This window comes from Alteromonas marina, from assembly GCF_000808575.1.
Lineage (GTDB): Bacteria > Pseudomonadota > Gammaproteobacteria > Enterobacterales > Alteromonadaceae > Alteromonas > Alteromonas marina_A.
Map to the genome: position 1 here is coordinate 230,686 of NZ_JWLW01000023.1, position 57,671 is coordinate 288,356.

Below are 57,671 nucleotides of genomic sequence, written 5' to 3' on the forward strand. Positions count from 1 at the left end.
GTCGTAAGCGTTGGGCATAAAGCCACTAGATTGGCCAACGATATGTTGCAGTTGCAGCGCATTCATTCCTTTGCCTTTAAAAGGAATGTCGGGTAATAAGGTGGTTATCGGCGTTTCCCAGCTAAGCTGGTTTTTTTCTACAAGTTTAGCTGACAACAACGCAGTAAAGGTTTTTGAAACAGAAGCTAGCCTGAATACTGTGTTCTCTGTAACTTTCTCTCCGCCGCGTTTACGGGTACTTCCATATACGTAAACCCTTGGCGCTTTGCCCTGTTCATAAAACACAAACGCATAACCAGGCACGTTGTATTTTGAGGCTTCCTTTTGAACGTAACTAGCATAGTCATCAAGCCAATCCGCAAAAGCGCTTTGTGTAATGACCATTAGCATCGCTATCAGCCAAATTTTAGACAGGCGCAGCTTGAAGGTGCGCAAAGAGTTCAGCATACAGTCAGCTCGTTAAGCCTGTGGTTTTCTGATACATCCATCAGGCGCTCATTATTATTATCGCATTATTATGCGTTTAGCCGCTTCAATGATCAAATGTCGCTAATTTTACTCACTATCTTTTCAATGATGTGATTTATTCTAACGGTATGCGAACCGTTGTAAGAATATGCAAGAAGAGAAGAAACATTCGACTAGCAAGATTTGTAATTATTGAGTTCTGATTTTGTCGCACCAACAGGGCCAATGCACGATACACTAGATAAAGGTGATAAACGACAGGTGGGAAGCGCATTCTAATGCCAGACAATCTTTTTGTCTCAGACATGGGGGCTTCAGAAAACTCGACAACTGCTGAGTCAGTGCTTTCAAAAGCAAGACTTAGCAGAGATCCGCGCTTTGACGGACGATTTTTTGTGGCGGTAAAAACAACCGGTATTTTTTGTAGGCCAATCTGTCCAGCGCGACTTCCTAAAGAAGAGAATGTTACTTACTTTCAACACGCCACACAGGCAATGGCACATGGTTATCGTCCATGTTTTCGCTGCAGACCTGACAGTGCACCTCGTTCAGCGGCGTGGAAAGGCGTGGGCGCAACGATTAACCGAGCGTTGACGCTGCTATCTGTTATTCCCATTGAGCGGGTTGCAGATATTGCTATGCGGTTAGGTATTAGTGAGCGTTACCTAAATAAGTTGGTCGTCAATGCTGTGGGCATCCCGCCTAAGCAGTTTCAAAATATGCAGCGCACTTTGTTTGCAAAGCAGCTTATTCAACAAACTCATTTATCTATGACAGATATCGCAATTACGGCTGGCTATCAATCACTGAGACAACTGCAGCGGGCCATAGAGCAATATTGCGCTACGTCTCCTACCCAGCTTAGAAAAAAAGAGCCGGTTCAACAAAAGGCTATCTCTTTATTTCTTTCATATCGGCCGCCGTACAATTGGCCCTATGTACGAGATTTCTTGGCAACTCGCGCTATTGAAGGAATGGAACGAGTAACGGACGAGAGCTATGAGCGATACTTTTCATGCAATGAAAGTTTAGGCTTTTTTAAAGCCATTCACGACGAGGCGCGCCACGGATTCAAACTTGTCATCGACATGCCTGATTTAGGTCGTCTTCATACGATAATTGAGAACATAAAGCAGGTACTAGATCTTCACGCTGACCCGCTTTTAATTGAACAAAGCCTATTGCAATCTGGGTTACCGCCGAGCAAGTTAACGCCTGGGCTACGCCTTCCCAGTGCATGGAACGTATTTGAAAGCGGCTGCCGAGCTATTGTAGGCCAGCAAGTTAGTGTAAAAGCGGCTATTAGCCAGGTGACTTTACTGGTACATCAGCTGGGCGAAACGGTCTCTGATGCGCTCCCGTCAAACGGTCTTGAATCTAAAACGAGTGAACGCTACAGCTTTCCCTCGCCTGAAAGTGTGGCCGAAAACAGTCTTGAATTCTTACGTATGCCACAGGCGAGAAAAGAGGCCGTACGTCATTTTGCTCGTTTATTCATAAACGGCAACATGCCAAGCCACGAAGACATACTCGCCATTAAAGGCGTGGGCCCGTGGACGCTCGACTATTTAAAAATGCGGGGGGAGAGAAATCCTGACGTCTACCTTGGCGGTGATTTAATCGTTCGTAAAATGGCGCAGCAGTACCCCGTAGCGCCCGAAAAAGCGGCACCTTGGCGCAGTTATTTAACCCTTCAATTGTGGCAGTTAAGCAATCAGTAAAGAGAGTCGTAAGTATGAAATATACAGATTTCGTGAACAGCATACAGGGGCTTGTTAAAGTTGAAGCCTCTGATAAAGGCATAACGGCTATCGAGTTCGTGAGTGCCGCTGAATCAGGTAATACGGCCAACGCGAGGCAGGGTGGTATAGGCAGAGAAACTGCAGCGCAAGAACGCGTGCTAAGCAACGGCTTTCATTCGCAAAAAAACGCCATCACCGAAGCAGCGTGCAGTCAATTACAGGCATACTTTGACGGTACATTACGCGAGTTTGACCTACCGCTTTGCCCTAAAGGTACGGCGTTTCAGAACCAGGTGTGGGATGCCTTGCAGCAAGTTAAATACGGCGAAACGGCCAGCTATTTAGATATCGCAAAAGCCATTGGCAACCCAAAAGCTGTCCGCGCCGTGGGTATGGCAAATGGTCGTAACCCTATTGCTATTGTTGTACCTTGCCATCGTATAATCGGAAGTAATAAAACCCTAACGGGCTACGCAGGTGGTTTACCGCGTAAGCAGTATTTACTTAATTTAGAAGGAGCCCAGGGGGTGCTGGGGCTATAAAAGAATGGGTGATAAGAAAATGGTGATAAAAGAATGGCAATAAGAGACATTATCGCGCTGCTGGTGTTAGCCGGTATCTGGGGCGGTTCATTTATTTTCATGCGTGTTGCCGCACCAGAATTTGGCATCTATGTATTAGTAGCCATTCGTACCGTGCTTGCTACAGCGGTATTGCTACCATTGCTGTTAATACGAGGGTCGGTTAAAGACATAAAGCGACACTGGTTGGCCATTGCGCTAGTGGGCATGGCTAACACTGCGGTGCCTTTCGTCCTGTTTAATTACAGCAGCCTACATTTAGAGGCAGGGGTGAATGCCATTTTAAATGCCACGGCTCCTATGTTTGGCGCCATTGTCGCTTGGCTGTGGTTAGGTGACAAACTAACAAAGTCAGCAGTAGCGGGGCTTTTTGTAGGCTTTGTAGGCGTAACCGTTATTAGTCAGCAAAAGCTCGGCGAGGGCGATATTAGTTTTCTTCCTATTTTGACTGCATTATTGGCCACCACTGGCTACGGCATAGCGGCGTGTATGATGAAGAAATGGTTGCAGGGGGTTAAACCTCTGGTTGTCGCTACAGGTAGTCAGGCCATGGCAAGCGTAATGCTGGCACCTTTCGCCCTTGCAACTCTGCCCGCCACTATGCCAAGCGTAAATGCGTGGGTTAACGCGGTAGCGCTGGCTGTCGGTGGCACGGGCATAGCGTATATCTTGTATTTCAAACTCATAGCTGACATCGGCCCAGCCAAAGCCATTACCGTAGCTTACTTAGTACCACTATTTGGCATTATTTGGGGTGTACTGTTCTTGCAAGAGCACTTATCAATTCAAACCATTGTGGGTGGTTTAATGATTTTATTCGGTGTGGCGTTAACCACAGGCGTTCTCAAAAGAAAACGCCTCAAAATTAAACCTGCTTAGATTAGCTTGAACTAGGGCTAGTCTATCAGCTGCATTCTTACTAAATTGCTGCCGTCGCGCTTGGCTTGATAAAGCGCGTCTTCCGCGTGCGCTGTTACTTCGTGCATAGCGCGCGGTGACGCAGTGTAAGAAATACCAATAGAAGCGGTAATCACAATTTCCGGTAACTCTTGCAATGGTGAAAGTGTAGCTATGCCATGTCGAAGGTTTTGCGCCATATCAAAGGCTACATGGGGGCCCGTGTGTGGCAACAAGATTATAAACTCTGCGCTACTCCATCTACCCAATATATCCTGGTCGCGCATATGTTCAGCTAAGTAAGAGACCACTTTATCAAGAATGTCATCTCCCGCATTACGGCCGTGGGCATCTACAATATCTGAAAATTCGTCAACGCTTAGCAACATTACGCTGAGTGATTTGTGCTCGGCTAACAGCGTTTTATAAATAAGCTGCAAGTTATCTTTTTCAGGAAGTCGGTTGCTGTGACGTACCACCAAGTCTGGCTGCATATCTTTTCTGAAATAGTACAGTAGATTGTAGATAAGTAAGAACAGCGAGAAGACAACAACCAGCAGCGTTACCACGCTAAAAATAAACGCTTGAGAAATCTCTGCTTGGCGGTCTTCAAGCGGACTTAAAAGAAACACAGTCCAACCAAATTGATTCAGCTTAACTTCCGCAATCAGAAAGTCTTTTTGGTCAATAGTGACCAGCTTGTTATTCAGCGCCTGCTCGCTTTGAATTGTCACTGGCAAACTCGCGTACCAAGGCAACTCGGACAAGTTGGTGAATTCTGAGTAAGAGGCGATAAGACTTGGATCTGAAGACAACATAATATCGCCTTCACTATCCACGAATAAGAAGTCATAGCCGTATTCTTGTTTGTAGGTATCGAACACTTCGATAAAGCTGCGCAGGCTTTTTCCAACACCAAAGAATCCCAAGAAGCGGCCATCTTCATCGTGGATCTTTATATCAATATAGAAATGGGTGTCTTCCCATTTACCAATATCGGCAACGGCATCGATAGGGTAGTCCTTGTACTTGAAATACCAGCTTACTTCCCCTTCAATCAGGTTAATTATGCTGCCATCAGAATTATACTGTTTTCTGTCTGCCTCGCTGGCAATAAAGAAAGACAACCCAAACTCATTTTCAAGGCGATCCAATGTCTTAAAAACAGCATCTTGATCAATTGTTTCTCCATCCATCAAGTCTACCAACTCAGTGGAATGCCCTAATGCTTCAGAAATATGTAGAGGCTTAAGAAGTTGCTCGACGATAAGCGATATTGCAGGCGACAGTGACTGCTGCTGTGCGCGACTTTGTTCGGCAACGATTTTTGAAATACTGAAATGAACCAGTGTCACAATAGCGATAACCACTACCGCAAATAACACCAGAATACTTCTATGTAGTGTACGAAATGTGTTCACAGACTGCGCATGCTCCCTTGCCTGACTGAACCTAACCTAAGTGTTGAGTATACCTGTTGCAATAATGAACTACTAGGCGGTTTCTTTTAACTTAGACTAAATAACGAAGAGCAAAAGCGCAATGTGAAGTCGTCCGGTCAGACCTCGGGGTGAATCAATCGCTGACATCTTGTTGGGCCTTGGTTACACTATGCTCCGATTTTCATTCTCTTTGCGAAATAAAGGAATTATATGGCTTTCTCAGTGGTTGTATTAGCAGCGGGTAAAGGTACCCGTATGAAATCGTCGTTACCGAAGGTATTACACAAAGTAGCTGGTGTGCCTATGGTGCAGCGCATTATCAACACAGTAAAATCACTGGGTGCTGACAATATTCATTTGGTCTACGGCCATGGCGGCGACCAGCTAAAGGCAACGGTTGTTGAAGACAATCTAAACTGGTGCTTACAGGCCGAACAGTTAGGTACAGGCCACGCTGTTCAACAAGCTGCACCCCACATTAAAGATGATGAAGACGTGCTTGTACTTGTTGGCGACGCACCACTTATTCGCGAAGAAACACTAAGTGCATTAAAAGCAGCAAAGGAAAGCTGTGATTTAGCACTGCTCACTGTAAATTTAGACGACCCCACAGGTATGGGCCGCATTATTCGCGAAAATGACAATATTACCGCGATAGTCGAGCACAAAGACGCCACTGATGCTCAGCGTGAAATCAAAGAAATTAACACTGGCATGATGATGATGTCTGGCGCTGATCTTAAGCGCTGGTTGGGTGAGTTAAGCAATGATAACGCGCAAGGCGAGTATTATCTTACCGACGTTATTGCCATGGCAGCGGCCGAAGGCAAGCGAATTCAGTCTGCACAGCCACAGGCTGCGGTAGAAGTGGAAGGCGTTAATAATCGTTTGCAGCTAGCTAACCTAGAACGCGCGCTTCAGCGTCGCCAAGCCGAAGAGCTAATGACCAATGGCGTAACCTTGCTGGACCCCGCTCGCTTTGACCTACGTGGTCAGCTTGAAACCGGTAACGACGTCATTATCGACGTTAACGTTATTATTGAAGGTAAGGTTACGCTTGGTAGCAACGTCAACATTGGTGCAAACTGTATTCTGCGCAACTGTACTATTGCCGATAACGCTGTAATTGAAGCTAATTCTATTATTGAAGAAGCCAGTGTAGGTGAAGCTTGCACAGTTGGGCCTTACGCAAGGTTGCGCCCTGGTGCAGTAATGCAGAAAAATGCCAAAGTGGGTAACTTCGTTGAAATGAAGAAGGCTATTTTAGGTGAAGGCGCCAAAGCGAATCACTTAACCTACCTTGGCGACGCTGAAGTGGGTGCTAAAGCGAACATTGGCGCAGGCACAATTACCTGTAACTACGACGGTGTGAACAAGTCCAAAACCGTCATCGGCGAAAATGCCTTTATCGGCTCAAACTCGTCGCTTGTCGCGCCTGTAAACATTGGCAAAGGGGCTACGGTAGGTGCTGGTTCCGTGATCACGTCAACCGTAGACGAAGACGCGCTAGCCGTTGCCCGCGGTAAGCAGCGCAATATTCCAAATTGGCCGCGCCCGACCAAAAAATAAAGACGTACCCTAATTAAAGCTCGCTAACGGGTTATATGATGAGATAGGGCTGGCAAACACAAATAGTGATTAGCTAGCCCAGTTTCTTCTTTAGTCCTATCAAAATATCGCCCAGTCAGAAAGATGACAAAATCAGAGGGCTTGAATTAACGTCCACTGTGTCGCTGTAAACGCAACTCATTCAGCTATCTGTCTTCTAAATAATGAACCATCTGAGGTTTCCCCTATCTATCATTACTGATAGTGTGTGTTTACTTACCTCTTGATTCTTTTTAAATAAGGATATGCGATGATATCTACCCTTCTGGTTGGCTTTGGATTTTCCGCCACAACCTTTCATTTGCCATTTCTAAATTATCTACCGCAGTTCTCTGTCGATGTGGTTATCTCTTCAAAACCTGATGTGGTTAACGCAGTTTTACCCCATGCTGAAGTGTATGGCTCGTTGGAAGAAGCGCTTAAAATTCACGATGTAGACTTGGTGGTTATTACAACCCCAAATCACCTTCATGGGCCACAGGCGAAACTGGCATTAGAGCACAGTTGTCACGTATTGGTAGAAAAGCCATTTACATTAGATAGTGAAGAAGCAGAAGCTTTAGTAGAGCTTGCACATTCTCAAAATAAACAGCTTTGTGTTTATCACAACAGACGTTTTGATGGCGATTTTCTTACGATTAAGCAGCTAATTAACGATGGAAAACTTGGCGACATTAAACGTTTGGAAAGCCGCTTCGATCGATTTCGCCCGGTACCACGAGACAGGTGGCGTGAAAATGCAGGGCCAGGAAGCGGTATCTTCTGGGATTTGGGTCCCCACTTAATCGACCAAGCGCTACAGCTTTTCGGCGAGCCGGAAGAAGTGTCGGCAAACATACAGGCCTTGCGTGAAAATGGGCAGTCAGACGACACGTTCGATGTAACTCTTCACTATGTTGATAAAGTTGTAAAACTAGGTAGTTCAGCCTTTCAGGGAGGAGCAACATTGCGCTACGACTTGCAAGGCACAAAAGGCAGCTTTCGAAAGTTCTATTTAGATCCGCAAGAAGATCAATTGCGTGGAGAGCTATCCTTTGATGATGAACACTGGGCGATTACAAAAGATAACGAGCATGGCGTGCTAGCTGTGGTCAATGAAAGCGGCCAGCTAGTTGAAGAGACGGTGACAACATTGAAGGGTGAATATCTCACGTTTTTCAATCGCCTTGCTCACGCTATTGAAGACGGTAAATTCTCGCCGGCTGACGCAAGTACGGTCGTACCTGTTATCAAAGTCATTGAGCTAGCCATAAAAGCGAGTGCTCAAAAGAAATCGCTGGCGTTTAATTAAACAATTACCTTGATCGTCGTTTCAATTTAACTTACGATACTTTCACTTTAAAACTAATATCTTTCGTTTTGAAAGTTATGGTTGAATGTTGAAGATGTGTTTGCGGACTGTTTTGCAGACTTTTCATGGCTTGTTCTCAATTGGAACAAGGCGTACAGGAAGGTTTAGCGAGAAGGCAGCAAGAGCATGAGGTTATATTGAAAAGTAGTAAATCAGTTGAACAGCGCCGCCAGCAGATAGTGGCGTGGGTGAAAGAGCATGGTCAATCACAAGTTGAAGATTTGGCTGTGCGTTTTGCTACGTCTGAAGTCACCATTAGAAAAGATCTCGCAGCCCTTTCGCAGCAAGGTTTACTGATTCGACAGTTTGGTGGCGCAGTGCCTGTACCATCATCTACCAACTCAAATGCTGGGCCATCTCAATTTATTACCAATGACCCTTCCACGAATTCAACTACTAGCCCAGCAATTAACGCTATAGGCCAACTTGCAGCGAGCTTGGTTAAACCAGGCAATAAGCTCGTTATAGACTGCGGGTCTACCACCGCATCCATCTTGCCCCATTTATCCCATATCGATGATTTAGTGGTAATGACCAACACGTTATCAACCGCCAATTACCTTACTCAAAGTGAAAAAGAGCCGACGGTGTTAATGGTAGGGGGCACATGGGATGCCCAATCTCAGTCGTTTCAAGGCGCTATGGCTGAACAGTTGGTTAGTGCCTATAGTTTTGACATTGCGTTTATTGGTGCCGCGGGCATAGATGTCAACAGAGGCACCACCACCTTTAACGAGCTTATTGGTGTAACCCGCGCCATGGCTGTAGCGGCGAGCAAGGTGGTGATAGTAGCCAGCTCAAAGAAATTAACGCATAAAATGCCTAACTTAGAGCTAAGCTGGAAAAACATTTCTGTTTTGATCACTGATGAAGGCATTTGTGAACAAGACAAACTTAATATTGAAAATCAGGGCGTGACAGTACTTATTGCAGCGCCGAGTGGAGAATAGTTATGTGTGGAATAGTTGGCGCTGTAGCTGAGCGAAACGTAGTTGAAATCCTATTAGAAGGTTTAAAAAGGCTAGAGTATCGCGGCTATGATTCAGCTGGCGTAGCGCTACTGCAAGGCGACGGCACGCTTACACGTATTCGCCGTACAGGCAAAGTACAAGAGCTTGCTGATGCGGTTGCAGAAGGTGAAGCACTTGGCACAACTGGAATTGCTCATACCCGTTGGGCAACGCACGGTGGTGTGACTGAAGCGAATGCGCACCCACACTTTTCAACTGAACGTGTAGCTGTTGTTCACAACGGTATTATTGAAAACTATGTTAACTTAAAAGCACAGCTAAAAGAGCAGGGCTATACCTTTACCAGCGACACCGACACAGAAACTATTGCTCACACCGTACACGAAGAGCTTAAGTCAGGTAAGACTTTACTAGACGCTGTGCAAAGTGCCGTTAAAACCTTCCACGGTGCGTATGGCACCGTTATCATGGATAAAGAAGACCCAAGCCGCGTGGTCGTTGCACGTTCGGGCAGCCCGCTAGTCATTGGTTTAGGGCTTGGCGAGAACTTTATTGCTTCGGACCAAATGGCATTATTGCCAGTGACACGCCGATTTATCTTTTTAGAAGAAGGCGATGTGGCAGAGATTACTCGTCGCGACGTTAAAATCTTCGATAAAGACGGCAATGCTGTTGAACGAGAAGTGATTGAGTCGAATATCGAGCACGACGCGGGTGACAAAGCGGGTTACCGCCACTATATGCTTAAGGAAATTCACGAGCAGCCAACCGTTGTGCGTAATGCGCTTAAAGATCGTATTGACGAAAACGGACTTACCGCAGACATATTTGGTAAAGGTGCTGACGAGATATTCAAAAAAGTACAGCATGTACAAATTATTGCCTGTGGTACCAGCTACCATGCGGGTATGACGGCGCGCTACTGGCTAGAGCAATATGCAAATGTGTCGTGCAACGTAGAGATTGCATCAGAGTTCCGTTACCGCAAGTCAGTGGTGCATCCAAACAGCCTGCTTATTACTATCTCTCAATCAGGTGAGACAGCCGATACGTTAGCTGCCCTTCGCTTAGCCAAAGAGCTGGGCTATATGTCTAGTTTGACTATCTGTAACGTTCAGGGTTCGTCATTAGTACGCGAGTCAGACCTTGCATTTATGACCCGCGCTGGCGCGGAAATTGGCGTTGCGTCTACCAAAGCTTTCACTACTCAGCTCACTGCGTTCTTAATGCTTACCCTAGCACTGGGCAAAGAAAACTGCATGACAGACGCTGACAGCAAAGCTATTGTATCTGCGCTTCACAGTCTACCTGCAAAGCTTGAAGAGACCTTAGCGATAACTGGTGGCATTGAAGATTTAGCTGAAGAATTTGCAGATAAGAACCACAGCTTGTTCCTAGGTCGTGGCGATCAATACCCTATTGCCATGGAAGGAGCGCTTAAGCTTAAAGAGATTTCTTATATTCATGCGGAAGCGTATGCGTCTGGTGAATTGAAACACGGCCCACTTGCACTTATTGATGACGAAATGCCCGTTATTGTGGTTGCACCTAACAACGAACTCCTCGAGAAGCTAAAGTCGAACGTTGAAGAAGTACGTGCTCGTGGCGGTATTATGTATGTATTTGCGGATAAGGATGCGGCGTTTGAAGGTGATGAAACCATGCGTGTTATTGACGTACCGCACTGCGACGAGCCAATTGCACCTATCATCTATACCTTGCCGTTACAGTTATTGAGCTACTACGTAGCGCTAATTAAGGGCACCGACGTTGACCAGCCGCGTAACTTGGCGAAGTCGGTTACGGTGGAATAAAGTACACTGCTGAAGCGCTTTTTCGTGCTCACGAACAAAGCCTGCGACTGACAAAAGCGCAGGCTTTTTTGTTTTCAATAGGCGAGTATTGGCTGCTAATTAAGTGGCTTTCCTGCAAGCCCATGACTCACTATTATTTCACTTCTCTTTCCACCACTCTCACTTCATCGATAAACCTTCTCCATCCATCTTACTTTGTCAGGTAAGGCAGTTGTAAAACGAGGAGTAAGGTCATACCTAGAAGTCATACCAAGTTTCAACATTGCGAGGCAACATGGCTATCCCATACTCACTGCTAGATTTAGCGCCAATATCTGAAGGGTTTGGCGTAAAAGACGCGTTAAACAATTCAAAGTTAATGGCTGTGGAAGCTGAGCGCTGTGGCTATGAACGTGTATGGTTAGCCGAGCATCACGGCATGCGTGGTGTTGCCAGTTCTGCCACCTCAGTAGTGTTAACGCACATTGCTAACGCTACCTCGACTATTAAAGTGGGGGCTGGCGGTATTATGCTGCCAAACCATGCACCTTTAGTCATTGCTGAGCAGTTTGGCACCTTGGCTGAATTATTTCCCAATCGCATAGAGCTTGGACTTGGCCGTGCACCAGGCACTGATATGGCAACCGCACGCGCGCTTCGTCGTAATTTGCAAAGCGATGTAGACAGTTACCCAGAAGATATTCAAGAACTTCAGCACTACTTGGGTACACCGCAAGACGGGCAGCCAATTGTTGCAGTACCTGGGGCAAATACTCATGTCCCCCTGTGGTTGCTTGGCTCTAGCTTATACAGTGCCCAAGTGGCGGCAAAAATGGGGCTGCCATATTCGTTCGCCTCGCATTTTGCGCCCGATGCGCTGTTCGATGCGCTTCATGTGTACCGCAATATGTTCAAACCGTCGTCTCAGTTATCAGCGTCAAAAGCGATGGCTGGTGTAATGGTGGTGATTGCTGAAACCGATGAAGAGGCTGAACTCCTATTCACGTCAGTGAAGCAGCAATTTATGAACATGCGACGTGGTCTTAACAGGCCCTTCGCTAAGCCTATGCCTGACTTTGACGAATATTGTACGGCGACTGACGAAGCAATGTTAGCAAATGTATTGAGGTATGCGTTGGTAGGGTCGAAAGAAACGGTGCAAAACAAGCTGGCTCAGTTTGTTGAAACGACGGGTGTTGATGAAATTATCGTGTCGATGCCGATTTACGATATAGAAGCGCGCTTATTTAGCGTTAACGCATTTGCGGAAATCGCATCTTAGTTTTTAGAAAGCTATTCCCAGTATTGAATATTTGGTAATAACTGCCACTATGAATGACCTTCGAATAACTTTATGATACGCCTATATGTGCGTATTTTCAGTTAGTTGTGTTAGGTTCACAGTCATGACAAAGGTCTGGTTTTCTCTTCTTTTCGCCTTATCTTCTTTGATGTGGGGCGCTACTGCTGCCTCTGCGAACGAAACCCTGGACCTGATTATTCTTGAAACACTGCCTGCTCCAATTGTCGCTGATTCGCGGGCCGCGTTCGAAAAGGAACTTGCGCGGATAATGCCCGATCACGAGATTAACGTAACATCGTATAACGCCGAAGGCTCTGAAGTTCGTGCTAAGGAGATACTTACCGAGCTTGCACAAAACCCAGCGCCTGATCTTATTGTATCGGTGGCGACCCTTGCCACCAGAGCGCTGAATGCGTCTGAAGAGTTTGTTGATGTACCTAAGCTGTTTATGGCGGTCTCAGCACCGGTTGAAGAAGGAATAGTTTCTGCTATTGGTGCGGTTAGTGAACGCAACATGACGGGCGAGTCACACGTGCTTGACGCAAAGGTGAAACTAGACATGTTAGAGGGCGTGCTCAGAGCGTCTAAGCCCTCATCGCTTTTTACCATCGGTCTTGTCCATTCTACATACCCATCGTCAAGTAACTTGGTTAATCAACTTCTGGCACTGAATGGTGACTACGAGAACATAAATCTTGTTGCTGTTAGTACACCGTATATAGAAGGCGATGATGGACTGGTTGAAATGACTGACAGCATCATCAACAGCTTGCAGCAAAAAACAAACGAGCTGGATGGTTACTGGCTTTCATCTGGGCCGCTCGCTGAATCGAATGACTTAGTAACAAAGGTAAAAGAAGCTACGGGACTGCTTCCTTTATTCGCAGAAAGCATTTCCTCTGTGAAAGAAGGCGCGCTTCTTGGCGTAGTATCTGAGCCAGCGAGTATTGGTAAATCAGCTGCAAGAAAAGCCAAGCTAATTCTTGAGAAAAAATCGGCGAGGGACATTCCCGTTGGTAAAATGGATACGTACACTGTAGCGGTAAATGTGTCTACAGCAATCAAACTACAGTTGCCCATTCCTTCAAATTACTTGAAGCTGTCAAAAAAACATGTGTATCAATAAGGCCTAATTAGAAGTAAGTATGCGGATTAAATCGAAACTGCTGGTTATCTACATTCCAATTTTATTAATTGGTATGGCACTTACTGGGTATTGGGCTTATTTGACGGCGTACGATTCAGTACGCGAAAGAGAATATCAGCTCCTCACTCAGACGCTTACATTAAACGTCTTAGAGATCATCGACGAAAGACGTGAACTGCTTATTGAGTCGGGCCTAGAGAATGTGCCTGTGTTTCGCGAGGCCTATCAAAAGGAAGTGTTTGAAGAGCTAAAGTCGTTGCAGCAAGCCACCGACCGCCACTTTACTATCAGTGACAAGAGTGCCGATACCGTGGTGTTTAGTACGATGGAGCACACTGTGGTTCCTAATGTCGAAGATGCGACAATCGCAACCATTGCCAGTCGTAAGGTCGCCTTCGGTGAGTCGAATATTAACGATGCTGACGTGTTATTTGCGTGTGCGGAATTTGCGCCGTGGAATTGGAAAGTTACCGTATTGCAGCCTGCTGATGCACTGCAATCTTCCCTATCTACTATTGCGTGGCTAACGTCACTAGTAACGCTATTTGCTGTCGTTACTGTTAGTTTGCTTATGGGAAGAGTCACACAGGTGTTTGTTGTTGCTCCTATCGAAAAAATAAAATCAGCAGCAAGTCGCATTGCCCTTGACCATAAGAAGGTCAGTATAGACTTACAGCAGAACGACGAGTTAGGTAGTTTAGCGCGAGACGTTGAGGCAATGTCTGGTGAAATAGAGCAATACGTTGCTCAAGCTCAGCAAGCAAACCGCGCAAAAACCGATTTTCTTGCAGTGATGAGCCATGAGATTCGCACGCCGTTAAACGGTATCCAAGGACTGGCAACGCTGCTTTTAGATACACAACTTTCTGACAAGCAGCATCAGTATGCCAGCGATTTGAAATCATCGGCGTCTATTCTAGCTAACGTTATCAACGATGTTCTAGATCTCTCAAAGATTGAATCAGGTATGTCAGAGGTTGACGTTACAGAGTTCGATCTTGACGCAATGCTGAATGACCTTATTACGCTACTGGGTACCAATGCTAGCGCCAATAGTACGCGTTTGGTTTACAAAAGTAAGAACATGGAATCGGTGGCAGTAACCAGTGATATTACGAAGTTACGCCAGATAATCATTAACTTGGTGAGTAATGCAATTAAGTTTACTCATAAGGGCACTGTGACTATTTCCGCCAAACTCAAACAGCCTTCACGGGATACCGTGAGCGAGAACCATTTGGTAATTGCAGTTAAGGATACCGGTATTGGCATTGAGCCAGACAGACTCGGGCATATTTTCGATAAGTTTACGCAGTCCGATTCATCAATTACGCGTAAATACGGTGGCAGTGGGCTAGGTCTTGCTATTGCAAAGCAGCTTGCACAAATATTAGGTGGTGATATTAAGGTGGTGAGCAAAGTCGGTGAAGGTTCATGTTTCACCGTTACCGCCAACGTGCAGAGTCGTCGCATGGTGGAGACGTCGGCCGATTTAGATTCCGCGCGACAAGCAGAGCGCGCTAGCTTACCAGAAGGTATTAAAGTTCTGTTGGCTGAAGATAATGCCATTAATGCTGTGGTAGCACAGGCACTTTTAGAACAGCTAAAATGTGATGTTGAGCACGTTGATAATGGGCTGAAAGCCGCTGCACGAGTAGAAGAGGGCGGTATTGATGTTGTTTTCATGGATGTGCACATGCCAGTGATGGACGGCATTGAAGCGACAAAACGCATTCGAAAGCTTGATGGAGAGCTTAGCAAAATCCCAGTTATAGGGCTTACCGCCGAAGCATTCAAAGAGCGTCACGTGTCATTTAAAGAAGCAGGGATGGACGACATAGTGACAAAACCTGTCACCGTAGAAGCACTCCAAGAAAGTTTGTTAAAACTGGCGCTTAACCAAGAAGTCTCTGATAATAGTTAAAGTGATGCAGCTTCAGTAATTTGAAGTTGTAAGAGCCCGTGGGTGATTTCACCATGGGCTAATATATAGATGCTTTAACAGTAACTGATTGCTTAAGGTGGCGTGTGCAAATCAATAAACCCCGCGAGCTACTTCGGCTGAGAATTGCGCTGATCATTGGTGCTGTACTTGTGCTTGCCTTTATGGCTGCTGACTTGATGCTACTACCAAGCAGCATGTACGAGCTGTACATATTCGACCGCTTACTTCTTCAATTCCCTATAATACTCGTCGTTGTTGTACTCTCCTTCTGGCGCAGATTCATTCAGCATCGAGCCTACATTTTCGCTGGGTTACTTATTGCGCTTTCTTACAGCAACTACTGGTTAATATGGGTTTGCTGGGAAGAGCACAGCTTCATTTTCCCCTACGAGGGCACCATTTTATATGCTTTCTTCTGTGTGTTTGCGCTGGGTATTGCCTTTAAATTAGCGCTAGCAGCCAACGTCATCAACATTCTGGGTTTCTTGGGGTTAATGTGGGTTGCGCCGGTTTATGGTGACAGAGTTCCAATTTCAATGGCATTTGTATCTGGGTCTTTGTTTATTTGTGTCTATGCCCGTTATCGGTTAGATCGCAGCGTACGCATGTTAAAAGAAACCAATGACAGGCTACTTAAACTTAGCAAATTTGACCCCTTATCTGATTTATTGAATCGGCGTGCGTTACGAGAGCAGAGTGAAAAACTGTTGGCGTTGAGTAAGCGTCATAAAGTGTCGATGGCCGTGATGATGCTCGACTTAGACGACTTTAAAAAATATAACGACTGTTTTGGTCATCAGCAGGGTGATGAAGCCATAAAAATACAAGCCCGCATTATGAAGCAGGTCTTTAAGCGAGAGACAGATATATTAGGTCGGTACGGTGGCGAAGAGTTTATTGTTGTATTGAGCGACATTCAGAAAGAACAAGTTGAGAAGCACTGTGATGCGCTTTTGAACAAGTGGAAAGAAGCCGCATTAGAACATGCACAAGATGCAAAGCATCCTTTAATGAGTTGTTCCATTGGTGTGGTGTTTGCCAAGTCGGCCGAGAACATGTCAATTGATTGCCTTATTGACGAAGCAGATAAAGCACTTTACGAAGCAAAAGAAAAAGGTAAAGCCCAGTTTGTATTAAATCAGGCGCAGTACTTAGAATAACACTGCGCTTTTTTACGATTGGCTTACAGCTTCACAATCATCTTGCCGGTGTTCTTGCCTTCAAACAACATATTTAGGCCCTTCTCGGCGTTCTCTAAGCCTTCCACAGTGTGTGCACGGTACTTGATTTTACCTTGCTGAACATAAGGCGAAAGCTTTTGCAGTAGTTGTGGAATTTCACCCCAGTGATCAGGCATAGCAAAACCGCGAATGTTAATTCGTTTTTTAATCAGCGGGATCCAGTTCGGGCCCGGTGACGGCTTTTCAGACTGGTAATCGGCAATCATTCCACATACCACAATTCGGCCATGGGCATTCATTCTGTTAAAAATGTGCTGCTGAATAGGACCGCCCGTATTTTCAAAGAAGACGTCTATTTTATTTGGTGTTAGTTCGGCTAACTTTTCTTCTAAATTGTCAGTTTTGTAGTTTATAGCGCCATCAAACCCAAGCTCATTAACAATCCAATCGGCTTTGTCTTCGCTTCCTACTACGCCAATTACACGCAGCCCGTCTGCTTTAGCAAGCTGACCTACAATTGAGCCCACAGAACCTGCTGCACCCGTAACAATAAGTGTCTCACCTTCTTTGGGCTCGCCAAAGTTATATAAACCTGTTGTGGCCGTTAGGCCTGGTAGTGCAAAAACACAAAGAGCCATTTCCTCAGTAATGCCAGGCTGAAGTTTGTTAAAACCAGAACCGTCACTGAGCACATATTCACTCCAGCCAGTCATTCCCATAACTTTGTCGCCAACCGAAAAATTAGGGTTGTTAGACTCAACCACTTCGCCCACACCGCTTGAGCGCATTACATCGCCAAGCTCTACAGGTGGAATATAACTCTCTCTGTCTTCACTCATCCAACCTAACATCGCAGGGTCTAAAGACATATGAGTTTGCTTTATCAAAATTTGACCGTCTTTAGGCGTGGGAATTTCGAGCTCTTTGCTTTCAAATAAATGTGGCCCAATTTTTCTGTCATGGGGGCGATTAACGAGTGTAATTGCTTTGTATGTTGACATGGTGTCCTCCTGTTACAAGCACAAATGGTCGACGTCTAATCGAATGTAAAAGCGCGTCGCTAAACACGGTTGCATCTGCGCTGTTTAAAATAGGGTGGGGGGTTATAGACATAAACACAACCTATAACACAGCCTACTTATAAATTTGAGTGAAACCTTTTTGCATTTCCAATAGGTGTTAGTGATAGTTAATTAAAATGGTGTTAACAATATTGAGATCTTTCGTTAACGCTGTTTTATCAAAGTTGCTTATAAATGCGTCGAAATTGTAGCTATAATTGTAAAAAATGCGATAAAAGTGCGTAAATGGCGTTTACTTGCATTGAACAAAAGTACTCAGATCCGTAGAATGCCCGTGCAATTTTCCCCTTTTACAATGAGTATCTTATGAAGCAACAGTTTTCTTTACGTGCCTCAGTTTGCTTAGCGCTTGCTACCTTAGCCTCTTCTTCAGCGCTGGCAGCTGGTTTCCAAGTTAATGAACACAGTGCAAACGGTCTAGGCCGTGCCATGGCTGGTCAAGCGGCTAAGCCAGAGAATGCCTCCATTTTAGCAACTAACCCTGCAGCGATTGGTGTATTTAAAGAAGCTGAGTTCAGTGCATCAGTAAGCTTTATCGATCCGAATGTAGATATCGATGGTGATGTTAGCTATGCGTTAGGCGAAGCCCCAGTTGGCCAACCTAGGCCAGCAGCAGAAGACAACATTGCAGATACTGCTTTTGTTCCAGGATTCTTTTATGTAAGCCCAATTAATGAAAAGCTATCTGCTGGTGTAGGTGTATTCACAACCTACGGCCTTCGTTCAGATTACTCTGATGATTTTGGTGCGCTGCATTTTGCTGACACAGCTGAAGTAAAAACGGTAACCCTAAACCCTGCTGTATCTTACAAAGTAAATAAACAGCTTATGGTTGGTTTTGGCTTGAACATTACTTATGCAGAAGCTGAAATTGGCTCTGGTGTATCAAACACCCTTGCAGGCACGGTTGCTGCCCTAGCGCCAACAGCAGAAGCGTTAGGCATTACTTTGCCTACCCTTACTCCTGGCAACTCATTGTTTAGCATGGAAGGTGACGATTGGGGCTATGGTTGGAACGCCGGTATTTTCTGGCAGCCAACTGATATGACTAATGTTGCGCTTTCATATCGCGCGGAAACGAAACTAGAACTAGAAGGCGCGGTATCTTCAGAGACGCCAGTGTTTCCTATCAACTTAAACCAGCCTGGTAGTCTAGATTTGAACCTTGCTGCGATTACAGAGCTAGCGATTGATCAAAAAATTGACAATCAGTGGTCTGTACAAGCAAGTGTTACTTTCACTGACTGGAGTACGTTTGAGAAGCTTGAAGCTAACCTAGAAGACGGCATCGATTTCCTAATTAAAGAAGAGAATTTCGACGACTCATGGCGAGCAGCGCTTGGTGTAACTTACATCCTAAACGATGAAATTACCCTTCGTGCTGGCTATGCTTATGATGATGGTGTGGTATCGGTAGAAAATCGCTCACTAAGTATCCCAGATACAGATCGTCATTGGTTCTCTGGTGGTATGACTTACACGGTAAGCGAAGATACATCAATTGACGTGGCTTACGTATTCATTGATGGCCGTGAAGCGAATATCGACAAAGATAGAACGATTCTAAGCAATGTTCTTCCTGGTACTGACTTTACTACTAACTTCTCTGGCACACAGTCAGCTACTGCGCACATTCTAAGTGTTCAAATGAACACTCGCTTCTAATTTCTAAGAAGCCAAGTCAAATAAGAAAGGCAGCGTATTTACGCTGCCTTTTTGTTAATTACCTATGCACACTGGTATAACGTCGCATTTTTTATGTGCGATGGGGTCTTGCGTGCTGTTTAACGACTAAATTTGCGCAAATAAATCTTGAAGACATGTAATTGCTGCGCCGATTTTTGCAGGCATTAGCTCCCTTTTCGGTGTGACCGCATAAACCGTATAATCTGGTAACTCCCAGTCAGTGAAGAGCTGCTTCATTTCACCAGACTTCAATAGATGTCTCACTTCTGGTTCGGGAAGAACCGCATAGCCAACACTATCTTGAGTAAGTTTAATCAATGTCTGCATTGAGTTGACATCAATGCGTTGTGTATCCAATTCATACTCGCCTTCGCTTTCGTGCTTCATGACGTATTCTTCAATATGTCTGTGAGCAATGTATGTATGCGCGTTAAGCGCTTCAGGCGAAGTCAGAGTTTCGTTTGCAAGTGGATGGTCTGCAGAGACACACAAAATACGCTTCCAGGTCGCGAGTACCAAACTGCTGAAATTTGTATCTGAGACTGGGGCGAAGCAAAGCACAAGATCGGCACTGGAAGCGATAATGTCTTTAGGCTCGTCAGTTACGGTTAAAGAAATAGTTATTTTAGGAAATTCTTCACAAAGCTTTTTCAGTGGCTCGCTTAACAGTCCTCCGCCAAAACCCTCCGGCGCGATGATGTTTATTTTACCTGTGGGATCATCCTGCAGACTTTCAATTTTTTGCTGGGCAAGTTCTGCGGTTTGCAGCATTTGCTTACTGGTTTCGTAATAGATGCGCCCTGCTTCCGTTAGGCTCAAGCTTCGGGTATTTCGGTTAAAAAGGCTAAGGCCGATATCGTGTTCTAGCTTTCTTAACTGCTGACTAATAGCAGAGACAGTCATGTGCAGCTCTCTCGCAGCTACACTCATGCTACCGCTATCTGTTACTGCAACAAAAACCTGAAGAGAGCGAAGTAATTTAGTATTCATGGCGCTTAGTTAATCCTTTTTATTGGCCGCAGTATTTTGACTGTTAATATGTAGCAAATTAACGACGGAAATAGTCGAATTCTACCGTATTTTAACGTTGATGAACGCTTTTGAAGCAGGTCTTTACGCAATGCTTACATTGGAAAGTTATGCATAATCTTCGCATTTGTAGCTAAAGGTAATTTTGGAGCTCATCTTGCTTCTTTGCATATGAATGTTAGCTTCAAAACTAAGCCAATCGCGACAGCCTAAAAATAAGTAGACGGATAGAGAAGGTAAACATTACGCTCTATCCGCCTTTTTGGTGTATCGCTGATGGGATCAATTGAACGCCAGCGAGCAAGCCGTTGTCGATACGTGGTTAGCGGATGGTTCTGACCATATTTATGGTATTTGTCGCCAGTTTCACTTCAACCAGAAAAACAATAAGCGCACTAATTAGAAACATCATAGCCAGTATGAACAACACGATGACTGGCGTTTTTAAGTCGACAACCCAGAGCGACCCAGAAAATAGCGCCATAATGACGGTACACACCATCAGTCCAGCGGCAACACATAGCCCAATCGCCCAGTTAATTACCTTTACCCTGCGCCATAGCACCTTAATTTCTTTTTTAGAGCGATCGACAATATGCGGGTCTGAAAGGGTATGAATCTGTCTTTCTGCCACCCTCACCCTGTCGGATATTCGACCCAGCCGAGACGACATAACATTGAGGAAGCCAGCAATACCGGTAAGTAAAAATACGGGGGCAACAGCGAATTCGATAAGCTGTGAAAGACTAGGAATAAGTGTGTCCAATGGTTCCTCCAACGAACAAAGTTTGGTGTTCTTACTTCAGGCAAAGAGTGTTTAACCCGTTGCTGCAATCTACTAACGTACTGCCAGTCCATATTCGTTACAAACACGTAAGTTAGAAATAGTGATTGAAACTTAGACTTGCGTTGTGACAGTAAAGTCAGCGAACTGCAAAGTCTACGCCAACGCTTAAAACAGTGATATGACGCAATTGTCGAAAAGCCGCAATAGTTTAGCGGTTTTTAACCCATCCTTACCTAAATTAACGGTAAACTAATACCCATTGCTAAAAAAACATTTTGTCATCAAAAGGATAGATAATGCGCTTTGCCCCACGCTTTCCTCTGTCGTTGCTAACTGTGTCTCTGCTATCGCATGCAGCCATCGCTCGCCAAACCAATGAAATAGAAAGAATTGAAACCACGTCTTCTCGTATACAGGGAAATATGAATGCTTCCGGTTATGCAGTGTCGTCTATTTCAGAAGAAACGCTGTCGCTGCTTTCATTTCAACACATTCAAGAGTCGCTGAATTACATAGCGGGCGCCGGCGTACAGCGGGGCAACGGGCAGGAATATCTACCAGCCCTTCGTTCGCCAGTGTTAACCGGCGCTGGCGCGTGCGGCGGAATTTTAGCGGCAGAAGACGGTATTGCGTTGCGCGCAGCAGGTTTTTGCAATATTAACGAGCTATTTGAAGCTCACGGTGAAATTGCACAGCGTATTGACGTGATAAAAGGCCCTGCGTCAGCGCTTTATGGCTCTAATGCGATACATGGTGTGATTAATGTGATTACCCCTGACACAACCCAAGGCGGCGGAGAGCTTAGCGTTGATTACGGGTCTTATGGGTTTCATCGCGTAAAGCTTAAAGAAGGTAAAGACTTTGGTCGCAGCGGCGTGGGTATTGCTGCCAGCGTTACCAGAGATACAGGATATCGAAATGAAGAGAGTGTTGACCAAGAGAAAGTCTCGCTTCGCCACAGGCTAGAGTGGGACAGCACGGTTATCACGAGCGGCCTTACCTATACCCATTTAGACCAAGAAACTGCCGGCTACATAGAAGGGTTTGAAAGCTACAAAAATACACAAATAGCCAAGAGCAACCCGAATCCCGAAGCGTTTCGAAAAGCAGAAAGTTTTAGGCTATGGGGCAAGTTCGATACAAGCTTAAGCGGTGGTCATGCACTGTCGATTACACCTTACGTACGCAACCAGGATATGCGTTTTAGAATGCATTTTTTACCTGGCAAACCCCTTGAAACGAATGCTCAAAAAGGCGTTGGTGTGCTGTCTCAGTTCAATTACGTCATTAATGACAGCCTAAGTGCAGATATAGGATTAGACGTAGAATACACAGAAGGTGAATTAACCCAGTCACAAGATAGCGCTACAGAAGGGTCTGCCTTCTTGGTTGAAACCATACCTGTAGGAAAGCACTATGATTATGATGTAGATGTCACGCTATTTGCGCCTTTCTTTACCTTCAATTGGCATGCTGAGCGTTGGGCTATTTCTGTCGGCGGGCGCTTTGAGTCTATGCAATACGACTACACCAACAATATGAATGTTGGTCGTGTACGCGAAGATGGCACAGAGTGCGGTTTTGGCGGCTGCAGATATTCCAGACCAGCAGACAGTGAAAATGATTTTGATAACTTTAGTCCGAAGCTTTCACTTCGTTATCAACTTAATCCTCAAACCCAGTTATTTGGCGGCATCGCAAGAGGCTATCGCGCGCCTCAGGCAACAGAGCTGTATCGTTTGCAGCGTGCACAGACTGTTACTGATCTTGACTCGGTAACGGCCGATAATATTGAAGTGGGCGTAACAGGTACACTATTTGACGGCAGCTATACGCTTAGTCTTTACAGCCTACAAAAAGATAATGTTATTTACCGCGACAGCGACTTTTTCAACGTAAGCAATGGCGAAACCTGGCATAGAGGCGTAGAGCTTACTTTTGACCAACCGTTAAGCGATATACTGCGCTTAGATTTTGCTGGTACATACGCAAGGCATACCTACGAGCACAGTCAGCTCTCAGGTGAACAAGACATTAAAGGTAATGATATTGATACTGCGCCAAAGCTTCAGTTTAACGCTCGTTTAAGCTTTGAGATGTCGAGCAAAGTACAAACGCAGCTAGAGTGGCAGCATGTTTCGAGCTATTTCACCGACGCTGAAAATCTCAACGAGTACGAGGGGCATGACTTGGTACATGCGCGCGTACGCTTCAGCGTGAACGAAGACGTTACATTGTATGCGCGGGTTAACAATGTATTTGATACGGACTACGCTGAACGCGCTGATTTTACTAGCTTCACAGGCCCTCGCTACTTTCCGGGGCGGCCTCGCAACTACATGATAACGGCATCGTTTACCTTATAAGCTTAAATAGACATATGTAATAGATTACTATTAACCCCAGAAATACAGACTATTGCCGTGATTTGCTTGTACCCCAGCGGCATCAGGCGTAGTCTGTAGGCATCAGCATGGGTCTCAGTCACGCCATGTATAGCGCTTGGAAAGGTCAGGCGACATACGTGGAATGATTGTTAATAGGTATACCCATGCAAAAAATAGTAATTGTTGGTGGCGGTGCTGGTGGTCTTGAATTAGCCAGTCGCTTAAGCCGCACCCTCGGGAGAAAGAAACAAGCCGAAATTACCCTCGTCGACCGCAGTCGAACCCATATCTGGAAGCCGCTATTACACGAAGTGGCCGCCGGTGTAATTGATAAGCATTCAGACGGTGTGGACTACGCCATCCACGCTGTAGCTCACCACTACCGCTTTCAATTAGGTGAAATGTGCTCGCTTAACGCGCAAGCGCAAATCATAACCTTGTCGCCTTTAATCGATGAAGAAGGGACGCAGGTTTTGCCTGAACGCGAGATTCATTATGACCAGTTAGTGTTGGCGGTTGGCAGTGTGAGTAACGACTTTGGCACACTTGGCGTTGCTGAGCATTGCTACTTTCTTGACTCGTTAAAGCAAGCTGAACGTTTTCACAGAGCGCTTCTGAATCAACTAATCCGCATCAATCAGCAAGAAGATAAAGACGCCAGAATTGATGTCGCTATTGTCGGGGCAGGAGCAACAGGTACTGAGCTAGCCGCTCAACTTCACCATGTGGCGAATTTGTCCAAGGCTTACGGAATGCCAGACATGTCAGCTTCTCGTCTTAAGATTACGATCGTAGAAGCGGGAGAGCGTATATTGCCTGCGCTACCTGAGCGTATAGCAAACTCTGCAAGAAAAGCGCTGCATAAGTTGGGCGTAGACATTAAAGAGCAAACCATGGTGGCAGAAGCCGACGCGAAAGGGCTGATCACAAAAGACGGTGGTCGGATTGACGCTGATTTAATGGTGTGGGCTGCGGGGGTGAAAGCACCGGACTTCATAACAAAGCTTGCGCTTTTTGAAACGAACAGAGCCAATCAAATTCTTGTTGATAAGCAGCTTCGCAGTTCATCTCATAAGAATATTTGGGTGTTAGGCGATTGCTGTGGTTTCCAGCAGGAAAATGGGAAGTGGGTGCCGCCTCGAGCGCAGTCTGCCCACCAAATGGCGGATATTGTTGCGCATAATATAACGTCGTTATTTACTCAAAAAGACACGAAAGATTTTACTTACAAGGACTATGGATCCTTGGTTCACTTAAGTAAATACAGCACTGTTGGAAGTTTAATGGGCTCACTGTCAAACAGCAGTATGTTTATAGAAGGGCGTCTAGCCAAGTTGGTTTACGTTTCTTTGTATAATATGCACCAGTTTGCAGTACACGGAAAAATTAAAGGTGCTCTAAAGCTCCTTGTGAAGAAGTTAAGTCAGGCCATCAGCCCTAAGCTGAAGCTTCACTAACCACATATAAAAAAAGCCCCATGTTTGGGGCTTTCTCAAATCATAAATTTAGTTCGCTGGGACCAAACGTAAATAGCTATTGTTTCACGCCTTCAACGTGAAGCTCTAATTCTACCGTTTGCGACGCTGGGCCTAAATCATAGTCGATGCCATAATCTTTAAGTGCAATCGTCGTTGTGCCCATGAATCCTGCACGATAGCCACCCCATGGGTCTTTGCCTTCGCCAATCTTTTTGGCTTCTATAGTGATAGGCTTTGTCACACCGTGAAGCGTGAAGTCACCCATTACATCCATCATGCCATTGCCTTTATCGACAATTTTTGTGCTGACAAACTTCGCCTCTGGAAAGTCGTCAACGTTTAAGAAATCGTCGCTCTTAAGGTGCTTGTCACGCTCTGCGTGGTTTGAGTCGATACTGTCGGTATCGATAGTCACCATAATTTTTGCTGCACTAGGTGCTGCGTCGTCGTAACTAAAAGTACCTTTAAAATCGTTGAAGCGACCAGTGAGCCACGAGTAGCCCAAGTGTTGAATTTTAAAGTTGATAGACGCGTGGGCGCCTTTGCTATCAATCACATAATCTGCGGCGTTAGCGGTGCTTAAAGACAGCGCAGCGGCCAAGGCAAGTGTTAACTTCTTCATCATTTCTCCTTTTTCCTCAATATCATCGAAGCCGTAACATCTGCTTCAGTGTGTCATCGTTACGAATAAAGTGGTGTTTCAGCGCAGCCAGCGCGTGAATGATCGCCAATACAATCACTGACCACGCAATATAAAAATGGGCCTTTCCTGCAATGTCTTCTTGATTTTCAAAGAACTCGCCCATTGCAGGTACAGAAAACCAATTAAATACGTCGATGCTTCTTCCATCGGCCGTTGAAATTAAATAGCCGCTCGCGAATAGCATGATAATCAAGGTGTACAAAAGCCCATGACCTATGCGACTTAACCTTTTTTCTAACGGGGTGCCATGTGACGGCGGCCGTGAAGTAACAACGCGCGTGACTAAGCGAATAACAGTGATGGCAAGCAAAATTAATCCAACACTCTTGTGCCAATGCGGTGCCGTCTTATACCAGTCGCTGTAATATGTGAGGTCGACCATCCACAGCCCTGAAGCAAACATGCCGACAATGGCAATGGCAGATATCCAATGCAAAATAACTATAGGTCTGGACCATCTTGGTTTCATATCACTTCCGTTATTACTTACAATCAGGTTGGTTAGACCTTCAGTTAATCGCGTTATCTCAACCGCGAAATGACCGCTGAAAAAGCACCTCATGCATCAATTGAATCTAGTGTATTTCTAATTACATTGGCTAAACATTACATTTAATGGGAGTGTTCGTTCTTGTTTTTAGAACGGATGTACAGAAAACAACCCACCAAATCTGAATCGCGACACGGTTAGTTTTCGAAGGCGCGTCGTTTAATGGTCGATAAATTGCGCTAAACACCTCTATTAAACGCGCTAAATACTCTTATAGTTTAAATAGGCAGTAACAAAAGTGGCTGCTTTGCTTCAATGTTGTTTAGTTCAGTAGAGGTTGTACGCTTTGCGCGTTTCGTACGTTTTGTTGGCCGTTATTCTGCCAGCGTTATTTTCATCACTAGTATCCGTCTCCGCATTGGGAGAGGGAAGAAGTGTGCAAAATATTGCGGGGCAGTCGAACAGTGCAAATACGCTCTCACCCCTCATTAGCGACTGGGAAAGCTCCGCTTTTGAAGTGTCTGACGACGACATTGATGATGGCATTTCGCTTGTCGACATCACCAGCGGCTTGGAAAAATACCGGTTTTCGGCTGGTAAAACGATTGATGCAAAAGCCTTTACTAGGCAGCGCGATAACATCATTCGAGGGCCACCTTCTTTCACTTAATCATTAAAAAACTGAATTTTTTATTTTTGATTAGGAGAAAGGTATGCACGCCTTAAATCTATATAAAACCGAAGCTATCGATACATTGGCATGGCCGGTTGTTGAAAACACCATTACTGTAAAATCATCTGCTATGGCGGTCTTCACTGACTTTAAGCAGCACTTACCACACGTTATTGATGCTCGAACTCCAGCGACGAAAATAGAGTCGATTATGCGTCAGTCTCATGTTCGTATGATGCTGGTGGTAAACAGTGAGAACCGTTTCATTGGTATTGTGACCAGTCACGATGTCGGTGAACAGCAAATCATTCAGCGTGTGAGCGAGCTTAAGGTTAAGCGAGAAGAGCTCACTGTTCATGATTTCATGCGTCCTAAAACCTCGCTCATGTCGTTCGATTTCAGTGAGCTAATACGTTCATCAGTGGGGGACGTGATAGAAACACTCAAAGACTACGGGCAGCACCATTGCCTTGTCATGGACAGAGACAGCCATGAAATTCGTGGCGTAATCAGCGTGAGTGACATTGCTAGAGAGCTGCGTTTGCCGCTTGATATACAGGGCCGCCCTACGTTTGCTGAGCTGATCAACATTCTTGCCGCTTAGTCTTCCATTTCGTCAGTTATAGACCATACTTTACTGTGCGTTGTTGTTAAGCAACGCATAGTAAAAGCATCTAATCCTTAGCACTTTTTGGGTATTTGCTTACCAGAATATTAATAAAAACAATTAGGTGGTTGTATGAGGTACGCTCACGGTGAGTTTATTGTAACGAGATGTGGTGATGCGGTAGTTACACAAGCCTACGGGCCTTGGAATAACGAGTGTGTAAAAAGCTTTGCTAACGAATATCGCATTAACGCAGAAGCGTTGTTTGGGAAAGTATGGTGTAACATTGTTTGCGTTACTGGAGAGTCCCTTTTGATCCCTGATGCAGAGTTACAACTTCGTGAACGTACGGCGGCAATGCAACCATTGGGTTTAACTCACATAGCGGTTGTATTAGGTGATTCAACGGCTAAAGCAACGACCAAAGCTCAGCTCAAACGCACATACAAAGGGCTTAATATCGAATTCACATTTGTTGAGCTCATTGAAAATGCAGTCGAGTGGTTGGTAGGACACGGCTTTAATATTGACTTAGAAAGCATTTCATTACACGTAGAGAAAGTAGCATCGAAATGACCATCTCAAACTCGTAAGCTCGATAGACTTGGTATGTATTTCGCAATGTAATTTATGAAGAGTTAGAACATCTCGTCAAAACTGCTTGATAAAAAGAGGCGATATTATGAATAGATCACTATTTCCTACCAGCGTTGTTACGAAAGCCTTCACATGGGCATACCAAGAACTCGGTTTAAATATCAAGCAAGCTTCTGAAATATTGGGTATTTCTCCATCTTCTTTGGCGCAGACTACGCTACTTGGTTTTGAGAGTGGCACATCAGAGTACAGAAAGCAGCTCGCTTTTATTCGTATGTATCATTTACTCATTTCATTGTCAGATGGGGACAGTGAGCAAATGAAGGCGTGGTTTAGCAGTTACAATATAACGCTGGGCGCGACCCCTTTTGAAATGTGCAAAGCGTATGACGGCATTGAGAGAGTCGCCGATCAGCTTCGCAAACTAAAGCAGTCGACTTATGGTCGAGAGCGCACACTCGCCGTTGTTGAGTTTTCTCATAAAGAGCACGTTGAAAAGGCAGGTGCAAGGCTTCACTAAGTCACTTACTTAAGCACTTTCGTCAATCGATATTATAAAGTCGGCGCACGCTTGCACCTGAGTAACGGGGATCATGTGGCCAGCGCCAGAAATAATTTTGTGTACCGCACTTCCTATTGCCTTTGTTACCGCGGTGATGTGCTCATCGGGCCTCAAGATAGTATCTTTTTCACCATACAATACCCCAACAGGGCATTGAATCTCTTCATAACGAGTTTTCTGACGGTGCAGACTGCCCTGCGCAGATACTGTATCTCTGCTACCTTCATAAAAGCTTCGAGAGTGGAGCGCTAATAAACCACCGCCTTCAGTTGAAAAGGACGGGGGGACAGGTTCGGGGTGAAAAATTTGTGCGACTTGTTTTCTACCTAACTTTGCACGCAGTGGACTGGCAATGGTTTTTGCAACACTGCTGCGTACCCATTCATTGGGTATGTAAAGCACCGAAAGAGGCCCGGCACCTCCTTTTAGTGGTGTAGTTAACGGGCATAGAAGCGAAACCGATTTTATTTTGTCAGGTGCATCGATTGCCATCCTCAGTGCAATTCCTCCTCCCATTGAATGCCCAGCGATGCTCGCACTACCTATTCCCTCTTTTTGCATCCACTCGAGTATCATTTTACTTTGCTGTTCGAAGCTGGCGGATGTGCTTTTATAGCGGCTCGAAAATCCGCTGCCTGGACGATCAGCGGTATATACCGTGTAGCGGGAAGCGAGGGTTTTTGCTAATTCGCTAAAATTGTTACTATTGCCAAGTAAACCATGAATCAGCACAAGCGCCGGACCGTTTCCTTGCTTTTGCCAGTGAATAATTCCACCATCAACAGGCGTAAGTTTTCCTGATGGTGTGAATGAAGCTTCGATATTGCTGTCCATTTTGGCGGTAAACCAAATAAGCGCTACAACGATACAAATAATGATGAGCAATGCGATGATCATGTTTTATGTCCAAAATAAGGATAAAAAACAACCTATCGGTTAACGCAAAAATGGTCAAGTAAGCAGTAATGATAGTGACCTATAGATGTAGGGCCGCTAGTGCTGCAACGTTAACGTGGTTACGCCATGACGTATTAGGATTTGAGATGGAATTAATAATAACCCCTTCTATCGCGATAGATGAAAGCGAAGCTGAATTGCAAGCTATTCGAGCACAAGGTAGCGGTGGGCAGAATGTGAATAAAGTAAGTAGCGCCATACATTTACGCTTCGACATAAATGGATCATCGCTGCCTGAAAAGTTGAAAGAAAAGCTACTTCAGCTTAAAGATAGTCGCGTTACCAACGACGGTGTTTTTGTGCTTAAAGCGCAAAATTATCGAACGCAAGAGCAAAACAGAGAAGATGCGCTAGCGCGACTTGTTGCGTGGATAAAGGCTGCGACAATTGAACAAAAACCGCGCATAAAAACAAAGGTGAGCCGTGCGGCAAAAGCACGTCGTGTAGATGTAAAAAAACAACAAGGTGCTAAAAAATCCATGCGTAAGAAAGTGGAATTTTAATCAAAACTAATCTAAAGTATTAAGCCTTATAGATGTCATTTCGCAAGACAACGGAAAATTCTTACAATAATAAATGAATGTGTCTTGTGCTTATGCTAATTATTGGAACTTAGGGAAGCATACAAAGTGACTCGTTCGAACGTCATTCCTATGGTGCTATTTGCAGCCATAGTAGTTTCGCTTGGGATTAATACACCGCAAGCCGCAAACGAGATTATTGCTCGTTTGTTTAACAAGACTATTTCAAATTCTGAACTTCAGCCATCACAGGCTGACGTCGACCGCTTTCAATCTATTTTGACCGATAAATCAGAGAAAGAAGTTCGCGACATTTTGGCGCAACGTGCGCTTGGTAATAAAATCACTGAATCTGTACTTTCTGATTTTGCCGATAAAAACGCCATAGAGCCCAACGAAAGTGAGATTCAATCTGCGTATTCTGTAATAAAATTATGGACTGTTGATTTAGATGAAAATGGCGCCTATCAAGACGACGAGTTAGAGCGTTACCGTCTTGCGATGGCCGAAGGCATGGCTAAAAGTTGGAAAGTATCTAAAGCGCTTTATGAGGCCTATGGCGGCGATGTGGTTTTTCAACAGGATAACCCGTTAACACCTGTAGGTGCTTATCAAAAGTTATTTGAACAGTATCGCGAAAAGGGTGAGTTTGTTATTTACGACCCTGCTTTCAAAGCGGCGTTTTGGAGCTCGGTAAAAATGAAATACGCTAAAACTTACGACCCAGATAATATAGATTTCTCACTTCCTTGGTGGGAAAAGAGCATGACTGCCTCGGAAAAATAATAAAAAGGCCCTGTTTTTACGGGGCTTTTTTAATTATCTTCAAAAAAATCATTTTCAGCGGAATAAATCGTTTTCTCTAATCGTTATCTCAGTGTCCTTTATGAAAAACGGAGATAACCGGATGAAAAAGTTAAACACTGCAATTGCACTAGCGTTAGGTATCGCATCAACGTCGGCCTTTGCTCAAGAAGCCACGTTCTCTGCTAACACATCAGCTAATGCGTCGACTTCTGCATCGCTTTCACTAACAAGCGGGGCAACTACACAGTCTGCAAATCAGGTTAATACGCAGACTTCTGCCGAAGGCGAAGCATCTACGCAGAGCCAAATGTCCACCGAGAGCTCAGCCGATGAACAATTATCAGCAAACCAAACAAGTAACGATCTATCTGTCGATCAGGGAGTGAGTCAAGTTTCTGCAACATCAGATATGGCGAACTCGATAACTTCGCCAATGGCAGGCGCACTGACAAGTAGTGTGTCTGGGTCATTATCTGTACTGTCATCAGCGTCTGGAAATGCAGAACAAGTCGATGGAGCAGAAAGTGAAGCAGAAAGTACAGCGCAGACAGCGCCAAGCTTGGCATTGAAGCAAATCAGTTCACTAACAAACAATGGCGCGGAAAATACCGCAGAAGGTTCGCTAGCTGGCAGTGTAAGTGGTGCACTAAACAATACTGCAGAAACAGCAGTAGGCAGTACCTTATCGAACACGGCTGCAGGCACCATCGAAAGTGCGGTAAACGGCGGCGTAGCCAATACAGCAGCCAGCACCGTAGCAAGCTCAGTGACCAGCTCTGTAACCGGAACGGTTGGCACCGCTGTCGAAGGAACAATTACTGACACGGTAGGAAATACGGTAGAAGGAACGGTAGAAGGCACGGTAGCAAGTACGCTGAATAGCTCTGTAGAAGGTGCAGTTTCAAATACAGTCGAGCAAACTGTGTCAGCAACAGTCGCAAATACGGTAGGAAATACGGTAGAAGGTACGGTAGAAGGCACGGTAGCAAATACGGTGGATAGCACCGTAGCAAGCACCGTAAATAATACCGTGGCAAGTTCGGTTGAAAGCGCCGTAACAAGCACTGTAAACGACAACGTAGCTTCAAGTATTTCAGGTGCGCTTGGTCTTTAATATAAAGGCCTAAACCACTAGGTGGGCGTAGAGCAACCTTGAGCAAGCACGTTAAATAGCCACCTTAAAGTCTGAGTGCGGCTTGTCTAAATAGAAAGGCAAGCCGCTATTTAAGGCCTAGGCTGCAGGTGCGAACACATTGCCTCGCTAACGTGCATTCCTAAAAGCGAGCACCTCAAGTCAAATCTCACGTCTCTCCATCAAAAAAGAAATCGCAAAGTTTCACTTTCTCTGTGGTAGGTAACTATAATGAATACGCAAATACTTCAACACTCATCAACAACAAACAACCTTATTCGTGGCGGCCGCAAACGCCTATCGCTGTCCGTGGCAGCTGTTCTACTCGGTAGTAGCGCTGCATATGCGGACTCTGGCAGTCACTCGCACAATGATGAAGATGCGAATCATACGAACGCAAAACACCAAACGATTTCATTCTCAGGGTCTGGCTATTTAGGGTACCGCTCTGATAGCAATGTGAGCGTTAGCGAGCTCGATACGAATTCAGGTGTGGCCGACGGCGCGGTACAGTCAGAAGCTCAGCTAAAGGTGCTGGTGAAGCCCACAGCGAAATGGGAAAATGTACTGTCGGTAAGTCAAACGAATACCAACTATCAAACGCTAAGCGAGTTCGATCTTCGCCTTACCACACTGTCCGCTAGCACCAGCTATGCGTTTGAGTTCGCCAAACTAGGAGCGCACTACTATCACGCTAGCGCTGAGCTAGACGGACGTGACTTCCTCACCTATCAACAATCTGGATTATCTGTCGGAAAATTGTTGGGGCAGCGCACTTACTTGCGTGTTAGTAGCGACCTTATCGATAAACAGTTCGAGAACACGCCTGAAGGTGCACCAATTCGAGATAGTGAAGCAGCTGCTGTGCGCAGTGACCTATTTTACTTCTTCGAAGGGGAAGACTTCTTCCAAATCGCACTTAAGTATCAAAATGAAGATGCCCAAAATAATGTGTTCGATTACACCGGTATTGGGATGGATCTAGCGTACACCTATCCTCTAGCGGTATTTAGTAAACCCTTGAAGCTTACGGTTGCCTATCAATTAGATGTAAGAGATTACGCCTCAGAACAAGATGGCGGTATAGGCAGGGAAGACGACAGACACGTTGTTGAGATGAGTGCCGATTACGCCATTCACAACAATGTTGATATTAAACTGTCTACGCAATATGGAGACTTTGCTTCTAGTGTCGATGGCGCAAATTATCAAGAAACCATTGCTGAGTTAGGCATTAACGTTCATTTTTAGTGGGCGTTAATATAAATTCTATAATGAACAGCACGCTTAATTTAAGGCAGCACACCAAAACCGAATACGCTGTCTCGTCCGGGAGCCCCTGCATCTAAAGCTAGCTGCTGAAGTTTCAACAAGGCAGCGTTCCTTTCTTGTTTTTCGCGCAAAAAGCATGCATACAAAACGGTGGCGCGCGGTGAAGCCATAGAGGTTCCCGTTTGCCTGATCGTTTTTCCATCAGGATGTGCGGCATCTACCGACACGCCAAACGCAGCAAAATCAACGTAATCCCCTTGGTTTGCCCATCTGTAAATTGCATTAGATTTATCAACGGCCGTAATGCCTAATGTCTCAGGATAAGCCGCAGGGTACAAGGGTAAAGAGGCTGGTCCCTCGTTGCCCACCGCAGCAATGATTTGAATACCGCTCTTATCCAGTTGATTTATGACCCGTGCTAAAATAGGGTTGTCGGGACCTGCAAGGCTCATGTTTATGGCGTCTACCTGCTGTGATGCAAGATAGTTTAAACCTTCAATTAACGACATTAGCGTAGCGCCTTGGCTAACGCTATTACGCGAATAAAACACACTGGCGTTAAATACCTGGCTAGACTTAGGCAACGACGCCGCCAATAGGCTGGCTACTGCGGTACCGTGGTCTGACGAAAAGGCAACGTCAGTTTCGCTGCCCGCATTGCCATCTTGCTCCTGATTTCGATCTTGATTATGACCGACAATAAAAGACGCTTGCGTTAAATTAACGTGTGAGAGCAGTGGGTGATTGGACGCTACATGAGTATCAACCATTCCAATGCGCAGTGGGGTTGGACAGGTTTCCAGCTTTTCACTGCTTATCTCTTGAAAAGACCCGTTCGAAGTGGGCTTGGTCTGTGATAAATAAATATGATTTCGACCAATTTGAGACTGCAAATTATGGGGCAAACTGTTGCGAATAGACGACACATCATCCTCATCTCCTGTGACTTTAACTTTAAAAAGCCACTGAGAGAGCGCGGGTAAAAACTGAGCTTTTTGTATTTCAATATTGGCACCCTGAAAGTGTACTTTGTCGGCTTCTTCCCCTAGGAATAGCCACTCTTTTTCGACAGCCAGAAAGCCATTTTCAACCGTTACTTCATTAACAACTACCTGGCCTGAAGTCGATAAAATAGTGGTTGCTGCAGGAGCGATAAATTGGGGGGCAGGAATGTCGCTTAGTACGCTCGACGCCACTATTGATAAGTCTCTGGTGCCTTCGATAGATGATTGCGCTTTTCGTCTTGCTTCCTCGCGAATGGCCTTTAGGTCGGAGGAGGTTCGATCAATTATCGGACGCACAGGAGACACCACTTGATTCAATGTTCCTGCTAGTTGGGCTTGTGATATTGGTGCCGCAATCAAACTCAAAATAGCCACAATGAGTGTGTACTTCATTTTACTACCTTTACGTTAACGTTGGGGCAGATCGGTGCCTAAAGAAGGAATGGCATAAATTGTGCCATAGCCTCTATTAGAAGCCTGTGGTCCATTGTGCACAAACGTTGTTCTAAATGTGCGTTAAAGGCGAACAGGTATTTACCACTACCTTACAGTGTAGTGACGATTAGACAGAAGAAAAATTCCAATGCGACCTTTTAGACTGTTAAACATTCGCCTTGTCTAGATGGCTCACAGACCGCTGCTATGCAGTGCAGTAAAAAAATAGGTCTTAGTACGTGGAATAAAAACAAAAGTGGCTCGTTAACAGAGTAGAGATAACGGGAAACCTCACAAAGGTACATGAAAATGAAAGATGAGTTGACTGAACTCGTCCCGTCATTGCGAAAGTTTGCATATTCGTTGACGGGTAACATGCATGATGCTGATGATTTACTTCAGAACACGCTTGAACGGCTATTGAGTAAACCGCTTCCTGAGCAAGTTACATTAATGGCTTGGGCATTTAGAGTGTGCCGCAACTGTTGGATAGACGAATACAGAGCGAAGAAGGTCCGTGCTAATGCCTGCGATGTTCTTTCTCACGAAGCGCAGTCTGTACATCAATTAAATATGGATGAGGCGGTGACGCAAGCGATAACGTTAAAACAGGTTTCCAGTGCCATGGACGAACTACCATATGAGCAAAGAGAAACCCTTTCTTTAGTGGCGGTACAGGGAATGAGTTACGCAGATGCTTCTGAAGTTTTGCAGGTGCCAGCAGGGACCATCATGAGCCGCCTTGCCAGAGCAAGAGTGAAGATATCAAACTTATTAAACGGGCCAAAAGAGGTGCTATCGTGATCTTAACTGACGAGAAACTCTCTGCGTTTTTAGACGGAGAGTTAAACACAGCAGAGATGGACACAGTCCGTGAAGCGATAGCACAAGATGCATCCATTTCTGACCGACTCGCCGCACTTGCAGAAGTAGACAGAGTAGTAAAAGTGGCGGCAGAAAAGGCGACTGCAGTTGCGCTACCTAAAGAAATTGTAGCCCTTTTGAATGATGAAAAACCGCTGAGCCAAGAAAGCGAAGTACAGGCCTCTGGCGTGAGCTTAGTTAGCGAAAGCTCGTCAAATCAGAGTTTTGCGGAAAATGTTAAGCCGTTTCCAAAGAAGGTGGACGTAACTAATAGTGGGCTAGGTGGGCAAACAAAGTGGAAAGGACCTTTTGCAATAGCGGCGAGTGTAGCGGTATTAGCAAGCTTAGTATTTTTTAATCAACAAGGGACTGAAACAGTACAACCTTCTCATTGGGCTAACGTTTCGTCTGTGCTCGATGAAAACCTTTCGGGTGAAACTACCTCGTTTGTTTCCGGCGTGAAGGTAACGCCACAGTTGTCTTTTTTAAACACCGAATTCAATTACTGCCGACAAGCTGAAGTAGCATCACAAGATGAACTAAGCGTAATGATAGCTTGTAAAGACAAGCAAGGCACATGGCTTCTTGCCGCTAGCAAATTGGATGAGGTAGGCGAAATGGCAGGTGATTATCAAACGGCTACTAGCGCCAAATCACTGGAAGATGAGTTAGATAAAATGATGGCATCGGCGCCACTAAACCGAGAGCAAGAAAAAAGCGCAATAGAAGCAACTTGGCTATCTGATAAGGCCAAAGGAGTAAATGATGAAAACTAAGATTATGTTAGTAATTGCGGTAATAATTATGGCGGGCTGTGCAAGCCAACCTGACTATAGACAAGCAAAGCAAGGTGGTTTTGGCTATACCGAAAGCAAACTGAGTGACATACAATACCGTGTGCATTTTAAAGCTAAAGGAACAGATAAGGCTAAAGCTATGGACTACGCCATGCTGCGTGCCGCTGAGCTTACGCTTTTAGAAGGATACGACTGGTTTGTTGTTACCGATCGCGAAACGTTAGTCGATAAAGAGACGGTTCAAACCACACCTACCGCTGGGTTTAGCCAGCGGTACGCAAGAGTTACCGATTGTGGTGTGCTGACATGCCGTACTTCTTATCACCCTACTACTCAATTTGAGACCGGTGTGTTTGTGGGTGGTTCCCAAAAAAGTGAGATTGAGAGCATTCTAAACATTGAATTAGGTAAAGGTACGCGCCCTTCATCAGCGACTAGTTTTGATGCAAGGGAAGTACGTGAAAATCTTCAGCCGAATATAGAAGAGTAATGTATTTCTCAGGCCATTCCTTAAATTTGGGTGGCAATTAGGTGAAATCGGTCTTCTAAAGTATCAGCGTTTTGCATTTATAGGCTGAACAAACAAAAAGGACCGCAACGTAAAGTTGCGGTCCTTATTAATTTTGCATTAGCAAATCACTACGCTTGCTAACAAGCACTCTCTCGTTCGAGCATTGAAGAAAATCTAAGATATTAGTTGAAGTACTCGTCTACTTCTTTTTCAGCCTCATCACGGGTTTTGCCGTACTCTTGCTGAATTTTCCCTACTAATTCTTCGCGGCGACCGTCGATAACATCTAAGTCGTCATTGGTAAGTTTGCCCCACTTCTGCTGTACTTTACCTTTCATTTCTTTCCAATTACCTTCAATACGATCACTGTTCATAATTCGCTCTCCTTATCCAAACAATTGGTCGAAAAACTGGCGTTGATATTCGCCAGTCATTTTACTTAGAGCAAATGATGTTCCGCAGTTTATCTTCTTGAAAAAATTACTTTTATTGTATTTTTTTAATGGTAAACCCAAAACTTTTTATGCAGATCTTACAAACGCTTGAAAACACTACAGGCTCATTGAGGCTATGTCAGGCTAACGTTTTTGCAAAGGCTTCGCTGTCTTGCCGTTTTTCTATTTTATGCTGATCTTCACTACGACCTTTTTTCCAGTAGCTACTAATGTAAATGTTGTTATGCGCTATGGCTTTGTCATCTTTTAGCCATGTTCTTATAGTGCGCATATCAGAGAATTCACACGCTACCCAAACTGCGGGTGTACCCTCTAGCCAATTAAGCTGAGAAAGGCGATTAGATAAGGTGTCTTCAAACTCCCATATCACCTCAATATCCTCAGGTTTTTTTAACACCACTGCGTCTTTTTCGTCTTCGATACGGATCACGGCATAGCCTTTGGCATGAGAGGGAAGTGCCGCTAAGTGATTTCTAATGCTAGGAAGAGCGGTCATATCGCCTGCTAACAATACCCAGTCGTAATGTTCGCTTAATCCTTTGCTAGAGCCTGGGCCCGCCAATGTAATAACGTCGCCAGGTTTAGCACTGGTCGCCCACGCTGAAGCCGGCCCAGTTTTTCCGTTATCTGCGTGAATAACCATATCCAAAACCATTTCAGGTTTGTTCGCATCAAAGTGAGCAATCGTATAAGTGCGCATTGCCACTTGGCCCATATCTGTAGGTTCGTTAAGCGGGTTTCCGTTTTTATCGAACATCAGCTTTACATAAGCACCCGCAGTTACTGCTGGAAAAGAGCGAAGGTCTTCACCACCTAAAAAGACTCGCTGCATAGTAGGGGTTATACGAACAGATTGCGTAACAACCGCTTGGCGGGGTTGAGGCATTGGCTTCTCCTTAAAAATGTACTTAAAGTTTATTTAATAATGATTCTTATTACCATTTATTAAGGTGGAACGATGACGTTTGTTAAATTCTATTTTTTAGATTAAATGCAGGGTATTACGACAACTGACTACGATTGTTGAGCCGAATTGTTAGATAAGTGGATTGAAATGCCGTTGTTGAAAGGTACTAATGTGGAAAATAGCGGTAAAAGAAAAGGGGCTAAAAAGCCCCTTAAAAAACCACAACATAACTTGGAAAACACATTTACACACCACAAAGACGCACACTCAACGACTTTATGTATTAGGTAAGATAGCTGAATTCTTAAAAGGTTCCGCTTTTTTAAAAATAAATAGTAAAAAATTAAATACCTTTGAAAAGCATCGATAAAACGACAGGTGCACGCTTTTAGTATTGGTCTTTAAATCTTACTCGCGGCGGCTAGCTCTTTGCAGTGTTATGTAAACTACACAAGTGGTAAGGGCAATGAGTACTGACGCTACAGCGAAAGGCAAGGCAATGTTAACTTGGTATATCACTGCTGCGAGTGGAGGTCCTATAACATAGCCCATGGCGGTTGTGGCCGTAATTAACCCGGTAATAGTCGCTTGTTGAGAAGGCGCGCAATAGGTTGTTGCGGCTGCGGCTAATGATGGGTAAGCCATGCCCATACCTAGCCCCATCAATATCATCGCACCATAAAGTACAAACAAAGAATGTTGAAGGAAGAGCAACAAGTAAGCTAGGCTCAATATTGGAAGTGCCAGCGAAATCATAGTCTCTTTACTTACGCGTCCTCTTTGAACCCATCCAAATTGTGCAGTAAGAGACGCTCCGGCACTGACCATCATAGCAAACCCTACTTGTCGTGCGGCTTCAACGGGCGAGTAATGATAAAAATCGATAAAAAAGAAGCCTAGCGACTGCTGCATCATTGCCATAGCGCAGAACACGCAAATACACGCAGCAACAAACACATAAGGCACTTTGGTGGGAGCTTGGTTGTCTTCGCTTTTATGCACAGCTGTCTGTTGTTTAGATAAAGGGGGTAAAACTGGCAGCTTAAAATACACCAACGTCAGTGCTAACAAGGTTAATAAAACAATACTGTACAGCGGAGCTATTAGGCCAAACCCCACCAATAACCCTGCGTAAGCTGGACCGAAAATCTGACCTACATTACTCGCTGAAGTCACTTTACTAATGGCACTCACTCTGTTCTGGGGAGTACTTATAGCGACAGCGTAACCTACGGCAGAGGGCGGCGTTGCAGACATTATAGTGGATTGCAAACTGCGACTTATTAATAATGCCAGAAACAAATTAGTACCGCTAATTAAGCCCGAAAACCCTGCCATCCAAGTGCTAGCAAAGGCAAATGTTCCCAAGCTATAGCCAGTTAGTCCAACCATCAGAATTCGCTTAAACCCAGCGCGCTTTGCTACTTTGCTCCACACATTGGTGCCAAATGCAAAAATTAGCGCTGAACTCGACATAATTGTGGCGATGTGAAACTCAGACAGGTCAGCCTGACGTCCCATAGAAGGTAAGGTGGTTAACATAACACTCTGACCAACAGACGTAGCGAGCAGCGCACAAAAAAGCACTTTAAAGACAGTAGAAGATGCTGGAGGCGATATCACGCAGGTAGCTCTTTAGGTAGGTGGCGAAGGTCGATAATATTTTATCACAAGTGAGGATAAAAAAATGCCCGCCAAAGGCGGGCCAAAATCAGAGGTATGTAAAGGCCGGGATGGGCCTTTGAGGGGAGAGGAATGTCGTCGGGTGACAACTCACTAATAACATCGACGATATTACCAGTGTCCTCACAATGGTCTCGCTGAAGCAACACACACGTACGTTCAACGAATCCAAATTGGGTCAACAGTCCCTTGCTGCACGAGACATCACTGTCAGTGCTTGCGATGTAGGTACTCAGAGCTTGTTTGCAATCCTTATGAAACTAAAGCCATGCTTCCTGCGAGTTTAATTAGGTTTTCATTTACCTAACCTCATCATCGACCAGCAGTTTAACGAATCTTCTACAGTCATCCCTTAACTCCAAATACCGACGTTTCCGTTTGTCCTTGGCGACCTCTCCATTTACTTCCAATGTCGTCGCCTTCAGTATTTGTCATCTACGTAATTTGGCCTCTCCGTCGCTAAAGCTTTCCTAGCTACAAACTACGTTCTGTGTTTATCCGTTAGTCTAATGTATGCGTAATCTGTGCCATATTGTGATCTCTCGCTTTTTGTTTTTTTAAGCTATTGAATTTAAGAGGTAATTTTGTTTTGTCGAAAAAGCTGAAAATATATTGAAAGGTGCAATGAGAAAAGATGTGTATATTTTTCCTAGTGACGTGTCTCAAATTACAAACAATTAAATATTACGGTTTTGCCTCTACCATACTCTTTGGCTTGGTAGAGTGCTATGTCTGTATTTTCCAAAACAGAGGTGACGCTTTGCGAGGTTGATATAGCCATTAAACCTGCTGAAAAGGTGAGTTTAATTTCATTAGATAGTTTATCTTGAGAGGTTTCTTTTAATGAGCAGCGAAACACGTCGAGGGATGCAAGTGCCTCTTTTAACGAAACGTTATCGAAAATAAATAAAAACTCTTCTCCGCCTAAGCGCCCCATTAATACATTGTCAAGGCTATATCGATATCTCCATTGGAAAGCGCCAACTTCGAGAGAGCAAGCAGTGCGTCAAAATAAAGGGCCTTGTTATCTAAGTTGCTGGCGAGTAAAAGGGCCGTTTCGTAATAAGAGCGCACAACCTCAATACTTTTTTCTTTGTCTGCTAGGCGTAGCAACATTTTTCCTTTTCCTAGCAGTGAGCGGGCTAGTAAAGGTGTGTCTTTACTACGTTGGGCAATTTCTATGGCTTGGTCGAAATACTTTTCTGAGCTATCGGCGTTTAATAATTCGTATTCTACTAGCGCAATTTTTTCGGCGAAGCGCCCTTGGATCAGTGCATTGTTTTTCTTTTTCGAAAAGTCATAAGCTTCTAGTAAATAGTTTCTTGCGTCTTCATATCTAGTTAGTTCTAAATAAACGATCCCAATTAACCCGGCAATATGAGGTGCTGAAATTTGCGTTTTAAACTGTATGGCCATTTCATAGGCCACCAAGTAGTTATCCAGTGCTAATTGGTGCTCTTGTATGCTTTCAAAGACTGTGCCGGTAACTTATACCCGTAAAGTTAAAATTTTAGAAAGTTAAAAGCTAGGATAATGTATGAAGCGCGCCACGTATGGTTTACTGGCTTCTCTTGTTGCTTTCACTGCATTGGGCGCGCTGGTGGGGCTTGGCCTGAGCGGAAAATTAAGCGGTAAGCTTGTTAGCGTAATTGAGCGTTTTTTTGAAAATAACACGGCGATTTATCAAGACAGCCACAGGTTAACTACCGTTCAACAGTTCCAACCCTTATCGTGGGACGCGCTGTTACCTGACGCCGAAAAGGCGCTGTTGGGCAAGACTCGAACGACTCAAAATCCTCAGCAGAATTTACCCCTTCATGAACAGGTATTTCAGTCTATTCGACGCACGTTTGACGATGAATACCAGCAAGCGCTTATCTCAGTGAATACGGTTGATACATTTAACGGCAAGTACGTCGAACTCAGCGGGTTTATTGTGCCTGTAGAGGCCAATGCACAGCGAGAAATAACGGCGTTCTTCATTGTGCCTTATTTCGGCGCGTGCATTCATTACCCACCCCCGCCACCGAATCAAATTGTGTTTGTTTCGTTGAATAATACCCACGAGCAAGGCGGTATTAGAGGAATAGACATCCAGCAGGCGTATACGTTCTCGGGTGAGTTTTCTACCGGGTTGTATGAAGACCCTCAGGGCACATCCGCTTACTTTCTGGACGTGGTAGAAATAAAGCTCTATTCAGGGCTGGGAAATGGCATTAACGGTGACAACGCTAATTTAACGAACGGCGCTTTCCATATAGAAAGCGACATTCGTTGATTTTACTTTATCAATGGTTTACCAAGAACCGTACATGGGGTTTGGCAGAATAAAAATCTCTGTGCCCACTCGTGGCATGAGCAACTCAACGTTGGCAGATTCTTGGGTTACGCCGCCCACATCTTCGATGTTGTCGCCAATTTGCATGATAATAGTGTGAGGCACAGCCCACGTAGACGTCGCGTCTTTAGACGTATTCGAACATGCGATCTTGCCCTGGGTAAGCTGCATTCTGCGCAAGTCTTTATCATTAACTATACCTTCTTGGCCTACCGCTTCTTTGTCTTCAGCAGTGCGACCAACAACACAGGTATTACTCGTGGTAAGCGGCAAACCTTGCGCCAAAAGGTTATTCCAGGTGTGACTATCAAGCGCTTTATTGCGATTCGTAATAAGCGCCACCTTTCCATTTCGTGCAACTACTTCATCGATGAAAGCGGCTACACCAGGCACCAGTGTGGCTTCTTCACGTTTTACCCATTCGGCCCAGCTTTGTGAAGAATATTCCAAGCCAGCACTTTCTCGTTCTTTTTGATAGGTGCTATTGTCTAGCACGGTTTCATCAACATCCATCACCACAACATCGCCATTAGCAAAACGCGTAGGTAGCGCTGAAATAGCTTGGCCATACACAAAACTTGAAAGAACAGGGTACTCTTTGCTGCTGGTTTGGTATATCACGGCATTTGACAAAGTGTGTGATTTTACGCCAGCAAGCGGGGTTGATGGCGTAGACGAGCACGCCGCAATAGCTGATACTGCAGCGCCTATGCACGCTGCTTTGCTGATGTAAGAGAGCTTGTTAAGAGATAACAATGTTATTTTCCTTTTATTGTTTCTTCTGCCTACCGGTTTCAACACCCAAATTATGTCTGAATTTATCGATGAACTGGGCCTGATAATTCAGCAATGGCGTCGTGTGCATGCAGACTTTCTTGATGTTCTACTTTTACACGAAAATAGGTAGCTTGGTAATACGTACTTAACGCTTCATGCAGTCGCCTTACCGAATCTTCTACAAACATTAGGTTTTCAGCATTACGCTTGGCAAACGCCTGTTCATCTTCACGCTTAACTGCGGTTTGAAGCGGTGTGCCTAACGCGTTTTCTACCAAGTCTATGATGCCAATAAAATCGGGGATCTCGTTGTCGCTTAAATCTAGGGTTATATCGGCAAAGGAACGCTGTGCATGCGCCGTGGCTATGCTGGCTTGTTTGGAAGCCAGCCAAGCCCCCATTTCTACTAAGGATAAATCTTTTCCTTCGAATTGCTGTATAAATGCATCTGACAACGCCTGGCGGGAAAGTGAGGCGGAACAAGGACAAGTACTAGAGTACGGTACTGTTAGCTTTAACTGTGCCTTATAACCGGTTGGTGAACGCCTTACGCAAAGTGAAGCAGGGTACGATTGATATCCTGACATCTTACTTATAAGCGCCGGGCGTGACACGGTGAGGTCAAAGTGTAAATTAAGCTGGGCGCTGTTGCTCAGCCCACCTTGAGACTCGATAAGCGAGTTCATTAACGATACAAGCGCCGACTTATGCAAGTCTTGGTTGCTCAAATACCGCTGCAGCAGATTGTACAAACGAGACATGTGAATGCCTTTAGCATTGGGGTGATCTAAACTTACTGTTACATCAACCGTAGCCTTACTGGCTAAGCGCTCACCGCGTTTACCTAAGATGTGTAGGGGTATGGCAATGCCCTGCATACCAACTTTATCAATAACCGGAACTTGCGCAGTAGATTGCTCGGTGGTGACATCGGGAAGTACCGTATTGTGAGAATTGAAACTGGCCAAAATTACCTCTGAATGAGACCTTAACAACGTCTTACATCACTATCTTTTAAAAAGCAGCTCGCTTTTGATGAAGTAATGAAACAATAGGTGATGGGGTTGTGCTGAGCTTTGCGCAAATAGCAATTCGCACTTTTGATGCTACAAAGCATTTGTTAGCTATTTAATTCACAGCGCTACAGACCCTGCCACACGCTTTGAGTGTTATAATATAACACACAAAGGGTTTTATTGATACATTATCACATTTAAGGTTTACAAAGAGCCTGATAATAGCGCTGTTTTAAAGCGCCATTGGCGTAATGACGTTAATCGCCGGATAAGCTGAAGCTCAGATTATTTAATGGGCATCAGGCTCAACTTTTAAAGCTACGCAAAATCCAGTAAGTCAGTACCAAAAAAGTTATCAATAACACAGCGCCATTCACCACTTGCATCCCTTTGTAGAACGTAAACGGCGCGCTTACCCTCGCAGGGTAGGGCGTTGGGTGTTGCTTTAGGAACAAGGTAAAGCTTCGCGACGACTAGCGCTACGTCGCCGGCTTGTATAACCCGTTCATCTCCGGTTGTAACAAAATGATCGGGCATGAATTTCTTTTGAAATTTAAGCAGGGCATCAACGCAGTCGCGCTGCGTGGCATTTTCTTCAGCGGCTTGGTTTTGCGTTGAATTAGACATGGGGGTAGCAACCACAGTTGCATCGCTCGCATAACATTGGGATAAGGCGTCTTGATCGCCGCGGTTTACTGCGTCATGCAACTGTTGTAACACGTTAGATATTGGATTGTTCATGGCTGTCGTTCCGTTATTTTTACCGCAAGACGAGCCAATAAAAAACCCGCCTTTGCGGCGGGTTTAGTGAATTCTATTTAAGCACTAGCTAACCCGCCCATTCCTTAGAATAGCGAGAATAATAATCAGCGCAGACGCTGAATAAGCAGTATGTGTATTCGTGTTTTTAGGCATAGTGATTAAAAACAGTGTGCTGCTAGTGAGTATTTAATGACCTGAGTATCCTGTGCACAATGAAGAAAGTCAATGGGTTTTTAGGTGTAGAAATTAGACCCATGCGGATGGGGGGCATGCGGTAAATGTAAGGTATAAGATGTAATGTGTAACGCTACCCTAGGCTTCAAATATGGTAATGCGAATAATCGAGCCCTGCTTTAAACCTTCATAAATATCTTTATCAGTGAACCCGCTATTGCGGAGAAGTTGCCTGGCAACAAGCTTAGCGCCTTTTGTACATTGCTTGTCGTGTATTATCCGAAGTGCTTTGTTTAAATAACTAATAGACGGCATGATAAATAACCTTACGCGCTAGGCGTGACTCTTGTATGATATTTAAACGATGTGTTTCGGTGTAATGATCACCAAAACCACGCAAACTGTGTTACGAATTAAAGTGGAATTTGACCCTTGGAGTTATTTTATAGCTGGTTAACGGCCAATGATGCGCTGTCGATATCATCTTCAGTAGTACTTGTTGTTACATCCTTCTTTACGTCGATGATGACAGCAACGCTGCGTATTGGTGGCGGGGTCTTATTACTGGCAGTAATGGCCGGTATTATGCCGATTAGTGCGCTAATTCCAGTTCACGGGTTAGTTCAGCTTGGTTCAAATGGAAATCGTGCACTGATGACGGCAAGGCATATCGACTGGAATATGCTGAAGTATTTTTCTTTAGGCGCAATCGTTGGCGCTTTTTTGGCCTCGTTTGTTGTGGTTCAGCTGCCGTTGGTTATTATTCAATTTGCGGTTGCCGCATTTATTTTATTTCTGGTGTGGGGGAGTAAACCCAAAGCACAAGAAATGAACCCCGCGGGTAGAACATTGGCAGGGTTAGTAACCACGTTGGTTTCAATGTTTGTAGGTGCTACAGGGCCTTTGGTTGCGGCATTTGTCCATCGAAACAATTACAGCAAAATGCAGATAACCGGCACGTTTGCCAGCTGTATGACACTGCAACACGGCCTTAAAGCGTTTGTTTTTACCTTTGTAGGATTTTCTTTTGGCCAGTGGGCGGGGCTTATCATTATTATGATTGCCAGTGGTGCGCTCGGCACATTCATCGGCTTGAAAGTATTAAAGCGTGTCCCAGCTGAAAAATTTATGCTGGCGTTCAAGATAGTGGTGACACTGTTGGCCCTGCGGCTCTTGTGGCAGGCATTCTCAACCTTATTTCCCGCTGTAATCTGACACAGTTCTTTACCTTCAAAATACTTACGTTAGAGCACAAGTTTTCATTTCTAGCGTTTAAGCTCTGCGGCTTTACGGCATGTGTATCAAACATTAAGAGAAGATAAACCAGCGGAGGCAGACCACTGGTTTATCTTTTGCCTTTAGCTTTTACTCAGGGCTGAACCCACATATTGCGTTTGGCTTTTGGGGTTTGAGTTTTAAACGGTTAGAACCTGTAGCTCAGCGATAAATGCCACTCTCGCCCCGCAGCGGGTACTCGCTCACCTACTGCAACGTCAGTATTCATCACGCGGTTAATTCCGGCTGTGTGTGTGGCGTAATGTTTATCAAACAGGTTATGAACGGTTGCCGTTACCTGAAGGTTTGAATGTGCGTTATCTACAAAGGTGAAAAGCCCCGTAATATGCACCAATCCATATCCAGCGGTAGTGTTTTCACTTTGTAGCGCTGAAACGTGGTTTTGTGCTCCTGCCAATTCTGACGTTAGTTGCAGCGCCATTGGCGCATTAAGTAGCTGTGTATCCCACTGAATGGTGGTGATTAGCTGTTCGGGGGCAATACGAAACAACGCATCGTCGATATCGTCGCGATTACCGTGCTGAACACTTGCTACTGCGTTAAGCCTCACGTTATCAAGCAGGTTACCCGAAACAGTCAAATCTGCTCCTTTGATTACGGCGTCTGTATTAGTCCATTGAAATGGTATTGTGCCTGCCATCATGGTAGAGACCATATTGGCCGCCATATTCGTGCTGGGAGAGCCTGTAATATAGTCTTGAATGTCCTGATAAAAGAGGCGAGGAGAAACTGACCAGCTTTTGAAACGGTAATCAATACCCACATCTATCTGGCGTGCGGTTTCGTTGTCTAAAGTCAGGTTACCGATGTAGTTAAACCCGTCTGCCATGCCCCCAGAAATGCCAAGAGGTAGCCACGTATAGCGTTCGTAGTAAGTAGGAGCACGGTTTTTCTGCGATACCCCAAGGATAATATCGACATTGTCGCTGGCGTGATATCGCGTGCTGGCGGCAACGTCCAACATGCTGTAGCTTTTATCGCGCTCAGCGGCGTTAAAATCATCAACGAGTTTGGCAATGGCAGGGTTCATCATAACCATATTAGAACCAGCTAGCCCGGCATCCATGTCAACACGTGTATATCGGGTACCAATTGTTGTTGAAAAAGATGCTTTATCTTGCTGCCATTCGGTGTACACACTGGCCGTGTCTTTTTCTGCATTGGTAAAGTTATCAACGAAGAACATGCCGTTATTAGGGTTGGTGATGGTTGAGTTATTCCTGCTGTGGTGCAGATAGGCACCCAGTTTGAGGTCACCTTCATAAAATGGCATTACATAGGTGGCATCTACACCTTGAGCAATAGCATCAGCATTATTCTTTCTCGCCATGTCGGCAGACATCACCATGCGCTGTGAGAAATTGTCCATGGCATGTTGGTTACTGTTGCCAAACCAGCTTAACGTGAAGAACTCCCTATCGTTTGCGTTATAGCGATAGCCCAGTCGATACCAAGCAGCATCAATAAAACCAATGTCCATGGCTAAAGCAGGCGTGCCGCTTTCGTTAGTATTAAGTTGCTGATAACTCACATCGACTTGGTGATTGCCCCACTCGACGCCCGCCCTAAACTTACCGCCATTTCTTTGGTAATGGCTGTTTGGTATAACGCTGTTATCTCCCGACTCTTGTTCGTCGCGCTGCTGATGAGTGAAGGCGCCGCTAACAAATGCCTGCTCACTCTTATAAAACACATTGCCTTGGTATTGCTGACCGCTCCCCGGAGATATTGCGTTGGCACTTACGCTACCGCTAAAGCCTGTGTTTAAGTCAAAAAGTGCTGAGGCATCAGAGTGAATGCGAAGCTTTCCGCCTAACGTTTGCACACCTGCACTTACAGGTACAATTCCTCGGTAAAGGGTGGCAGTCAGCCCTGGTTCTGGCAGTACATGAGAAAGGGGCGAGTCCATGGCGTTTGGCCCGGCACCAGTTATATCGACGCCATCAATGCTTACGCCAACTCTGTCACCATAAAGTCCTCTATACTGAATAAGCCCTGTCACCGGGCCGTTTCGAGATATCGACACGCCAGGTAATGTGGCAAGCTGATCGCCGAAGTCAGCGTCAATATTGCTGGTAGCACTAACAGACTCTTGCTCGATATTTTGCGTGCTAAGGGAAAGCGGTGTGCCAATAACGGTGACCACTTCTGTCGAAGTGTTATCGGCCAAGTCGATGGTGTTTGCGTAAATGTGTACGGGCGCGCACGCAGTGAATACGGCAAGCGCAATGATAGATTGCTTCATAACAATTCCATTTTAAAAAACGAGTGTTGTGCATGGTGAAGGCATGCATGTTCAGTGTGTTTTGGAGTTTGTTATGCGTGTGGTGGGGCACGACTTAGCGGCGCCGCGTAAGCAAAATCTGTAAAGGGCTTAGCCGCTAAACGCGCGACTAAAGCGCGATAGCGAACCAGCGATAGTAAAGGTAATGTGGCATGTAATGGCTCGTCAACCTGAGGTAAGTCGGCTAACGTGCCATTGGTACAGTCAACGTGCTCGGCGGGTGCTTTGAGCAGTTCGGGGCTAACAAAAACGAACTCACCTTCAAACTCAGTGGCGCTAATTGAAATGTAGCGCATGGTCTTGCCAGTACAAATAAGTTCAATATCTTCACCTACAAACGCACGTGCTTGCTGCATAGTATGGGCAGCAAGGCCAAGTGCTAATGCATTTTGCAAAAGCATACAAAGGCAAAGTGTTAGTGTAAGTAGGCGTCTTAAAGTCATTTTTCTTTATCTGGTTAGCGCCTTTTATCATAGCCTGCGTTTTGGTAATTTTTCTACCTATTATTTTTTAAGTATCTCCAACCCCCGCTTTTTTCAGCTTTCTGTAAAGTGTACGGGTACTCACTCCCAGCGCTTGTGCAAGTTGCTGGGTATCGCCTTCAAAAGACGTGTAAACCTGACGTAAGTATTGGCGTTCCATTTCGTCTAAGGTCACAACGTTACCGTGAGATGACAAGGCATCATTGATAGCATCAGAGCTAATGTTATCGAGCTCGGGTAAGTCTGTATCGTAAATAACGCTTTCATCAGCCAGTAAAATAGCTTGGTCTACAATGTTTTTGAGTTCGCGAATATTGCCTGGGAACGGGTAGTTGGTTAGTTTTTCTAGCGCGTTTTTATGAAACCGTTTTTTCTCTTTAGACATTGCCAAAAAGTGGGCTGCTATCAGCGCTATATCTGACTTTCTTTGTCTTAAAGAAGGCAGATTGATAGGAAAGCCGGCAATACGGTAGTACAGGTCCTGTCTGAATTCGCCCGTTTCCACCATATGCTTTAGATTTTTGTGTGTTGCACACACTAAACGAAAGTTAGCCTTTTTAGAGTCTACACTTCCTACTGGACGATAAGTTTGCGACTCGAACAACCTCAGTAGCTTTACCTGTGTTGAAAGTGGAATATCACCCACTTCATCAAAAAATAATGTGCCGCCTTCCGCTGTTTCTATGAGTCCTTTCTTGTTTGTGGTTGCGCCAGTAAACGCACCTTTTTCATAACCGAATAGCTCGCTCTCAAGTAGGGTGTCAGACATGCCGGTACACTCGATGATAACAAATGGTTTGCCAGCACGGTGACTACTCGAGTGAAGTGCTTGGGATACCAGCTCTTTACCCGTGCCGGTTTCGCCAAACAGTAGTACTGAAATATCTGAGTTAGCGGCGCGATTTATTTTGTTGAGCATTGCTTTGAATACTTCTGATTCACCCACCATTTTCCCTGCTGAAGGTTGGTTTGAGGCAAACGACAGCTTATCAAGTATTTCCAAGTAGCCTAATAACTCTCCGCTACCGTCGAAGATCGGGCGCATGAGAATGTCGCAGTAGCTTTGACCCTCACTGGTGGTATGAACGTGTACTACGCTAGCCGCTCGTCCTGTGGCTTTACTCTCTTGCATGGGGCAATGCTCGCCGCACTTATCGCAAGGTTTGCTGTTGCGGTGAGAGACTTGATAGCAGGTACTGAAGCCAAGCTTTATATCTACAGGGTAGGTGTCTCTGTATGGCTGGTTAACAGCTTCAATAGCGTAGCTTGGGTTAATGAAGATTGCGGGTTTATCTATCGCATCTATCATCGCTTGTACTATGGATATATTCATGGGTGGCTGAACATTAGTTTGTTCTAATTTGATTTTGGCAATTTATCATATTGGCATAGAGCTTGTTCACTGTTTGAGACAAACGGCAATACTTCGGTAGCAACTCATTCAATTCCAAAGAGAGTTTTATAATGAAAAATAGCGTAATGCTGGTGGCGATAAGCTTATTGGCAAGTAGTGCTCATTCATTGGCAGATACAGTGACTGCCAATGAGCAACAAAGTGAAAACAGTGTACAGGAAAAAGTCAAAGAAGCGCGATTACACGCAAAAGCACTGGGAGGCGCGCTAAAGTCACGACTACAGCAAGCAATTCAATCCGGAGGGCTAGAGGCTGGCGTTAACGAATGCCAGATTGCAGCGGCTCCTATTGCTCTGGCGCTTAGTCAAAATGGTTGGGAGGTCGGGCGTACCGCGCTAAAAGTAAGAAACCCAAACAATGCGGCAGATCGTTGGGAGCGTGAGCAGCTAGCGTGGTTTTCACAATTACTGACCAAAGCTAAGCAAGACAATTTGACCCCTAAAAGACCTATTGAAACTTATCAATACGATAGCGAAAGCGGTGAGTTTAGGTACATGATGGCGATTGAACAAGGGCAAGTATGTATGGCATGCCACGGAGCCAATCTGGCACCGTCAGTAAAGCACGCCATTTTAGAACACTATCCCAATGATCAAGCTACAGGGTTTGAATTGGGTGATTTACGAGGTGCATTCACAATCACATATACACCCTAACGCGCCCTATTCTCTACCTCTCAATGTTCACCTACGTGACCTTTCTTTTGTGCCATATTTGTCATTTGAGTGACAAATATGGCGCATTGTTCACCATTAATTGTTGCGTTGGATCAATAAGCCAAACTCCCGGTCGTGGAATAATTTATCCGCACAGTACGAAAATACCGCCGTTCATCGGTAATTGGGCTTGAGCAGCCAAATCACAGATGTATGGCATAAACCGTGCTCTTGCCATGCGGCATATTCATGTGTTCATCACTGAATTTTAAACCACTTTTTCTGCTAAGCGCTTAACGCGCACACGAAATACAAGGGAGATAACCCATGAGCGATACGTTAATAGAACTATCGCGGTGGCAATTTGCATTAACTGCAATGTTCCACTTTATATTTGTACCCTTAACTTTGGGGCTTAGTTTCTTACTTGCCATTATGGAATCGGTATACGTAATGACGGGTAAAGAAATTTATAAGCAGATGACCCAGTTCTGGGGAAAGCTGTTTGGAATTAACTTTGCCATTGGTGTAGCCACAGGCTTAACCATGGAATTCCAGTTTGGAATGAACTGGTCGTATTATTCTCACTACGTAGGCGATATCTTCGGCGCGCCACTTGCCATCGAAGGTCTAATGGCCTTTTTCCTGGAATCTACCTTTGTGGGGTTGTTCTTCTTTGGCTGGGACAAAATGTCAAAGGTGAAGCATCTTATGGCGACTTGGCTGGTGGCCATTGGTTCAAACTTCTCTGCACTGTGGATCTTGATTGCTAACGGATGGATGCAATACCCAGTAGGCGCTGAATTTAATTTTGAAGCCATGCGTATGGAAATGACCAGCTTTGCTGAGGTCATTTTTAACCCCGTAGCACAGGTCAAATTTGTTCACACTGTATCAGCAGGCTATGTTACCGGCGCAATGTTTGTGTTGGCAATTTCAAGTTACTACCTGCTTAATCATAAGCATATCGCCTTTGCGCGCCGTTCGTTCGCCATAGCTGCTAGCTTTGGCCTAGCCTCAACGCTTTCTGTGATCGTGCTAGGTGATGAAAGTGGTTATGAGCTTGGTGATGTACAAAAAGTGAAGCTGGCAGCAGTTGAAGCTGAGTACGAAACCCATCCTGCACCTGCGCCGTTTACTGTGTTTGGTATTCCAAACGACGAGAAGCAGGAAACCGAGTACGCCCTTCAAATTCCTTGGGCAATGGGCATTATTGCTACCCGTTCGTTAACCGAAGAAGTAAAAGGTATTAAGGATCTTAAAGAAGAGAATCGCGAGCGTATTTTAAGCGGAATTAAAGCCTATGAAGTGCTTGATGATGTAAGAAACGGCACCGCGACAGCTGAGCAACGTACTGCCTTCGACCAAAATAAAGACAGTTTGGGCTACGCTATGTTGCTAGAGCCTTTCACTGAGAACGTTTCAAATCCTTCTGATGCAGCGCTTCAACAGGCAGTAGATTACAGCATTCCGCCGGTTGCCCCATTGTTTTGGAGTTTCCGCCTTATGGTTGTGGCTGGCTTTATTATGCTTGCGCTATTTATGTGCGCCTTTTACTACAGCACTAAACACAAGATTACGAAGCCACGCTGGTTATTAAAAAGCGCGCTCTACGGCTTACCGCTTCCTTGGATTGCTTGTGAGGCTGGCTGGTTTGTCGCTGAATATGGCCGCCAGCCATGGTCAATTGCAGAGGTGCTTCCGGTGCATACGTCGGTATCTAACCTCGCGGTAAGCGATGTGGTAATAACCCTAGTAGCCTACAGTGCTTTCTACACCGGCATGTTCATTATTGGTTTTTACTTAATGAAGAAGTTTGCCAAAAAAGGGCCAGTTCCACCTGAAGATAAGCAGTCTGACACTGAATTAGATCTTATTGACCTTGATGAGCAAGGAGCAAAAGCATGATTGATTATGAACTACTGAGAGTCATTTGGTGGTGCTTGGTTGGCGTTCTGCTAATTGGCTTCGCGGTTACTGATGGCTTCGATTTGGGCGTTGGAGCACTGCTCACGCTTATTGGTAAAAATGACAAAGAACGTCGCGTAATGATAAACACGGTAGGCCCGCATTGGGATGGCAACCAAGTTTGGTTTATCACCGCAGGTGGCGCTATTTTCGCTGCGTGGCCGATGATTTACGCCACTGCGTTTTCTGGTTTTTACTTAGCGCTGGCCCTTACCTTAATTGCCCTTTGGATGCGCCCGATAGGCTTTGATTACCGCAGTAAATTACCTAACCCGCAGTGGCGTAAAGCGTGGGATTGGGCGTTATTTGCTGGCGGTATTATCCCAGCCCTTATCTTTGGTGTGGCGTTTGGTAACCTGCTGTTGGGCGTACCGTTTGAAATGGACAGCACGCTTAAATCAACCTACACAGGCTCGTTCTTTGGCCTTTTAACACCGTTTGCGCTGGTGGCAGGACTGCTTTCAGTGGCTATGTTGCTGAACCACGGTGCAACCTGGCTACAAATGAAAACCGATGGCTTTATTGAAGTTCGCGCACGTGCAGTATCGGTTGTGTTAAGCCTGACTGGTGTAACGCTATTTGTACTTGCAGGTCTGTGGGTAGCATTTGGATTAGATGGCTTCGTGATTACCTCGTCAATTGACACCATTGCTACGTCAAATCCACTTAAGAAAGAGGTTGCTATTGAAGCTGGGGCTTGGATGAGCAACTACAGCAAATACCCCCTTATGATGGCAGCACCTGTGTTGGGCATTATTGCGGGTTTGGCCTGTGCGCTTTTCTCTAAGAAGGGTAATGCAGGTATGGCGTTTGTATCGAGTGCGTTATTTATAGCAGGCGTTATCTTAACGGCTGGCTTCTCTATGTTCCCATTTCTAATGCCAAGCATCACTATGCCAGAGGCGAGCTTAACGGTTTGGGACGCAACGTCTAGCCATATGACGCTCAACGTAATGTTTATCGTTGCCTGTATCTTTGTGCCTATTGTACTTAGCTACACGGCCTATAGCTTTTACGTAATGCGCGGGCGTATTAAAAATGAAGACCTTGACCAGTCTCACACCATTTATTAAGGAGAACGCTATGTGGTATTTCGCTTGGATTTTAGGAGTTTTACTGGCGTGCTCTTTTGGCATTATCAACGCCATGTGGTTGGAGTCGACGGAAAATATGGATAGGCCCGAAGACCAAGAGTAGAAGCGGAGGTAGGCTGGCCGAAGAACACGCCGTGAACCCGTCCTTGGGGGCTTTTCAGCAGCGTCCCTGCTGCTGAAGGTTTGAAAACGGGTGAACACCGAGTCATCAGTTTAGTTGGCAGGTGTTGGAGCGTTCTTGCAGCCAGCCCACCACGACTTCGAAAAGAATGAAAAAAAATGCGAGATTTGCTCTCGTTACTAAGTAACGAAAAAGATGAGTCAAAACCACAGTGATCAAAGAAAAAGTTCCCAACCGGCAAACGCTCAACGCGTGGTCCAATAAGATAGATAAGGCGCAGTCGCTTGGCTTGCGTACCTCTCTTATGGCCCTAGTAATGGTTAAGTGTTTGTCGCTTTTTTCTTTGATTATTGGGTTCTATTGTTTTTCACATATTGCTCATGACTGGGTAGTAAACCAGACTCCTGCAACAGCGAGTGATGTCACAGGACTTGCCGTTTCTCTGGGGCTTAGCTGGCTGCTACAAGGCGCATTCAATGCCTTATCTAGTAGTGCAAGAATGCAGGTGTTAAACAAGCTCGAACAGCACCTACAACACGTATTCATTGAGCGTCAACATGCGCTTATTCGACTGCACTCGGTTTACTATTGGCAAACGTTGTGGCTACAGCACTTACAGGCTTTTGCCGACTGGGCACTTGAATATCGAGTGCAGCAATTGATTGCAGTTGTTGTCCCATTATTTGCTTTAGCCGTTATCTTTTATGTGAACCCCGTTATAGGGATTGGCCTACTGCTTACATTGCCAGTAGTGCCACTTTTTATGATTATTGTGGGTAAAGGGGCGGCAGCCCTTCATCGAAAGCACTTTATCGCCCTTGAACGTTTGGGAAGTTTATTTACTGATAGGTTAGCTGCATTGCCTATGCTGACTAGCTATCAGGCGCATCAAAAGCAAACTGCCCTGCTAAAAGATGCCAGTGAAAACTTGAATGCGCGTACTATGAAAGTAGTGAGCGTAGCCTTTTTGTCCAACAGCGTGCTCGACTTCTTCGCAACACTCGCGGTTGCACTTACGGCAGTATTTATTGGTTTTTCACTGTTAGGTGAATTGAGTCTAGGGCCGGAAATAACGCTCCAGCAAGGCTTATGGATATTGCTGACCGTACCTTTGTTGCTAAGTGAAATGAAAAAGTTGGGGCAGGTATACCATCAGAAGGCGCAAGCAGAAGCAGCCAAAACTGAGCTCGCGCCGTTATTCTCGTGCTTCACGCAAAATCTTGATGATAGTGCTGTGAACGCGGTTAACACTGCCACAACCCACTATCATTTATCAGAACCCAGTGTATTGCTAACGGCTAACAATCTTAAGGTCTATGACATTAACGCCGGGCAAACTCACTCACAAAGCTCTCACGCTACAACGGCTGTTGATGAGCCGTCTGTGCTTTTGCACGCTGAATCTCTAGAAGTATCAAAGGGCGACAAAATACTTATTAGCGGGCGCTCAGGTTCGGGTAAAACACTGTTATTAGAAGCCCTAGGTGGTCAAAGACCTAGCACACATACATTCAGTGAACCTGTAATTTGGATAACCCAGCACCCCGTGATTACGCCAGGTACCGTGCGTGAGAACTTGTGTTTAAACGACAGCTATACAGACGACGCGCTTATGAAAGCGCTAGAAGCAGTAGAGCTTGACGCGTGGCTGTCGTTGTTGCCTTTGGGGCTTGATACGGTAATGACTGATTATCCGCTGCTTTCAGGTGGAGAAGCGCAACGGCTGTCGCTAGCGAGAGCGCTGTTGCGCAAAGACAATATATGGTTGCTCGATGAACCCACGGCCCATTTACCTGATGCTCAGCACACAAGATTGGCACAGCTAATTGAACGTTTGGGTAAAGATAAAACACTAATTTGGGCTTCTCACAAAGCACTCCCTGCAAACTGGTTTAACCGCTTTTGGACGGTATCGAGAAGCACGCCCGAACAAGACGCCATTTCCAACTCAAAGTCAAAATCAGAGGCAGGGCTTAAAAGCAAACTAGGCGCATTACAAGACGAGCACCTACAAGGCTGTAGCAGTGTGACGGCAACGAGCTCTAAGGCGAATGCCAATCAAAAGGAGTGTGGCCTTGATGAAAAGTAAACCGGCTTACCTCACGCTGCTGCTTGCTCTTTTACACGGTGTGGCAGGAATAACCATTCTCGTTATTTCTTCGTGGTTCATCGCTATCAGTGCTATTGCACCTGTAGGTTTTAACTACGTTATTCCGGCGGTGGTCATTCGCGCGCTAGCGCTACTTCGCATAGCATCTGGGTATGCCAGTATGTGGGTGGGGCACAACGATTTACTTGCGCGTATCGCAGGTGTGCGACTACGTGTTTTTAGGCAACTTGAAAACAGTAAAATTACCGACAAAGCCTTCACCACAGAAGCGTTAGCACAGCACACCGAAGAGCTTGCCAGCCGTTGGATTGCATGGATAGCTCCGCTTTCTAACATTACATTTATATTCACAAATCTTTGCGTTGTTGCAGTATGGTTTAACCTTCCCAGTACCTCATTTTTAATTACGCTTTTTGCTATTTGGTTAGTGGCAGTGGTGGTACAAGGCTTAGGTGCACTCAATATTGCCAAACGAGTAACGACAGAAAATAAGGCATTTCGCCAGCAATCAGCCGACTTTCTTAATTGCAGCGCTATATGGCACTTAAATAAAGCAATGAACAACATGCCAAAGGAAGAGGGAAGGCATGTGATCAATAGTGTGCCGAGTGCTGACAGGGTGTGGCGACAACAAACTACGCAGAAAGACAAAGCTTTACGCGCGAGCTGGTGGTTTCAAGGCGCGGCATTTTTTGCGGTAGTGTTAGTTATGTCGGGCGCAGTTAGTCCAATATCTGACTTTTCGTATATGCCTATTGCTATTGTTGTGCCCATGATATTGATGGCTGCGCCTGATTGGGCTGGTGCAGCTTTTCACAGCATTACCAAGTTTGCACAGCACAAACAAAGCGCGAAGGCCCTTAAAAATCTCAAAACCTCACCCATTAAACTACTTGAACGCACCGAACTGCACCATTCACTCACGTTATCTGGCTATACTGCTAAAAATAGACGCTTACCTTTGGTTAGCGCTACATTTCCAGCCACTGGCATCGTATGCATATCCGGGCCGTCAGGCTGTGGTAAGTCATCCTTGCTTCAGTCAATTGCTGGAGTGCTGCCATCTACAGGCATTAAAGAGGTAGATGGCATGCGTATACCCGATGGCTTAATTACAAACTGGCGCTATGTGGAACAAGAGCCAATAGTACTTTCTGGCAGTGTCTCTTCAAATTTAGACCCTGCCGGAATGGGTATTCCCCTTGATGACATGACTAACCTGTTAGCTCAATTAGGGCTAGAGGCACTGTTGCCGTTGTCTATGTGGGTTGGCAAGGCGGGTAGGACGCTCTCTGGGGGAGAGCGTAAGCGACTAGCCTTAGCG

The 57,671-nt window shown here is 45.2% G+C and carries 54 protein-coding genes (2 of these 54 only partly in view); 33 read left to right on the forward strand and 21 right to left on the reverse strand.

The window, feature by feature from the left end:
• Window positions 1-447: the 5' end (the start) of a serine hydrolase domain-containing protein gene (locus RJ41_RS13275; RefSeq protein WP_039221605.1), read on the reverse strand. Its footprint begins 702 nt before the window's first position; the window shows 447 of its 1,149 coding nt (coding positions 1-447); it begins with the start codon at window positions 445-447; its stop codon lies off the left edge, out of view.
• A 299-nt stretch (window positions 448-746) separates the two neighbouring features.
• On the opposite strand from RJ41_RS13275, the gene RJ41_RS13280 reads away from it, so the two are divergent.
• Genes RJ41_RS13280 through RJ41_RS13290 form a run of 3 tightly spaced genes read left to right on the forward strand, consistent with a single transcriptional unit; the run spans window position 747 to window position 3,670 of the window.
• Window positions 747-2,189, forward strand: coding sequence for a DNA-3-methyladenine glycosylase 2 family protein (locus RJ41_RS13280; protein WP_052235470.1), 1,443 nt, complete (start codon window positions 747-749; stop codon window positions 2,187-2,189).
• 14 nt (window positions 2,190-2,203) lie between these two features.
• Window positions 2,204-2,752: a methylated-DNA--[protein]-cysteine S-methyltransferase gene (locus RJ41_RS13285; protein WP_039221607.1), complete on the forward strand. Its 549-nt coding sequence runs from the start codon at window positions 2,204-2,206 to the stop codon at window positions 2,750-2,752.
• A 33-nt stretch (window positions 2,753-2,785) separates the two neighbouring features.
• Complete coding sequence (locus tag RJ41_RS13290) at window positions 2,786-3,670, forward strand: DMT family transporter (protein ID WP_039221610.1); 885 nt, start codon at window positions 2,786-2,788, stop codon at window positions 3,668-3,670.
• A 17-nt stretch (window positions 3,671-3,687) separates the two neighbouring features.
• On the opposite strand, the gene RJ41_RS13295 is transcribed toward RJ41_RS13290, so the two are convergent.
• Window positions 3,688-5,109, reverse strand: a complete 1,422-nt coding sequence (locus tag RJ41_RS13295) for a sensor domain-containing diguanylate cyclase (RefSeq protein WP_039221613.1) — start codon at window positions 5,107-5,109, stop codon at window positions 3,688-3,690.
• 231 nt (window positions 5,110-5,340) lie between these two features.
• On the opposite strand from RJ41_RS13295, the gene glmU reads away from it, so the two are divergent.
• The 8 genes from glmU to RJ41_RS13335 all read left to right on the forward strand — a co-directional run bounded on the left by glmU (window position 5,341) and on the right by RJ41_RS13335 (window position 16,408).
• Window positions 5,341-6,699 carry a bifunctional UDP-N-acetylglucosamine diphosphorylase/glucosamine-1-phosphate N-acetyltransferase GlmU gene (gene glmU, locus RJ41_RS13300; protein WP_039221614.1) on the forward strand — a complete coding sequence of 453 codons (1,359 nt, stop codon included), beginning with the start codon at window positions 5,341-5,343 and terminating at the stop codon, window positions 6,697-6,699.
• 289 nt (window positions 6,700-6,988) lie between these two features.
• Window positions 6,989-8,029, forward strand: coding sequence for a Gfo/Idh/MocA family oxidoreductase (locus RJ41_RS13305; protein WP_039221615.1), 1,041 nt, complete (start codon window positions 6,989-6,991; stop codon window positions 8,027-8,029).
• A gap of 197 nt (window positions 8,030-8,226) precedes the next feature.
• The gene (locus RJ41_RS13310) at window positions 8,227-9,039 is read left to right on the forward strand and encodes a DeoR/GlpR family DNA-binding transcription regulator (RefSeq protein WP_039221926.1); all 813 of its coding nucleotides are present in this window, start codon (window positions 8,227-8,229) and stop codon (window positions 9,037-9,039) included.
• A 2-nt stretch (window positions 9,040-9,041) separates the two neighbouring features.
• Window positions 9,042-10,874 (forward strand): glutamine--fructose-6-phosphate transaminase (isomerizing), encoded by a 1,833-nt coding sequence (glmS, locus tag RJ41_RS13315; protein WP_039221617.1) that lies wholly within the window; start codon window positions 9,042-9,044, stop codon window positions 10,872-10,874.
• A gap of 274 nt (window positions 10,875-11,148) precedes the next feature.
• Window positions 11,149-12,135, forward strand: coding sequence for an LLM class flavin-dependent oxidoreductase (locus RJ41_RS13320; protein ID WP_039221619.1), 987 nt, complete (start codon window positions 11,149-11,151; stop codon window positions 12,133-12,135).
• 124 nt (window positions 12,136-12,259) lie between these two features.
• Window positions 12,260-13,282: an ABC transporter substrate-binding protein gene (locus RJ41_RS13325; RefSeq protein ID WP_039221622.1), complete on the forward strand. Its 1,023-nt coding sequence runs from the start codon at window positions 12,260-12,262 to the stop codon at window positions 13,280-13,282.
• Window positions 13,283-13,301: 19 nt separating this feature from the next.
• Entirely contained in the window at window positions 13,302-15,227 is a 1,926-nt protein-coding gene (locus tag RJ41_RS13330) for an ATP-binding protein (RefSeq protein ID WP_039221625.1), read from the forward strand.
• A 104-nt stretch (window positions 15,228-15,331) separates the two neighbouring features.
• Window positions 15,332-16,408, forward strand: a complete 1,077-nt coding sequence (locus RJ41_RS13335; protein ID WP_039221628.1) for a GGDEF domain-containing protein — start codon at window positions 15,332-15,334, stop codon at window positions 16,406-16,408.
• Window positions 16,409-16,431: 23 nt separating this feature from the next.
• On the opposite strand, the gene RJ41_RS13340 is transcribed toward RJ41_RS13335, so the two are convergent.
• The gene (locus tag RJ41_RS13340) at window positions 16,432-17,430 is read right to left on the reverse strand and encodes an NADP-dependent oxidoreductase (RefSeq protein ID WP_039221630.1); all 999 of its coding nucleotides are present in this window, start codon (window positions 17,428-17,430) and stop codon (window positions 16,432-16,434) included.
• Window positions 17,431-17,817: 387 nt separating this feature from the next.
• On the opposite strand from RJ41_RS13340, the gene RJ41_RS13345 reads away from it, so the two are divergent.
• Window positions 17,818-19,176, forward strand: coding sequence for an OmpP1/FadL family transporter (locus RJ41_RS13345; protein ID WP_039221633.1), 1,359 nt, complete (start codon window positions 17,818-17,820; stop codon window positions 19,174-19,176).
• A gap of 126 nt (window positions 19,177-19,302) precedes the next feature.
• On the opposite strand, the gene RJ41_RS13350 is transcribed toward RJ41_RS13345, so the two are convergent.
• The gene (locus tag RJ41_RS13350) at window positions 19,303-20,187 is read right to left on the reverse strand and encodes a LysR family transcriptional regulator (RefSeq protein WP_014951197.1); all 885 of its coding nucleotides are present in this window, start codon (window positions 20,185-20,187) and stop codon (window positions 19,303-19,305) included.
• 361 nt (window positions 20,188-20,548) lie between these two features.
• Window positions 20,549-20,992, reverse strand: a complete 444-nt coding sequence (locus RJ41_RS13355; RefSeq protein ID WP_014951195.1) for a DUF2721 domain-containing protein — start codon at window positions 20,990-20,992, stop codon at window positions 20,549-20,551.
• Between the two features lie 317 nt (window positions 20,993-21,309).
• On the opposite strand from RJ41_RS13355, the gene RJ41_RS13360 reads away from it, so the two are divergent.
• Both RJ41_RS13360 and RJ41_RS13365 read left to right on the forward strand, forming a co-directional pair.
• Entirely contained in the window at window positions 21,310-23,379 is a 2,070-nt protein-coding gene (locus tag RJ41_RS13360; RefSeq protein WP_039221636.1) for a TonB-dependent receptor, read from the forward strand.
• Between the two features lie 185 nt (window positions 23,380-23,564).
• Entirely contained in the window at window positions 23,565-24,857 is a 1,293-nt protein-coding gene (locus RJ41_RS13365; RefSeq protein WP_039221639.1) for an NAD(P)/FAD-dependent oxidoreductase, read from the forward strand.
• A 76-nt stretch (window positions 24,858-24,933) separates the two neighbouring features.
• Here RJ41_RS13365 and RJ41_RS13370 read toward each other — a convergent pair whose 3' ends face one another.
• Both RJ41_RS13370 and RJ41_RS13375 read right to left on the reverse strand, forming a co-directional pair.
• Window positions 24,934-25,500 carry a YceI family protein gene (locus RJ41_RS13370; protein ID WP_014951192.1) on the reverse strand — a complete coding sequence of 189 codons (567 nt, stop codon included), beginning with the start codon at window positions 25,498-25,500 and terminating at the stop codon, window positions 24,934-24,936.
• 22 nt (window positions 25,501-25,522) lie between these two features.
• Complete coding sequence (locus tag RJ41_RS13375; RefSeq protein WP_039221643.1) at window positions 25,523-26,050, reverse strand: cytochrome b; 528 nt, start codon at window positions 26,048-26,050, stop codon at window positions 25,523-25,525.
• A gap of 457 nt (window positions 26,051-26,507) precedes the next feature.
• Here RJ41_RS13375 and RJ41_RS13380 point away from each other — a divergent pair, with 457 nt between their 5' ends.
• The 4 genes from RJ41_RS13380 (at window position 26,508) to RJ41_RS13395 (ending at window position 28,468) form a co-directional block, all read left to right on the forward strand.
• Window positions 26,508-26,741, forward strand: coding sequence for a hypothetical protein (locus tag RJ41_RS13380; protein WP_039221646.1), 234 nt, complete (start codon window positions 26,508-26,510; stop codon window positions 26,739-26,741).
• 43 nt (window positions 26,742-26,784) lie between these two features.
• Window positions 26,785-27,348, forward strand: a complete 564-nt coding sequence (locus tag RJ41_RS13385; RefSeq protein ID WP_039221649.1) for a CBS domain-containing protein — start codon at window positions 26,785-26,787, stop codon at window positions 27,346-27,348.
• 135 nt (window positions 27,349-27,483) lie between these two features.
• Window positions 27,484-27,927: a hypothetical protein gene (locus RJ41_RS13390; protein WP_039221651.1), complete on the forward strand. Its 444-nt coding sequence runs from the start codon at window positions 27,484-27,486 to the stop codon at window positions 27,925-27,927.
• A 106-nt stretch (window positions 27,928-28,033) separates the two neighbouring features.
• On the forward strand, window positions 28,034-28,468 hold the full coding sequence (locus RJ41_RS13395; protein ID WP_014951187.1) for a hypothetical protein: 435 nt from the start codon (window positions 28,034-28,036) through the stop codon (window positions 28,466-28,468).
• A gap of 9 nt (window positions 28,469-28,477) precedes the next feature.
• On the opposite strand, the gene RJ41_RS13400 is transcribed toward RJ41_RS13395, so the two are convergent.
• The gene (locus RJ41_RS13400; RefSeq protein WP_039221654.1) at window positions 28,478-29,407 is read right to left on the reverse strand and encodes an alpha/beta fold hydrolase; all 930 of its coding nucleotides are present in this window, start codon (window positions 29,405-29,407) and stop codon (window positions 28,478-28,480) included.
• A gap of 146 nt (window positions 29,408-29,553) precedes the next feature.
• Here RJ41_RS13400 and arfB point away from each other — a divergent pair, with 146 nt between their 5' ends.
• The 4 genes from arfB (at window position 29,554) to RJ41_RS13420 (ending at window position 33,178) form a co-directional block, all read left to right on the forward strand.
• Window positions 29,554-29,970 carry an alternative ribosome rescue aminoacyl-tRNA hydrolase ArfB gene (gene arfB, locus RJ41_RS13405; protein ID WP_014951185.1) on the forward strand — a complete coding sequence of 139 codons (417 nt, stop codon included), beginning with the start codon at window positions 29,554-29,556 and terminating at the stop codon, window positions 29,968-29,970.
• Between the two features lie 126 nt (window positions 29,971-30,096).
• The gene (locus RJ41_RS13410) at window positions 30,097-30,774 is read left to right on the forward strand and encodes a hypothetical protein (RefSeq protein ID WP_039221659.1); all 678 of its coding nucleotides are present in this window, start codon (window positions 30,097-30,099) and stop codon (window positions 30,772-30,774) included.
• 121 nt (window positions 30,775-30,895) lie between these two features.
• Window positions 30,896-31,909, forward strand: coding sequence for a hypothetical protein (locus RJ41_RS13415; RefSeq protein ID WP_039221662.1), 1,014 nt, complete (start codon window positions 30,896-30,898; stop codon window positions 31,907-31,909).
• A 249-nt stretch (window positions 31,910-32,158) separates the two neighbouring features.
• Window positions 32,159-33,178 (forward strand): outer membrane beta-barrel protein, encoded by a 1,020-nt coding sequence (locus RJ41_RS13420; RefSeq protein ID WP_039221665.1) that lies wholly within the window; start codon window positions 32,159-32,161, stop codon window positions 33,176-33,178.
• A 41-nt stretch (window positions 33,179-33,219) separates the two neighbouring features.
• Here the strand turns inward: RJ41_RS13420 and RJ41_RS13425 are convergent, their stop codons facing one another.
• Window positions 33,220-34,596, reverse strand: a complete 1,377-nt coding sequence (locus RJ41_RS13425; RefSeq protein WP_039221668.1) for a S8 family serine peptidase — start codon at window positions 34,594-34,596, stop codon at window positions 33,220-33,222.
• A gap of 351 nt (window positions 34,597-34,947) precedes the next feature.
• Here RJ41_RS13425 and RJ41_RS13430 point away from each other — a divergent pair, with 351 nt between their 5' ends.
• The 3 genes from RJ41_RS13430 to RJ41_RS13440 are packed head-to-tail and all read left to right on the forward strand — an operon-like array spanning window position 34,948 to window position 36,789.
• Window positions 34,948-35,442 carry an RNA polymerase sigma factor gene (locus RJ41_RS13430; protein WP_039221670.1) on the forward strand — a complete coding sequence of 165 codons (495 nt, stop codon included), beginning with the start codon at window positions 34,948-34,950 and terminating at the stop codon, window positions 35,440-35,442.
• Entirely contained in the window at window positions 35,439-36,278 is an 840-nt protein-coding gene (locus RJ41_RS13435; RefSeq protein WP_039221671.1) for a hypothetical protein, read from the forward strand. The genes RJ41_RS13430 and RJ41_RS13435 overlap by 4 nt, the downstream gene beginning before the upstream one ends.
• A complete protein-coding gene (locus tag RJ41_RS13440; RefSeq protein ID WP_039221673.1) occupies window positions 36,268-36,789 on the forward strand; it encodes a CC0125/CC1285 family lipoprotein in 522 nt (173 codons plus the stop codon). Before RJ41_RS13435 ends, RJ41_RS13440 begins: the two co-directional genes overlap by 11 nt.
• A 203-nt stretch (window positions 36,790-36,992) precedes the next feature.
• On the opposite strand, the gene RJ41_RS13445 is transcribed toward RJ41_RS13440, so the two are convergent.
• The 5 genes from RJ41_RS13445 to RJ41_RS13470 all read right to left on the reverse strand — a co-directional run bounded on the left by RJ41_RS13445 (window position 36,993) and on the right by RJ41_RS13470 (window position 41,271).
• The gene (locus tag RJ41_RS13445) at window positions 36,993-37,184 is read right to left on the reverse strand and encodes a CsbD family protein (protein WP_039221675.1); all 192 of its coding nucleotides are present in this window, start codon (window positions 37,182-37,184) and stop codon (window positions 36,993-36,995) included.
• A gap of 199 nt (window positions 37,185-37,383) precedes the next feature.
• Window positions 37,384-38,151 carry a siderophore-interacting protein gene (locus RJ41_RS13450; protein ID WP_039221677.1) on the reverse strand — a complete coding sequence of 256 codons (768 nt, stop codon included), beginning with the start codon at window positions 38,149-38,151 and terminating at the stop codon, window positions 37,384-37,386.
• 429 nt (window positions 38,152-38,580) lie between these two features.
• Entirely contained in the window at window positions 38,581-39,744 is a 1,164-nt protein-coding gene (locus RJ41_RS13460) for an MFS transporter (RefSeq protein ID WP_338024998.1), read from the reverse strand.
• 778 nt (window positions 39,745-40,522) lie between these two features.
• Window positions 40,523-40,792 (reverse strand): GGDEF domain-containing protein, encoded by a 270-nt coding sequence (locus RJ41_RS19585; protein WP_039221683.1) that lies wholly within the window; start codon window positions 40,790-40,792, stop codon window positions 40,523-40,525.
• A complete protein-coding gene (locus RJ41_RS13470; RefSeq protein ID WP_156964781.1) occupies window positions 40,792-41,271 on the reverse strand; it encodes a tetratricopeptide repeat protein in 480 nt (159 codons plus the stop codon). Before RJ41_RS13470 ends, RJ41_RS19585 begins: the two co-directional genes overlap by 1 nt.
• A gap of 121 nt (window positions 41,272-41,392) precedes the next feature.
• Between RJ41_RS13470 and RJ41_RS13475 the strand changes: the two genes are divergently transcribed.
• Window positions 41,393-42,133, forward strand: coding sequence for a DUF3299 domain-containing protein (locus RJ41_RS13475; protein ID WP_039221689.1), 741 nt, complete (start codon window positions 41,393-41,395; stop codon window positions 42,131-42,133).
• An 18-nt stretch (window positions 42,134-42,151) separates the two neighbouring features.
• Here the strand turns inward: RJ41_RS13475 and RJ41_RS13480 are convergent, their stop codons facing one another.
• From RJ41_RS13480 to RJ41_RS19190, 4 genes are all read right to left on the reverse strand, one after another.
• Window positions 42,152-42,949: a 5'-nucleotidase, lipoprotein e(P4) family gene (locus tag RJ41_RS13480; RefSeq protein ID WP_039221692.1), complete on the reverse strand. Its 798-nt coding sequence runs from the start codon at window positions 42,947-42,949 to the stop codon at window positions 42,152-42,154.
• A 62-nt stretch (window positions 42,950-43,011) separates the two neighbouring features.
• Window positions 43,012-43,938: a GTP cyclohydrolase FolE2 gene (gene folE2, locus RJ41_RS13485; protein ID WP_039221694.1), complete on the reverse strand. Its 927-nt coding sequence runs from the start codon at window positions 43,936-43,938 to the stop codon at window positions 43,012-43,014.
• Between the two features lie 366 nt (window positions 43,939-44,304).
• Complete coding sequence (locus RJ41_RS13490) at window positions 44,305-44,727, reverse strand: YybH family protein (protein ID WP_039221696.1); 423 nt, start codon at window positions 44,725-44,727, stop codon at window positions 44,305-44,307.
• A 333-nt stretch (window positions 44,728-45,060) separates the two neighbouring features.
• On the reverse strand, window positions 45,061-45,237 hold the full coding sequence (locus RJ41_RS19190; RefSeq protein WP_167334070.1) for a hypothetical protein: 177 nt from the start codon (window positions 45,235-45,237) through the stop codon (window positions 45,061-45,063).
• 117 nt (window positions 45,238-45,354) lie between these two features.
• Here RJ41_RS19190 and RJ41_RS13495 point away from each other — a divergent pair, with 117 nt between their 5' ends.
• Complete coding sequence (locus RJ41_RS13495) at window positions 45,355-46,137, forward strand: sulfite exporter TauE/SafE family protein (RefSeq protein WP_039221699.1); 783 nt, start codon at window positions 45,355-45,357, stop codon at window positions 46,135-46,137.
• A 208-nt stretch (window positions 46,138-46,345) separates the two neighbouring features.
• Here the strand turns inward: RJ41_RS13495 and RJ41_RS13500 are convergent, their stop codons facing one another.
• From RJ41_RS13500 to RJ41_RS13510, 3 genes are all read right to left on the reverse strand, one after another.
• On the reverse strand, window positions 46,346-48,463 hold the full coding sequence (locus RJ41_RS13500; protein ID WP_039221702.1) for a TonB-dependent receptor plug domain-containing protein: 2,118 nt from the start codon (window positions 48,461-48,463) through the stop codon (window positions 46,346-46,348).
• Between the two features lie 71 nt (window positions 48,464-48,534).
• Entirely contained in the window at window positions 48,535-48,945 is a 411-nt protein-coding gene (locus tag RJ41_RS13505) for a hypothetical protein (protein WP_014951154.1), read from the reverse strand.
• A 67-nt stretch (window positions 48,946-49,012) separates the two neighbouring features.
• Complete coding sequence (locus RJ41_RS13510; protein ID WP_039221707.1) at window positions 49,013-50,293, reverse strand: sigma-54 interaction domain-containing protein; 1,281 nt, start codon at window positions 50,291-50,293, stop codon at window positions 49,013-49,015.
• A gap of 155 nt (window positions 50,294-50,448) precedes the next feature.
• On the opposite strand from RJ41_RS13510, the gene RJ41_RS13515 reads away from it, so the two are divergent.
• From RJ41_RS13515 to RJ41_RS13540, 6 genes are all read left to right on the forward strand, one after another.
• Window positions 50,449-51,054 carry a Tll0287-like domain-containing protein gene (locus RJ41_RS13515; protein ID WP_039221710.1) on the forward strand — a complete coding sequence of 202 codons (606 nt, stop codon included), beginning with the start codon at window positions 50,449-50,451 and terminating at the stop codon, window positions 51,052-51,054.
• A gap of 327 nt (window positions 51,055-51,381) precedes the next feature.
• Window positions 51,382-52,962: a cytochrome ubiquinol oxidase subunit I gene (locus RJ41_RS13520; RefSeq protein WP_039221713.1), complete on the forward strand. Its 1,581-nt coding sequence runs from the start codon at window positions 51,382-51,384 to the stop codon at window positions 52,960-52,962.
• On the forward strand, window positions 52,959-54,095 hold the full coding sequence (gene cydB / locus RJ41_RS13525) for a cytochrome d ubiquinol oxidase subunit II (protein ID WP_039221715.1): 1,137 nt from the start codon (window positions 52,959-52,961) through the stop codon (window positions 54,093-54,095). The genes RJ41_RS13520 and cydB overlap by 4 nt, the downstream gene beginning before the upstream one ends.
• A 10-nt stretch (window positions 54,096-54,105) precedes the next feature.
• The gene (cydX, locus tag RJ41_RS18945; protein ID WP_014951149.1) at window positions 54,106-54,219 is read left to right on the forward strand and encodes a cytochrome bd-I oxidase subunit CydX; all 114 of its coding nucleotides are present in this window, start codon (window positions 54,106-54,108) and stop codon (window positions 54,217-54,219) included.
• A gap of 229 nt (window positions 54,220-54,448) precedes the next feature.
• Window positions 54,449-56,326, forward strand: a complete 1,878-nt coding sequence (locus RJ41_RS13535; protein WP_039221719.1) for an ATP-binding cassette domain-containing protein — start codon at window positions 54,449-54,451, stop codon at window positions 56,324-56,326.
• Window positions 56,316-57,671: the 5' portion of an ATP-binding cassette domain-containing protein gene (locus tag RJ41_RS13540; protein WP_039221721.1), read on the forward strand. It continues 234 nt past the right edge of the window; only the first 1,356 of its 1,590 coding nucleotides appear in the window; the start codon lies at window positions 56,316-56,318; the stop codon falls past the right edge of the window. Before RJ41_RS13535 ends, RJ41_RS13540 begins: the two co-directional genes overlap by 11 nt.

Coding starts and splice junctions, on each gene's coding strand:
- RJ41_RS13280 (WP_052235470.1), top strand. CDS start 747: ATGCCAGACAATCTTTTTGTCTCAGACATGGGGGCTTCAGAAAACTCG.
- RJ41_RS13285 (WP_039221607.1), top strand. CDS start 2,204: ATGAAATATACAGATTTCGTGAACAGCATACAGGGGCTTGTTAAAGTT.
- RJ41_RS13290 (WP_039221610.1), top strand. CDS start 2,786: ATGGCAATAAGAGACATTATCGCGCTGCTGGTGTTAGCCGGTATCTGG.
- glmU (WP_039221614.1), top strand. CDS start 5,341: ATGGCTTTCTCAGTGGTTGTATTAGCAGCGGGTAAAGGTACCCGTATG.
- RJ41_RS13305 (WP_039221615.1), top strand. CDS start 6,989: ATGATATCTACCCTTCTGGTTGGCTTTGGATTTTCCGCCACAACCTTT.
- glmS (WP_039221617.1), top strand. CDS start 9,042: ATGTGTGGAATAGTTGGCGCTGTAGCTGAGCGAAACGTAGTTGAAATC.
- RJ41_RS13320 (WP_039221619.1), top strand. CDS start 11,149: ATGGCTATCCCATACTCACTGCTAGATTTAGCGCCAATATCTGAAGGG.
- RJ41_RS13325 (WP_039221622.1), top strand. CDS start 12,260: ATGACAAAGGTCTGGTTTTCTCTTCTTTTCGCCTTATCTTCTTTGATG.
- RJ41_RS13330 (WP_039221625.1), top strand. CDS start 13,302: ATGCGGATTAAATCGAAACTGCTGGTTATCTACATTCCAATTTTATTA.
- RJ41_RS13340 (WP_039221630.1), bottom strand. CDS start 17,430: ATGTCAACATACAAAGCAATTACACTCGTTAATCGCCCCCATGACAGA.
- RJ41_RS13345 (WP_039221633.1), top strand. CDS start 17,818: ATGAAGCAACAGTTTTCTTTACGTGCCTCAGTTTGCTTAGCGCTTGCT.
- RJ41_RS13350 (WP_014951197.1), bottom strand. CDS start 20,187: ATGAATACTAAATTACTTCGCTCTCTTCAGGTTTTTGTTGCAGTAACA.
- RJ41_RS13360 (WP_039221636.1), top strand. CDS start 21,310: ATGCGCTTTGCCCCACGCTTTCCTCTGTCGTTGCTAACTGTGTCTCTG.
- RJ41_RS13365 (WP_039221639.1), top strand. CDS start 23,565: ATGCAAAAAATAGTAATTGTTGGTGGCGGTGCTGGTGGTCTTGAATTA.
- RJ41_RS13370 (WP_014951192.1), bottom strand. CDS start 25,500: ATGAAGAAGTTAACACTTGCCTTGGCCGCTGCGCTGTCTTTAAGCACC.
- RJ41_RS13375 (WP_039221643.1), bottom strand. CDS start 26,050: ATGAAACCAAGATGGTCCAGACCTATAGTTATTTTGCATTGGATATCT.
- RJ41_RS13385 (WP_039221649.1), top strand. CDS start 26,785: ATGCACGCCTTAAATCTATATAAAACCGAAGCTATCGATACATTGGCA.
- RJ41_RS13390 (WP_039221651.1), top strand. CDS start 27,484: ATGAGGTACGCTCACGGTGAGTTTATTGTAACGAGATGTGGTGATGCG.
- RJ41_RS13395 (WP_014951187.1), top strand. CDS start 28,034: ATGAATAGATCACTATTTCCTACCAGCGTTGTTACGAAAGCCTTCACA.
- RJ41_RS13400 (WP_039221654.1), bottom strand. CDS start 29,407: ATGATCATCGCATTGCTCATCATTATTTGTATCGTTGTAGCGCTTATT.
- arfB (WP_014951185.1), top strand. CDS start 29,554: ATGGAATTAATAATAACCCCTTCTATCGCGATAGATGAAAGCGAAGCT.
- RJ41_RS13415 (WP_039221662.1), top strand. CDS start 30,896: ATGAAAAAGTTAAACACTGCAATTGCACTAGCGTTAGGTATCGCATCA.
- RJ41_RS13420 (WP_039221665.1), top strand. CDS start 32,159: ATGAATACGCAAATACTTCAACACTCATCAACAACAAACAACCTTATT.
- RJ41_RS13425 (WP_039221668.1), bottom strand. CDS start 34,596: ATGAAGTACACACTCATTGTGGCTATTTTGAGTTTGATTGCGGCACCA.
- RJ41_RS13430 (WP_039221670.1), top strand. CDS start 34,948: ATGAAAGATGAGTTGACTGAACTCGTCCCGTCATTGCGAAAGTTTGCA.
- RJ41_RS13440 (WP_039221673.1), top strand. CDS start 36,268: ATGAAAACTAAGATTATGTTAGTAATTGCGGTAATAATTATGGCGGGC.
- RJ41_RS13445 (WP_039221675.1), bottom strand. CDS start 37,184: ATGAACAGTGATCGTATTGAAGGTAATTGGAAAGAAATGAAAGGTAAA.
- RJ41_RS13450 (WP_039221677.1), bottom strand. CDS start 38,151: ATGCCTCAACCCCGCCAAGCGGTTGTTACGCAATCTGTTCGTATAACC.
- RJ41_RS19585 (WP_039221683.1), bottom strand. CDS start 40,792: ATGGGGCGCTTAGGCGGAGAAGAGTTTTTATTTATTTTCGATAACGTT.
- RJ41_RS13470 (WP_156964781.1), bottom strand. CDS start 41,271: ATGGCCATACAGTTTAAAACGCAAATTTCAGCACCTCATATTGCCGGG.
- RJ41_RS13475 (WP_039221689.1), top strand. CDS start 41,393: ATGAAGCGCGCCACGTATGGTTTACTGGCTTCTCTTGTTGCTTTCACT.
- RJ41_RS13490 (WP_039221696.1), bottom strand. CDS start 44,727: ATGAACAATCCAATATCTAACGTGTTACAACAGTTGCATGACGCAGTA.
- RJ41_RS19190 (WP_167334070.1), bottom strand. CDS start 45,237: ATGCCGTCTATTAGTTATTTAAACAAAGCACTTCGGATAATACACGAC.
- RJ41_RS13500 (WP_039221702.1), bottom strand. CDS start 48,463: ATGAAGCAATCTATCATTGCGCTTGCCGTATTCACTGCGTGCGCGCCC.
- RJ41_RS13505 (WP_014951154.1), bottom strand. CDS start 48,945: ATGACTTTAAGACGCCTACTTACACTAACACTTTGCCTTTGTATGCTT.
- RJ41_RS13510 (WP_039221707.1), bottom strand. CDS start 50,293: ATGATAGATGCGATAGATAAACCCGCAATCTTCATTAACCCAAGCTAC.
- RJ41_RS13515 (WP_039221710.1), top strand. CDS start 50,449: ATGAAAAATAGCGTAATGCTGGTGGCGATAAGCTTATTGGCAAGTAGT.
- RJ41_RS13520 (WP_039221713.1), top strand. CDS start 51,382: ATGAGCGATACGTTAATAGAACTATCGCGGTGGCAATTTGCATTAACT.
- cydB (WP_039221715.1), top strand. CDS start 52,959: ATGATTGATTATGAACTACTGAGAGTCATTTGGTGGTGCTTGGTTGGC.
- cydX (WP_014951149.1), top strand. CDS start 54,106: ATGTGGTATTTCGCTTGGATTTTAGGAGTTTTACTGGCGTGCTCTTTT.